Origin of the sequence: Aeromonas simiae, assembly GCF_000820125.1 — a bacterium.
GTDB classification, from domain to species: domain Bacteria; phylum Pseudomonadota; class Gammaproteobacteria; order Enterobacterales; family Aeromonadaceae; genus Aeromonas; species Aeromonas simiae.
Genome location: NZ_CDBY01000083.1, coordinates 5,657 through 62,015, shown reverse-complemented (window position 1 = coordinate 62,015; position 56,359 = coordinate 5,657). Strand labels below are relative to the sequence as shown.

The window sequence follows — 56,359 nt, the reverse complement described above, 5'->3', positions numbered from 1 at the left end:
CCATGGAGATCGTCTATGACGAGCAGGACCTGCGCCGCTACTTCGCCGAGGCGGTGAGTGTCTCCAACGAGTCGCCGGTACTGCTGGATCGCTTCCTCGACGACGCCATCGAGGTGGACGTGGATGCCATCTGCGACGGCGAGACCGTGGTCATTGGCGGCATCATGGAGCACATCGAGCAGGCCGGTATCCATTCCGGTGACTCTGCCTGCTCCCTGCCGCCCTATACCCTCTCCAAGTCCATCCAGAACGAGATGCGCGAGCAGGTGCGTAAACTGGCGCTGGAGCTCGGCGTGGTCGGCCTGATGAACGTGCAGTTCGCGGTGAAAGACGGCGTGGTCTACCTCATTGAGGTGAACCCGCGTGCCGCCCGTACCGTGCCGTTCGTCTCCAAGGCGACCGGGGTACCGCTGGCCAAGATCGCCGCCCGCGTCATGGCCGGTCAGAGCCTGAAGGAGCAGGGCTTCACCCAAGAGGTGATCCCGCCCTACTACTCGGTCAAAGAGGTGGTGCTGCCGTTTGCCAAGTTCCCGGGTGTCGACCCGCTGCTGGGCCCTGAAATGCGCAGTACCGGTGAGGTGATGGGGGTGGGGGCCACCTTCGCTGAGGCCTATGCCAAGGCGGTGCTCGGCGCCGGTCACCAGGTGCCGCGTGAAGGGCGCGCTCTGCTCTCGGTGCGCCACAGCGACAAGGAGCGGGTGGTCAACCTCGCCGCCAAGCTGCAAGAGCTCGGTTACGAGCTCGACGCCACCCACGGCACCGCCGTGACCTTAGGGGAGGCGAGCATCAACCCGCGTCTGGTCAACAAGGTGCACGAAGGGCGCCCGCACATTCTCGATCGCATCAAGAACGGCGAGTACACCTACATCGTCAACACCGCCGAGGGCCGTCAGGCCATCGAGGACTCCAAGCAGCTGCGCCGCGGCGCCTTGCAGCACAAGGTGGCCTACACCACCACGCTCAACGCCGCCTTCGCGGCCTGCATGGCCATCACGGTGGATGCCACCGCGAGCGTTGCCTCGGTGCAGGAGCTGCACGACAAGGTGAAAAACCGCTAAGGCAAACGCCACTTGAAACCGACACCCCGCCCACTGGCGGGGTGTTTTTTTCTGGACGTGCGCTGGGGGGCGTCCATCCACTACAATGGCGCCTCGTTTGTCTTGCCCCTGCCCGGATGTGTGATGACCCGCTTGCCGCTTCTTGCGCCGTTTCTGTTTCTCTCCTTGCTGCTGGCCGGCTGTGCCAGTGAACCTGCCCCGGTCAGCCAGGCGGGGGCCTCCTCCGCCACGGCGACCAAATCGGTGCCTAAGGCCCTCAAAGCGCACCCGCCGGCCGATATGAAAAGTCGCATCGTTCGTTTCTTGCCGCGCGGGGTGGCCGACAAACCGGGCTGGGCCAACGACGTGGTGACATCGCTCACCAGCCAGGGGCTGACGGTGAACGATCACAATGTCTGCTCTGTGCTGGCGGTGGCCGAGCAGGAGGCGACCTACCAGGCCGATCCTGTGGTGCCCAATTTGGGCAAGATCGCCTGGAAGGAGATCAACGCCCGCGCCGATAAGCTGCTGATCCCCGAGTTCATGGTGCGCACGGCGCTCTCCATCAAGTCTCCGACCGGCAAGAGCTATGCCGAGCGCATCGACCGGCTGCGCACCGAGCGGGAGATGAGCGAGATCTTCGAGGACATGATCGGCGAGGTGCCGATGGGCAAGCGGCTCTTTGGCAACATGAACCCGGTGCGCACCGGGGGGCCGATGCAGGTGAGCGTGGCGTTTGCCGAGGCCAATGCCCGTGGCTACCCCTATCCGATCAAGGAGTCCATTCGTCACGAGGTGTTCACCCGTCGCGGCGGGGTCTGGTTTGGCACCCGGCACATCTTCGGTTACGAGGCCGACTATCCCGACACCCTCTATCGCTTCGCCGATTTTAACGCCGGCTGGTATGCCAGCCGCAACGCCGCTTTCCAGGCCGCCGTGAGCCGCCTGAGTGGCAAGAGGTTGGCGCTGGATGGGGATCTCATCCGCTACGACTCGGATAACCCCGGTCAGACCGAGTTGGCGGTCCATACCCTGGCCGACCGGCTCAAGATGAGCAAGCAGGCGATCCATCAGAGCCTGAAGCTGGGAGACAGCCGCGACTTTGCCCACAGCGCCCTCTATCACCGGGTCTTCACCCTTGCCGATCAACAGGCGGGTCAGCGCCTGCCGAGGGCCATCCTGCCCGGTATTGAGCTAAAGAGCCCCAAGATCACCCGTAACCTCACCACCGCCTGGTTCGCCAAGCGGGTGGATGAGCGCGAGCAGCGCTGCGTGCGGCAGATGGCGAGTATTCGCTAACGAGCAAGCAGAGCAGGGCGGCCAGGTGGCCGCCCTGCTGTTATGGCGCCTTGACCACCCGGCTGGTCAGGGTTGGCAGGTGCCATGGGCCGCCCGGGGTGATCAGCCGGCAGCTGCCGCTGCTGCTCTCCTCGGCCTGGATGAAGGCGTGGCCGTTCCAGATCCAGAGGGCGGAAACCCAACAATCCCCCAGACCGCGCCCCTTCATGGCAGAAGAGATCTGCCCCTGCTCATAGTGGTTGGCCTCGGTGGTGACGAGGCGGGCACGATTGAGCGCCAGATCATGGCCGAGCACGATATAGGCGCTGCTCGCGTTGTAGGCCCCTCGCCAGCAGGGCAACTCGGCCAGCACCCGTTCAGGGCTGAGGCGATAGAGGGTGCCGGAGGGCTCATCCTCACTCCTGTCACAGAGCGCCTCCTGAGCCTGCGTGGCCAGCCATGCGGCCATGGCGCCGGCCTCGGCGCGGCTCAGTGGCCGCAGTGGGCCCGAAGGCACGGGAGCTGCACGAATGAGCGGCGCCGCTTGGGCTGGTGGCACGCGGGAGGCGGGCTGATCTCCGACTTGGGTCAACGCTGTCACGGTGCCAAGACGCCCTTGGAACTCATCCATCTTGAGCAGGACGGCGTAGGCGCCGGCCCCTGAGAGTGCCACCTCGTGTCCCTGCCATTGGAACGTCACCTTGCCCTTCCCCTTGATGGCGCGCAGCAGGGCCTCGGTCTGAGGTGGGCTGAACGGGGTGCGTTCCTGCACTGTGCCACGGGCCTGTCCGTTGATGTGCAGGGTTATCTTGCTGCCGCGTGGTGTGGCCGGGGTCTGCTCATCGTAGTCAGCGATCACCATCTCTACGCTCGGCGCCCCCTGCGGCCCGCCGGGGCGGGTCAGCAGCACCGAGAGCCCGCCCTGTTCGCCGCTGTAACCGGCGGCGCGGCAGGTGAGGGTGTTATCGCAGGCCAGCTCCCAATCCTTGTACTGAAACGAGATGCCGGCAGGCGAGCCATGGGCGAGGGGGATGGCGAGCAGCCATGGCGCTGCCAAGAGGAGTAGGGGTGATAACATGTTCGATCCATCGAGTGGGAAAGGGGGCCGGATGCGAGCGTATCGTCTCCCGCTGCGCCGGGTCGCTCGTTGGAGGAGTGACGGGCAGGGGAACTCTTGCAGTATCATGGCATCATGCAGGGTGAACAAGGGTCAAGCATGACATTGCCGCGTATTTTCAGATTGCATTTGAGCCACCTGACACTGGCGTTGACCGTGTTTACCTTGCTGGCCGTGCTCGGTAACAGTTTTTACGCCACCTATCGGGTGCAGCGGGAGCTGCTTATCGCCAGTACGCAGGAGTCCAATCGTGCCTACGCCGCCAAGTTGGCCGAGACGGTCGGGCTCATGCTCGATACGGCGCAGCGGCAACTGGCCTTCAGCGCCGACTTGCTGGGGCATGAGGGGCACCATCCGGCGCTGGCGACCCGCGAGGTGGAGCGGTTGTATCGCCAGACCCCTATGTTCAATACGGTTGCCGTCGTGAGTCGAGACGCTGTGGTGCAGGCTCTCTACCCCGATAAGGCGCGCCGGGTCGGCATGCGGGCCACATCAGCGGGGGCCCAGCAGATCCTGGCGTCCCGCGAGCCTATGATCACCGATCCGTTTGTCTCTACCTCCGGACGCTACATCGTCAGTGTCACCTATCCCATCTTTTCACCAACGCGTGACTATCTCGGCTTCATCGCAGGCAACATCTATCTGGAGTCGAATAACATCCTGTCGGAGCTGCTGGCCCGCCACTACTACACCGACGGCACCTATATCTATGTGGTCGATCGCAGCAAGACGGTGATCTACCACCATAACCGCGACCGGATCGGCCGGCTGGTCGAGGGGAACCCGGCGGTGGAGGCGGTGGTGCGCGGGAAAAGCGGCGCCGCTGCGCTGGTTAACTCCAGCGGCATCGAGATGCTGACGGGGTATGCCGCCGTGGAGGGGAGCCGCTGGGGGATAGTGGTGCAGCGACCGCTTGAGGCGACGCTGACCAACCTGAACCAGCAGATGAAAGACATACTGCTGGCCAGCATACCGGTGAACCTGCTGATCATAGTTGGGGTCTGGCTCGCCTCGTTGTTCATTGCCCGCCCACTGTGGCAACTGGCCCGCAACACCGCCAGCATGAGCAACCGTGATGCGCAGCTTCGCATCGCCAGGGTTCGCGCCTGGTATTACGAGGCCGCCCAACTCAAGCAAGCCATCTTGCACAGCATCGGTCACATCAACACCCGCTTCGATGAACTGCATGCAGAAACCCGCAGCGATCCGCTCACCGGTTTGCTCAACAAACGCGGGATCCAGATGCTGCTGCACTGTTATGAGGAGCAGCAGATCCCCTTCTCGGTACTGGCGCTTGATGTGGATCACTTCAAGCGCATCAATGACACCCATGGCCATGATGTGGGGGATCAGGTGCTGGTGGCCCTGGCCGGACTGATGCAGCAGAACTCTCGCAAGGATGATGAGTTTTGCCGCAGTGGGGGGGAGGAGTTTCTCATTTTCCTGCCCCATACCTCGAAGGCGAGCGCCAGTGAGATTGCCGAACGGTTGCGCCAGCTGGTGGCGGCGGCCCCGATGGCGCCGGTGGGCGCGGTCACGCTGTCGATTGGCGTGTCGGAGTGGAGCCCTGAGCGCTCCTATCATGCCGCCCACGCCATCAAGCGGGCCGATCGCGCCCTTTACCGCGCCAAGGCCGCTGGCCGTAATCGCACCGAGCTCGATGAGGAGCCCGCGGGCTAGTGCTTGAGTGAGCGGGTGTGGCGGCAGAGCGGGTAGCCACTGCATCCCCAGAACTGCGCGCCTTGCCCGGCGCCTCGGTGTGCTGTACGTAGCACCATGGGACGGCCGCAGCGAGGACAGGCTGCACTGGCCTCGACGGGCAAGCTATGGCGCGCCTTGAGTGCGGCCACATGGGCCCTGTGGGTTGCTCTGGTCGGGGACAACCGGCACTTCTCTAGCGTGGCGAGGATATCGTTCACCGCCTGCTCCTCAAGCAGCACGGTTTGCTTGGCCCGGATCCAGCGGATAAGCCCACTTTGCATCACGTTATCGGGCATGGGGGTTTTGAAGGTGCAGTTGCCGATGAAGTAGATCACCGAATGGAGCTGATGATCCGTCAACCCCAGCAGGGATCTGAGCGCCATCATGTGTAGATGATTCTGGTGCAAGGGGTTTTGAAAGTGGTGCTTGCGGCGATAGATCTGCTGGGTCCAGCTCTTATGGGCAGGATTGCCGAAGATCCACCCATTCATGTTTTTGGTCTCTATTACGAATATTCCGAAGCGGGAGATGATCACATGATCGATCTGGGTCGTCCCCTGTGTGATGGGCAGGGTAACGTTCTTGAGCAGGTGATATCCCCGCTTATCGAGGAAAAGGCGGATGCTGAGATTGATAAACCACTCTCCGATCATCCCCTTGAACCAAGGCGTTTTGATCATCGTGATCATCAGCAGCAGTGGAAGTAGAAACCAAAGCTGAGCCAGCATCGGGTATATAACCGCAGTGATATCCATGTCGCTTCGCCTTTACAGACCTTAGTCAGGAATGTGCCTCTATGGGGATGATGCTGCGGCACTTGGGATAGCTTGGGCACCCCCAGAAGCGATTGCCCTTGGTGTCCCCCCGCGTGCTGATGCGCAATACCATAGGGGTACCACATTTGGGGCAGGTCGGTGCAGGGCCTGTATGTGTGGTCGCTAAGTCATGTTCGTTACTGTCGCTTGCGACACGCTCCAACGTGATGCGTACCTCCTCGCTAACCCGGATTATTCGCTGGGCTTCTTCGTAGGCATCGCGGTACAGGTCGTTGTCTTCTGAACGTTGAATCAATACCCCCATCTCGTTGTTATTCACCTGACTGAACTCGTAGAGGTTCAGGCTGGTGATGATGCACATCTCTTCATTGAGGTAACACTTGGCATGGAGGTTCTTGCAGAAGCTGGTGCGGATATAGGTGAGTTCCTTGAGCCAGCTGATCTCTTCCGGCTGAAGCTCACTTTTGCCATACACGATCCGCACATCGATCTTGAGGCGATTCTTGTCGGTCAGCAACTCCTTGATCCTGTCATTGAGCTTGAGGAAGGGACTGATCAGGATCAGTCGCTCCTTGGCATCCTTGATCAGTTCTTCAAGAAAGTAATTGGTTGCACTGGTATTGAGGAACTTGGCCATCGTGATTTCCTTTTCGGTCTCTTCCGTTTCGGTGCCCCTAGTCTCCATGGCTGTAACAGTAGGTGAGGGCGTTCTCTTTTTATACAGGGCCATTTGGAGATGTTAAATCGCTCAACGATGAAAAAGTGTGCGCGGGATCAAGCGGTTGGCCCGTGATGAGGGGTTGGCGGCATTGCCGCTGGCAAGGAATTGCCGCCGGTTTAGTGGGTCGTGGTAACGCGTTAGTCAGAGATGCTGGTATTTGGCGCAATGAAGAGGAACATTCGGTAAGAATGCGCTTGTCCGGAGTGAAAAGCCGAGTGTAAAGATTGTGTTGGCTGGCAGAGCCCTTGCCTTTTTAGCGAGCCGCCCACAGAGGTGGCCGCTGGCAGACCCAGCGTCCATGACGTTCAGGAGATCATGATGACAAGCAGCATTACCTCGGCAGGGAGCTCCGGCTCCCTGGCCCAGCTCTGGCAAACCAATGTGAGCCAGACCCAGAATCAGCAGACGCCGCCCCCACCCCCGCCCGGTGGCGACAGCAAGATGCAGGAGGACGTAATGTCGGCCCTGTCGGATGCCGGCATTGATACCAGCCATCTGACCGAAGAGCAGTCTGACTCCTTGACCGCCTTCATGCAGACCCTGATGGAGACCTTGCATCAGCAGGGGGCGGCTCAAGGGCAGGAGAGCGCGGCGCAGGAGAGTCCGATGCAGCGGGATTTGCAGAGCCTGCTCGGTCAACTCACCGGCAGCAGCGAGAGCAGCAGTAGCAGCACCGACGAGTTGCAGGGGCAGTTCTCCTCCCTGCTCGATAGCCTGGGAGCCAGCGAGAGTGGCGTCACTTTGCAACAATTTCTCAGCGCCTTCTCGGGCAAGATGGAAAATGGCCGCAGCGAACCGGGTTATTTCGTCAACACCAGCGCTTGAGTCCGTCTCTTCCATGCCAGCCTTCGGGCTGGCTTTTTCGTATTGATCGCCTCAATGCGTCTCAGATGAGGCGTGCTTTGCTATGGTTCATGAGGTTATATTGAGACCTTTATCGGTGACAGCCTGTCGTGGTGTTACCTGATCACTCTGCCGGGCATGGCAAGGATATCCATGCGGTGGCAGGTGCCAAGCATCCAGAACAGGGAGATCAAGGATGAAGAAGCTGGGATTGGCGGGCAAGATGGTGCTGATAGTCTGTCTGCCGCTGCTGGCGCTGCTGTTCTTCTCGGGGCGCTATGTCTACGAGCACTATGTCGGCAGTCGTGAGATGGGGCTGGCATTGACGCAGTTGGAACAGGTGCAGGTGGCGGCCGCGTTGGCGCATGAGCTGCAAAAAGAGCGCGGCATGTCGGCCGGTTACATCGGCTCGCAGGGCAAGAAATTTGCGACCGCATTGCCCGCGCAGCGTAAGTTGGTGGATGGGCAGGTTGCAACCTTGCAGGCATTGCCGCTGACAGGGGAGCTCAGTGAGGTGATCCGCCAGTTGGAGGGGCTGGCGCAGATGCGCCGTCAGGTGGATAAGCTGGCCGTCCCGGTCGCCGATCAGGTGGGCTTTTACAGCCGCTTGGTGGAACGGCTGCTGGCGCTGGTCGATGAGATTGGTCTGCACAGCCGTGATGCGAGTGTGGCCATGCAGACGTCGGCCTACGGCGCATTTTTGCAAAGTAAGGAGCGCGCCGGGCTGGAGCGGGCAATCTTGAGTACCGTGTTTGCCCGTGACAGTTTTACCCCCAAGTTGTTGCAGCAGTTTATTGCCCTGCTATCGGCGCAGCAGACCTACCTGGAACGCTTCAATGCCATGGCGAGTGCGGAGCAGCGCACCCTGCTTGAGCAGCGCCTGCAAGGGAGCGTGGTGGAGAAGGTGAGCGCGCTGGAGCAGTTGGCGCTCAACCAGGCCGCCGAAGGGCGCTTTGGGGTGGATCCCGAGCGGTGGTTTGCGGCCAGCAGCGCCAAGATTGAGCTGCTGCGCCAGACCGAGGTGCAGTTGTTTGAGGCGCTGCGCTCTCGCGTGCAGGAGCGCCACGAGGTGGCACTGCGTCAGTTTAACTGGGCCTCTGTGCTGGTTGCCTTGTGCGTGCTGATCACCGGTCTGGTGTGCTGGCGGGTGGTGCGCGATCTGCACCGGGGGTTTGTGGCGCTGCATCGCACCTTCTCTCGGCTGGTGCAGGACAACGATCTGACGGTGCGGGTGGACTGGCACTCTCATGACGAGCTGGGGGCGCTGGCCCGGGATCTGAACCGCTTTTTGGATCATCTCGAGGGGCTGTTGGGTGAGGTGCGCCGCTCCTGCGACGTGCTGACCCGCAGTGCGGCCGAGTCGGCGCAGGTCATTGCCGAGGTCAATGCCGGGGTGGTGAAGGGGTTTGGTCAGGTGGATCTGGTGGCCACGGCCGCGACCGAGATGGCCTCAACGGTGAGTGAGATTGCCCGCAATGCCACCGAGACCTCTCAAGTGACCCAGCAGGCCATCGGCCGGGCCAAACAAGGGGACAGGGAAGTGGATCAGATCATCACGGCGATCCAGAAGGTGGCCAGCAGCCTGGCCGACACCCGCCTGCTTATCGACAGCTTGCATCAGGAGACCGGCGCCGTTGCCGAAGCGCTCGGGCTCATCAAACAGATCTCCGATCGCACCAATCTGCTGGCGCTCAATGCGGCCATTGAGGCGGCCCGCGCCGGCGAGTCGGGACGGGGGTTTGCGGTGGTGGCCGAAGAGGTGCGCGCCCTGGCGGCCCGAACCCAGCAGGCGGCCGATGATATCGAGCAGATGTTGGCCCGGCTGCGTGACGGGGCCGATCAGGCGGTGAATGCCATGCACTCGGGCAGCCAGCAGGCGGAGATCAGCGTGGTCGAGGCCAAACGGGCGGGGGATGAGATCTCGGTGATTGTCAGCGAGGTGCGACGGGTCAGTGACATGACGGCCCAGGTGGCCACCGCCACCGAGGAGCAGCGCTATGTCACCGACGACATTCAGAACAACGTGCTCACCATCCGCGAGGTGTATGAATCCCACCGCCAGCACTCCGAAACCTTGCAGCAGAGCAGCACCGAGCTCGATGCGCTGGCCCGTGAGCTGGCCCGCCGTGTCGCCTGTTTCCGTCTGCGTGAGCAGGAGCGGCCCCACTGAGGTGAATCCGGTTGATGGAAAGCGGCCCCGTAAAGGGGCCGCACTCATTTTTGCATACTGCCGAGCAGGGGGCGACGACGGGTGAGCGGGCGCCCAAGTTTGCACAGGGTGACCCAGAAGGGGCGCAGTACCAGGTTGTGCAGCTGCATGTAGCGCTCGTTGTCGCGAGGCCCGACGCCAAACTCCAGCGGCTCCGGTTCGGGGGTGGTGACGTAGAGGGTGCCGAACCACCAGTCCCACACTGACAGATTGGTGCCGAAGTTATGGTTGAAGTGCTTCGGATCCCGGCTGTGATGGATCTGGTGCTGGGCAGGGCTGTTGATGATGTGTTCGATGCGCGGCCCAAACGAGAGCCAGACATGACTGTGGCGCAGGTTGGCGGCGAGAGAGTTGAAGAGCAATACCAGATAGCCGACCCCAAACAGGGTATAAGGGCTGACGGTGCCACCGCAGAGCCAGTAAAACGCGCCACTGTAGAGGGCGAGCAGGGTTCCCTTGACCAGTTGCTCGCACAGTTTTTCAACCACATGAATGCGGCTGGCCGTCGCTGGCACCATGACGGTGGCGCTGTGGTGCACCTTGTGGAACTCCCAGAGCCAGCGGCTGTGAAAGGCCCGGTGCAGCCAGTAGTGAGCCACATCGCTGATCAGAAATACCCCGAGCCCGTAGAGCGCCATCACTCCCGCATTTTTTCCCAGCTGTGGGCGCTCTCCCCAGATGCGCTCCAGCAAGTGCTGCACATTGCTCGGCTCCAGTCGCAGGGGGTCGAGCAGCGCCAACATGGGGGTGATGAAGGCAACATGCAGCAGGGCGCGTATGAAATAGTACTGATAATCCACCCGTGCCGAGCGGTGCAGCCACACGGCTCGACCGCCGAGGAAAGTACCGAAACCGTGGCTGAAACCGCGCCGGCGCTGCCTGCAATAGAGGCAATAGGCCACCATGCCCGAGATCGCGAGAAAGCCGATGCCGAGGCGGCCATTGAGATCGAACAGGCCAGAGAACTGATGCCAGAGCGGAGCCAGCAGCAGGCGGGTAACTAGGTCGGGGAGGGCGGCGAACAACTCCATGGTTGCATCTCAGTGCCGGAGGGTGCGCGGATTGTAAATGATAGTCGCTCGCAACTCTAGCCGGTGACCTGCCTATACTCCTACTCGCCTTGTCACTTTTGGTCTGAGGAGGAGACACCATGAGCCACTGGATCCTGGCGGTGGAGCGAGTGATGGCGGCGCCGCCTGAGGCGCTCTATCGGGCATGGAGTGAGCCTGCATGGCTACAGCGCTGGTTTGCCCCAGCCCCTTGGCGTGTGATCAGTGCCGAGCTTGATGTGCGTCCGGGTGGAGCGAGCTTGGTGGTGATGGGGGGGCCAAATGGTGAGGAGAGCCTATGTCATGGGGTCTATCTCGAGGTGGTTCCGGGCCGGCGCCTGGTGATGACAGATGCCTACCTGCGGGCCTGGGAGCCCTCGCCGCGCCCCTTCATGACGCTGGTAGTGACCTTTACGCCTTGTCCTAGCGGCACCCACTACCTGGCGCAGGCGCATCACTGGAGCGCCGCTGACATGCGAGAGCATGAGGCGATGGGGTTTCATCCTGGCTGGGACATCTGCACCGATCAGTTGGAGGCGCTGGTGAGCCGCGAGGCCTGAGCCTGATGACAGCAAGAACAAAGCCGGCACTGGGCCGGCGTTGTTTTTTATTCACTCTGCTGCTTACTGGGCCGTGGGCTCTGGGGCCTTGGCCACCGGCACCAGATGCAGTTCAACCTGGTCGCCACCACCCTGAGTCAGGGCCGGAGTGAAGGTGTCGGTGGTAAAGAGCAGCTCATCACCCACCCGGATAGTGGCGCGGACGCTGTAGCGGTGGCTCTGATCGACCTTGCTCGGGTCATAGTCGAGGGTGAAGGCAAACGGCGGGGCAGCCAGCTCATCGAGCGTGGTGCGGCCGAGCACCCGGGCCGGCGCATCGGCCAGCGAGACATCTTCCAGGGTGATCTCGAGACGGGCTCCTGGTGGCAGTGCCATGCGCGCGCGATAAAGGGCGGTGCCACTGATGCTGGCGTGTTGCTGGCTGGCTTCGCTCTTGGCGGGCTCGTCGGTGGGAGCGGGGGCCGGTGCCTTGGCGTCATTGCAAGCGGACAGCAGCAGGGCCGAGCCGAGCAGAGCAAGGGGGAACAGAGGACGCATGGTGATCTCCTAACTGGATACAAACGGCGCAGGTATAGCATCTTCGCCGCTATCGCGATAGCGAAACGGGTTCAGCACGCCCCAAAACGAGGTGCTCTGGGTCGACTCCTGTCGCCACGCCCCATCCGCTGAACCGCCTCGGAACAGAGTGGCCGCATGGTTGGAGTTTTCTTTCGCTGAGCGGTATGGTCTTGATATGTATTCGGAACTTTCGCAAGGGGAATGTCATGCGAACATCATTTGGCGTCATGCTTGCGCTGCGGCTTTTGGGGGTGATCCTGCTCGGCTGGAGTAGCCTTGGCGTGGCGCAGTCTCTCTCCTGGCAGGAAGCATGCCGCCGTGATCTGGCGGTGCTTCCCGACTTTCTCTCTCAAAATGATGCCGGCGGTCGCTGGGCCGAGCGGCAGCAAGGGGAGGCACGCCTGGCGCAGGCGCTGGATGAGGCGAGGCAGAAGGTGGCGACCGTCGACAATGAGGCGCAATGCGTGCGCCTGCTCAACGGCTATCTGCATCACTGGCGACCGGGTCATCTGGCGGTGCTACCTGTCCAGATGGAGCCAGGTGAGCAGGCGACGCCTGCGGCCCCGACGCTGGAGATGCTCTCGGATCGCACCTTGCTGCTCACCCTGCCCAACTTCGCGCCGGCGCAGGCCGATGCGCTGGCCAACCTGCTCGATGCCCATTTTTCCCAGCTGGCCGAGACGCCCAACTGGATCATCGATGTGCGTGGTAACGGGGGCGGGCTGCCCCAGATCTACCAACCCCTGCTGGGCTGGTTGTTGCCGACGGCCCGCATCGACTATCCGGGGGCTTTCCTGGTCACCCGTGCCAACGTCGCGGCTTGGGCGCGGATCTGTCATCAGCAGATGGCGGATGCGCCTTGTGATAAGGCTGCCCAGCACCTGTTGCGCCGTCTTGGCAAGGCAGATCGCCTATGGTTGCCGCTGGGGGGGATGGGCCCTTTCAGTGAGCGGGCCATGCCATTGCAACCGAACCGGCCGAAGCAGGTGGCGGTGTTGATGGATGCAGGCTGTGCCAGCGCCTGTGAACAGTTCCTGCTAACCGTGCGCCAAGGGATGGGGATCAAGCTGGTGGGCCGGCCCAGCTATGGCGCCATCGACTATGGGGAGCTGCTGGCCCACCCCCTGCCTTCCACTCGTCTGCAACTGTTCTATGCCAGCGCCCGCACTACCCGCTCGCCAGACATGGCGCTCGATGGGGTCGGGGTGCAGCCTGATGTCCTGCTGCCCGAGCCGGCCAGCCGCCGTGCCGAGACAGTGCAAGTGCAGCTATGGCTGGAAAATGGCGAGTGGCGCAGCTGGTCGCAGTGAGTGCCCATTAAGGCGATGTTCATGGCGCGGCGGCTATAAACCGGCCTCACTATTTGTCGCCCTTGGAGATCCCTATGCAAGAGATGCTGCTCGCCATCTGGCAACAGGATTACGCCTTGCTGAGCCAAACGGGCGCCATCGGACTGCTGGTCGCCTGTCTGGTGGTGATCCTGTTTCTGGAATCGAGCTTCGTGTTTCTGCCGCTGCCTGGCGACAGTCTGGTGCTATTGGCCGGTGGCCTGGTCGGACTGGGGGTGCTCGGGCCCGAGGTGACGCTGCTTTACCTGCCGTTGGCGGCGGGGTTGGGCTCTCTGGTGGCCTACTGGCAGGGGAGGGCGCTGGCGGAGACCCGCTTCATGCATCACATCGAGAAACTGCTCCCCGAGGGGCAGCTGGCCAGGGCTGGCAACCTGCTGGCGCGCCACGGTTTTCTCGCCATGTTTTCGTCGCGCTTCGTCCCCTTCGTGCGAGTGCTTACTCCCATGTTGATGGGGATCTCCCGCCTGCATCTGCTGCGCGTCGTGGTGGCGGGCTTTGCCAGCGCCTTTCTCTGGACCTTCGCGCTCAGCATGGTGAGCAAGGGGATGATGCAGGTGCCGTGGCTCGCGACCTATCAGCATCTGCTGGCTAAGGGGCTGCTGCTCACCTCCCTGCTGTTGTTCGTGCTGGCGGTGTTTGCCATCGGCGCGCGTCTCTATCGACACCGTCGGCGATCCGTGTGTGATGAGTGAAGGTGGTGGCGACAGGCGAGATAGGGCTGGCCTTGCGGCGTTGAGAGGGGTACGCTTTTACCCCTGATATAGAGAGGAGTGGCCGTTGCGCCCTCTTCGTCCGGGCTCAACGCGAGCCACGGCAGAGTGAGAGTATGCCGGCCAGGGGGGCCGGGCTGGCGACAGGAGATCGCCGATGACGCCGAGGAGCGTGACAGCCGTATGCACGACATGCTGGTGGCCATCTGGCACCAAGACTACCAACATCTGGCCCACATGCAGGCCATGGGGCCGCTGATCGCCTGTCTGATGGTGATCCTGTTTCTAGAGTCGAGTTTTGTTTTTTTGCCGCTACCGGGGGATAGCCTGGTGCTGTTGGCCGGTGGCCTGGCGGGTCTCGGGGTATTTGGCCCTGAGGTGGCGCTCGTCTATATGCCGATTGCGGCGGGCCTTGGCAGCCTTATCGCTTACTGGCAGGGCCATGCGCTGCACGGTACCCCCTTCATGACCTTCATCGAGCGAACCATCCCGGAAGGCAGCCTGCCCAGGGCGTCACGCCTGCTTAACCGCTATGGCTTCCTAGCCATGTTTTCGTCACGCTTTATCCCCTTTGTGCGGGTATTGACCCCGATGCTGATGGGGATCTCTCGTCTGCGGCTCACTGGCGTCATGATATCGAGCTTTGCCAGCGCCTTCCTCTGGACCCTGTTGCTTGCCCTGTGTGGCCATACCGTGATGGCGCTCCCCTTCTTTGCCGAGCATCAGCAACTCTTCACCAAGGGGCTGCTGGTCTGCTCAATGACCCTGTTTGCCATCGCCATTATCGCCATTCTGGTGCGCCTCTACCGCCATCGTAACGCCTGACTCCGGAGTGGGCGCCGCCCCTTCGGTGAGCGGCGCTCCAAAGCCCGGTCAACAGCCCCTGTCTCAACCCGCGTCGCGATCGCTGTGTGCTGAACAGGCCAGCAGCGGTTTTGTGGCTGGCCGGCGCATGGCCTAACCCCCTTGAATGGCCTTATCACTGCAAGCGCACCTGTCGCGGTAAGGCTGCGTGACCGCGTCGAGAGCACGCTGAAAAATTCCCCAGTAAGTTGCACCATTCACGGTGCCGACAAACCCCCATCGCCAAAAATTCATTGAATTTGTCATTTTAAAGAAGTTTCTACTGGTCTTACCTGGCTGAATCTTTTTGCAAGTTCGTTAACAATGATTTTACATTCAGAAGGTCATCAACGGCGGTGACGTTCAACCGGCAAGGAGCCAGTTATGACCCATGTCGAGATCCCTCTCCTGCGTTACCTCGATGAGGAGGGGCGCCCGGTGGCAGACCTGCCCACCTGGCTGGACAAGGCGTTGGCACGCACTTTCTACCGCAACATGGTGGTGGTGCGTAGCTATGACAAGAAGGCGATCGCCCTGCAGCGCACCGGCAAGCTGGGCACCTTTCCCTCTCACCTGGGGGCGGAGGCGGTCGGCATCGGTGTCGGTCTCGCCATGGGGGAGGAGGATGTCTATGTCCCTTACTACCGCGATATGCCCACCCTGTATGTGCGCGGAGTGCCCATGGAGAAGAACTTGCAGTATTGGGGGGGCGACGAGCGGGGGAGTGACTTTACCAAGCGCGATGGCTCCCGCTCAGAGGATCTGCCCATCTGCGTGCCCATCGCGACTCAGATCACCCACGCCTGCGGCATTGCCGCAGCCTTCAAGCTGCGCCATCAGCCGCGGGTGGCGGTGGTTTCAATCGGTGATGGCGGCACTTCCAAGGGGGATTTTCTCGAGGGGCTCAACTGCGCCGGGGTGTGGCACCTGCCCATGGTGATAGTGGTGAACAACAATCAATGGGCCATCTCGGTGCCGCGCACGCTGCAATCTTCGGCGCCCACCCTGGCCCATAAAGGGATAGGAGCCGGTGTGCGTAGCTTGCTGGTGGATGGCAACGATGTATTGGCCGTCTATGACGCGGTCAGGCATGCGCTGGAGCGGGCCCGCCGTGGTAAGGGGCCGACTCTGATCGAGGCGGTGAGTTATCGGCTCGGGGATCATACCACTGCCGATGATGCCACCCGTTACCGGGAGGTGGCTGAGGTGGAGGCGGCTTGGCGCAAGGAGCCGGTCAAACGACTGCGCCAGTTCATGGTTGATCAGATGTGGTGGGACGACGCCGCCGAGCAGGCCCTGCTGGCCGAAGCCAGTGCCGAGGTCGAGCAGGCGGTGGCTCGCTACGAAGCGCAGCAGGCCCAGCCTCCCGAGGCCATGATCGACTATCACTATGCCGAGCTGCCGGCCGATCTGCGGCCCCAGCGTGAGCGCATCATTGCCAAGGCGATGCGCCGGGAGGCAGATCATGAGTGAGGTGAGCCTGCTCGAGGCCATCAACATGGCCCTGCACTATGAGATGGCGCATGACCCGGACGTGGTGGTGCTCGGTGAAGATGTGGGGGTGAACGGCGGTGTGTTTCGTGCCACGGTCGGCCTTCGCGACCGGTTTGGCTTTAAGCGGGTGATCGATACGCCACTGGCCGAGGGGTTGATCGCCGGCGTTGCGGTCGGCATGGCCACTCAGGGGTTGAAACCGGTGGCCGAATTTCAGTTTCAGGGTTTCATCTTTCCGGGGATGGAGCAGATCGTCTGCCAGGCGGCGCGTATGCGCAATCGCACCCGGGGGCGGCTCAGTTGCCCGCTGGTCTACCGCTCCCCCTACGGGGCCGGCATTCACTCGCCGGAGCATCACAGCGAGAGTGTCGAGGCTCTGTTTGCTCACATACCGGGGCTAAGGGTGGTGATCCCATCGAGCCCAAGGCGGGCCTATGGGTTGCTGCTCTCGGCCATCCGCTGCCCGGATCCTGTGCTCTTTTTCGAGCCCGATCGCATCTATCGTTCGCTCAAGTCCCGGCTCGACGATGACGGCGTCGGTCTGCCGCTCGATGTCTGCTATACCTTGCGCCCCGGCCGGGACATCACAGTGGTGGGGTGGGGGGCCTGCCTGCAGGAGATCCTGCGCGCCGCCGAGGTGCTGGCGGATCAGGACATTCAGTGTGAGGTGATCGATCTGGCGACCATCAAGCCGCTCGACATGGCCACCATCCTCGCCTCGGTATGTAAGACGGGGCGCTTGCTGGTGGTACACGAAGCGTGTGGCAGCTTCGGTGTGGGGGCTGAAATTGTCGCTCGGGTGTGCGAGGGGGCGGCCACCGCCCTCAAGGCGCCGCCGCGTCGCCTGACTGGAGTCGATGTGGCTGTTCCTTATTATCGCAACGAAGCCTATTACCTCATCGATGAGCAAGAGATCGTCGATGCCGCGTGCACCTTGATGGAGAGCTGGAGATGAAATTTTTCAAGTTACCGGATCTGGGTGAAGGGCTGGCCGAGGCCGAGATCGTCGAATGGAAGGTGAAGGCCGGAGAGCGGGTCGAGGTGGATCAGGTGTTGCTCTCGGTCGAAACGGCCAAGGCATTGGTGGATGTTCCCTCACCGGTGGCAGGGGTGATCGCCCGCCTCTGTGCTGCCGAAGGGGATATTCTGCACATCGGTGCCCCTCTGGTGGAGTTTGAAGGGGGCGAGGATGACGGCACAGTGGTTGGCAAGGTGCTCGGTAGCAGCCAGGTGTTCGAGGATCACTTTGTGGTTGGCGCCGTCGCAGCAGGCTCTGGACTCACCCAGGCGATGCCAGCCGTGCGCCGCCTGGCGTTACAACTCGGGGTCGACATCAATGGGCTCAAGGGGAGTGGCGCCGGGGGATTGGTGAGCGAGATGGACGTGCAGCAGGCGTTCGAGGCTCAGGGGGAGAGTCACAACGAGGTTCTCAAGGGGGCTCGCCGCGCCATGGCCAAGGCGATGACCTTGTCGCACCAGAGCGTGGTGCCGGTCAGTATCACCGACGAGGTGGACTTGCGAGCCTGGCGTGCTGACGAGGATGTGACGGTGCGCCTGATCCAGGCTATCGGTGTGGCCTGCCGTGGCGAGCCGTCGATGAATGCATGGTTTGATGGTGACACCTTGACCCGCCGTCTGTTTGACGAGGTGAATGTGGCTATCGCCGTTGATTCCAAGCACGGGCTCTACGTGCCCGTGATGGAAAATGTGGCGCAGCGGACGGCGTCCGATCTGCGCGCCGGCCTCGATCGCATGATTGCGGATGTGAAGGCTCGCGCCGTACCGCGCGAGATGTTGCAAGGGGCGACCATCACCCTCACCAATTTCGGTGCCATTGCCGGTCGCTACGCCAGCCCGGTCGTTTCGCCGCCCCAGGTGACGATTGTCGGCGCCGGCAAGCTGTTTGAGAAGGTGGTGTTTGTTCATGGGGAAGCCCGTCCGGTGCGGGCCCTGCCGCTTTCGGTCACCTTCGATCACCGGGCCTGTACCGGGGGTGAGGCGGCGCGTTTTCTGCGTTTGCTGGTCGATGCGCTGGAGGCGCCTGAAAAATAAATGCTGTTGCGCGTTAATACAGGGCAGAATTCGTTTGCTTATCAGGTAAGTCCACGTATAATCAACCGAGCTTGAAAAAGGCGTCATTTATGTCAATGAGTATGATGTTCTGCATCTTTATCCTGTTGTTCATAAGTCACCCTTCGTTTCGAAGCTTTGTCCGCCGAAAGGCACGAGTAATTTTTGAATACAGGTTTATAAAGATATGTCTAACATGATCACCGGTACCGTTAAGTTCTTCAACGAAACCAAGGGCTTCGGCTTCATCCAGCAAGAAAACGGCCCGGACGTGTTCGTACACTTCAGCGCCATCCAAGGCAACGGTTTCCGTACCCTGGCTGAAGGCCAGCGTGTACAGTTCTCCGTGACCCAAGGCCAGAAGGGCCCGCAGGCTGAGAACGTCACTGCTCTGTAATTGCACAGAATTTAAAAAAGCCGCTGCAAGCAGCGGCTTTTTGTTGCCTGGAATAATCCGGCTATCTGAAAAAGGCCACCTCAGGGTGGCCTTTTTGTATTGGTTACATTACTCAGAGCGCAGCGCGGTGAGCAGATGTTGCAGGTGCTCGACCTGGGTGCGACCGAAGGCAGTCAGATAACCGCCGTCGCTGGCCTCAAGCAGACCACGTTGGTGCAGGCGGCGGGCGGCGTCATGGATCTCCTCCGGGCTCTCCTTGTGCAGCTTGATCCCTTGAGCCAAGTTGGCCGGGTCATAGCAGGCGAGTACCTTGAGTTCACTGACGAATTCGGGGGTGATCTGATGGATGCTGGACATGGCACTCTCCTTGGACTGAAACGAGTTCTTGAAAGAACCATAGCATTCTCCATGAGCCCTTAATGAGGGCTGTCTCAAACTCTTGCCGCCCCTTTTTCCAAGTGAGCGTTTGTTGAACACCCCTGAGACATCAACGGGATAGTGATGATTTCATGCTATGATGCCGGCTCATTCATTCAAGGAGTCGTCATGGCGCGTATCGTGCTGGTATCTCTGTTGCAGGGCCTCGCATCCCGTTTTCCCGTCTACTCCCAGACCTGCCTGAACACAGCGCTGGCCAATTATGGGGGACGGGTCTGGTTGCCGCCGCATCAGAGTCGTGACGTGGATGAACTGCGCCGTGGTGTGGGCAACCGGCCGCTTGGCATGCTGGCCGATCTCAAGGCGGGCTGGAGCCCGATTGATCCAACCGCCGGGGGCGATGATGCCGGTCGGTTGGCGCTGGCCCAATACGACGATGAGCTGCTTGGCAACCTCGATATGTACTGGCGAATCCCGGCCAAGATCAACAGTCCAATCACCGATAACCTGTTCGAGCTGCGCCGCGAAGTGGTGGATGAGGCGCTCGGCGCCAAGGTGACCCAGGCCTGGCAACAAGGGCTTGAGACACGCTTGAAAGCGCTGCTCGTGGCGGCAGCGAGTGGTGAGGATCAGCTGGTATTTGCCGAAGTGGAGTGCGCCTACTGGTTACGCTGCCGCCTCAGTGATGAGGCCGGCATCGAGCTGGTGTGGCCAGAGATGGCCGGCTGAGCTGGACAAGGGAACGGGGGCATGTGACCATAACGCCCCGATTTTACCCCTCATACGGAAGGCACCCATGAGCTACACCCTGACCGACACCGAGCGCAATGCGGCGCTCAGTCTTAATGCAGACTACCGCTACGATCACTTCATCAGCAAGCTGGTGGAGCATGGTGAGCTCTATGTGCTGACCGATGAGCACGGCGTGATGATGTTGACCACTGAGGATGAAGATTGCATCCCGGTGTGGCCGCACCCTGAGTACGCCGAGGCGTGGGCCAATGGCGAGTGGGCCGAATGCAAGCCCCAGGCTATTACCCTCAAGGTATGGATGGAGCGCTGGATTGATGGCATGGAAGAGGATCAGCTCTGCGTTGCAGTTTTCCCGACCGTCGATCAGGAAGGGATCGTGGTTGAGCCGGGTGAAGTGGCTGATGCCATCGAAAAAAAGCTCGGCAAGCAGGGCAAGTAACAGTCCCCGCGCGCTGATGCCGCGTATGGCCCTGATGTAATACGCGGCTTGTAGCGAGATAGCATTCACCTGACGGTTGCCCACGAAATGGTGTGGTCATGCCGCTTCAAATCGGATAGTACGCTCCCTCTACCGTGTTATCCGAGGCAGCGGTATGGTCAGTGATGGGCACATCGCACCTTAAACCTAGCCGGCTGGCGTTCGCGAAAAGGCCAGCTGTGCCCGCAAGGTCAGCAAGCTGAGCGGTGATCACCATCAGCAAGCATGATGACATTCTCCAACCTTCTCTGATCTCTGAGGCCGCGAGTGTGCTCGGCAAGCCTTCTGGCGGCAAAGTCCCACCGCTATCGATCCGCTCCCTAATGTTGGGCAGGTCACCTTCGATACCCCCTTACCATGCCTCTGCATGGCCCACTGCGGTTCAGCTGCAAGGGGCCTTCGCAACCAATGGCAAGATGTGCTGGCTGAGCGATGATGGGTTATTCCCATCAGCTCCTCGGGAGCAGACAGGTGAACTTTGCGATGCGCCGATTTGCCGGCTTGTCAGCACTGGGTTTCGAGAGTACCAGTGGGGGAGTCACTTCATTGGGAAACTGGTGAAGAGATCGATACGAAAAAGCCCAGCCAAAAGGCTGGGCTTTAGAATGTGGCTCCCTCGACAGGACTTGAACCTGTGACATACGGATTAACAGTCCGCCGTTCTACCGACTGAACTACGAGGGAATTGGCTCCTCCAACTGGACTCGAACCAGTGACATACGGATTAACAGTCCGCCGTTCTACCGACTGAACTATGGAGGAATCACGTCTCTCACAAGACGGACGGCATAATAATGAGGGGGACGCTGGCTGTCAAGGCGCTGGGGAAATGGCGCTATTATGTGAGCATTTTCAATACAATCAGAGGCTTAAATAAGCAAACCCCCTAAAGCGCCAAGCTGGAGAGGAATAAAACGAGAGAAATGCGTATTTCGCCATGAAAAGGGGGAGAAGAGGCGGGAAAGAGCGGTAACTTGATCCCGATCCTCGCCAATGAAGGGGAATCGGCGTATGGTGCAACCATTCCATCGTCGCGCCGACCCTGCTGCCGACGCCCTGATGATTCGGGTACCGGTACTGACCGGTGTATTGTTCTCTTCTGGTATTTCACGTCGATGCACAATCAAGCACAGCTACAGAGTGTGAGGCTAGGTGTTGCCCTGCGCCAAGCCTGTTTTAATGAACCTTATAGTTTGACCCGCCTGGGGCGTGATGTGGTGGCGGGTATTACCGTCGGCATCATCGCCATTCCGCTGGCCATGGCACTGGCTATTGCCAGTGGCGTTCCACCTCAACATGGTCTTTACACCGCGATCGTCGCAGGGGTGGTGATCGCGTTGACCGGTGGTTCGCGTTTCTCCATCTCGGGACCGACCGCCGCCTTCGTGGTGATCCTCTACCCGGTAGCCCAGCAGTTTGGCCTCTCCGGCCTGCTCATGGCCACGCTTATCTCCGGCATCTTCCTGGTGCTGATGGGGGTGGCGCGTCTTGGTCGTCTCATCGAATACATTCCCAACTCGGTGACCTTAGGGTTTACCGGCGGGATTGCGATTGTCATCGCCACGTTGCAGATCAAGGATTTCTTTGGCCTGAGTGTGGCCGATATGCCCGAAACCTACCTGGGTAAGGTGGAGGCGCTGGCCCATGCCTTACCCACTTGGCAGTGGGGAGACACCCTGGTCGGCGTGGTCACGCTCCTGGTGCTGCTGCTGTGGCCGCGCCTCAAACTGCCGGTGCCGGGCCATCTGCCTGCCGTGCTGGTGGGGGTGGGGCTTGGCTATGGCCTGCATCTGGCCGGGGTTGATGTCGCGACCATTGGCTCCAAGTTTCACTACACCCTGGCCAATGGCGCCCAGGGCAGCGGGATTCCGCCGATCGCGCCCGAGCTGATCCTGCCTTGGTCACTGCCGGGGCCAGATGGTCAGCCTGTGGTGTGGAATCTTGCCACGCTGGAGCGCTTGCTGCCGGCCGCCTTCTCCATGGCCATGCTGGGGGCCATCGAGTCGCTGCTGTGCGCCGTGGTGCTCGATGGCATGACCGGTCGTAAACACAGCTCCAATGCCGAGCTGGTGGGGCAGGGGATAGGCAATATCATGGCGCCCTTCTTTGGGGGGATCACCGCCACCGCGGCGATTGCGCGCTCAGCCGCCAACGTGCGTGCCGGTGCCACCTCGCCCATCTCAGGTGTTATCCATGCCCTGGTGGTGCTGGCGGCCATCTTGGTGCTGGCACCCTGGCTCTCCTGGTTGCCGCTTTCGGCCATGGCGGCGCTGCTGCTGCTGGTGGCATGGAACATGAGCGAGGCACATAAGGCATTTGATCTCATCCGCCGCGCCCCGCGCTCCGATGTGCTGGTGCTGCTGGTATGCCTGTCGCTGACCGTTATCTTCGACATGGTCATTGCCATCACCTTCGGCGTGATCCTGGCTTCGCTGCTGTTTATGCGTGAAGTGGCCAAGATGACCCGCTTGCACAACCTGACCGATGATCGTCGCCACGCCCATGCCGTGCCGGAAGGGGCCTTGCTGTATAAGATCAACGGGCCGCTCTTCTTTGCCGCCGCCGAGCGGGTGTTCGGTGAGCTGATGAGCCTGATTGAGGGGCATCAGGTGCTGGTGTTGCAGATGGAGGCGGTCACTGTGCTCGATGCCGGTGGGTTGTCTGCCTTCCTGCAGTTTGAAAAGCAGCTGGCCAAGCAAGGGGTTGAGCTGCGGGTGGCCGAGTTGCAGTTCCAGCCGCTCAAGACCATGGCGCGGGCCAAGGTGCACCCGGTACCGGGCAAGCTCTCTTTTTACCCGACGCTGGAAGAGGCGCTGCTGGGCGGAGAGTAATCAAGGATGTGGGGTTTTTGCCCAGATGGCATGGTTTTTGAGCGAACGGGCCATTAAGGGCAAAATTGTGTTGACCCCACCTCTCTCATCCCCTACATTACGCCCCGTTCCGACGCACAGCGCGGTGCCGTGGAGATTGACCACGATAACAACAACCGACAATTTGGTGAGGTGTCCGAGTGGCTGAAGGAGCACGCCTGGAAAGTGTGTATACGGCAACGTATCGAGGGTTCGAATCCCTCCCTCACCGCCAAACAGTAAACCCCGACCTTGATGGTTGGGGTTTTTCTTTTGCGTCAGTAACTTGCTGGTTTTAGTGGTGTTTCGTTCACACTTTGCCCCCTGTCACTTTGTCAGGAGGGCCAGAAAGGTGGTACAAAATGGCCATTATGCCGAACCCCAAAAAAGACCCGAAGACGGGGGTCTACAAGATCCGTCAAGTCATCCCGCCAGCACTTCGCCCCTTCGTTGAAGGCAATAAGGGCGAGCTTAAGCGTTCCCTAGACACCAAAGACCCGCAGGAAGCCAAGTCCAGGGCATTTCTGGTTCAGAAAGAGTTTCACGCTATCTTGGCAAATGCACGGAGCCTCAAGGCACAGCAGGAGAGCAAGGTAGCTCTCACCTTCTCCCAAATCCGCAGCTTCGCCGAAGCTTGGCGTGAACGAGAAGAATTACGCTTGGGAGACCCCGACATCCTTGCTCGCTATGTACTTTGTGAGTATGAGGATGACTCGGCCGCCCGGCACTTCAGCTCACACGGGGAGTTTTATGGGGATGCGTTAAGCTCGATTAACCCCAAGCGTCTATGTGTGGCTATGCGTGAGTTTGCACAGGAATGCTTAGCTCTGGCTCAGGTTGAGCTGGCTTCTGATGACCCCCTTTATACCAAGCTGTGCATGCTACTAGCCGATCATTGTGTATCGATCTGCAAGTCCTCCTTCAAGAACATCCAGCATCAGATAGACGAAAGGCCCAAGAGCTTACCCATCGCCCCTCTTTTCCCCTCAGCGACAGGTACGACAGCCCCCTCTGAACCAGATGCCCTCCGCCTCAGTGCATTTTTCAAGACGCTGGCCGATGAGCAGGGCAAGGTTAACCCCAAGGGGGCTAAGACGTGGCGACGTGAGCGGGAGTCAGTTGTCCGCCGGTTTATCGAGGCGTTCGGCGATCTACCGCTCAACCGTATCACCAAGCCGCTGTGTATCGAGTTCCGTAACTTGCTCATGTTGACCCCTTATCGGCCCAATCAAGAGATTGAGCAACTGCCTTTCAGAGAACAGGTTGCCAAGGCTCAGCAGAAGGGCTTGCCGACCATCTCCTTGGCACGGGTGAAGGGGATCATCCGTCTGCTTTCCGGCATACTGGAGCGGGCACATGGGGATGCCCTGATCCCCGACAATCCCTGCCATGGGGTCAAGATCGAAGTGCCTAAAGCGACCCGTGACCGGGCTCCCGAGTTTAGCGATGCCGAGATGAATACCCTGTTTGGTAGCGGCCTGTTTACCGGCAACATCCGCCCGCAACGAGCCCAATTTGGCGAGGCGATCTACTGGGTACCCGTGCTGCTGGCCTATACCGGGGCTCGTTCGGAGGAGGTCTGCCAACTGTTCCGGCGTGATGTCGAGCAGAAAAACGGTCAATGGGTCATCCATATCCGAGACTGGGACGAATCACAGTCGGTCAAGACTGGAAAAGAGAGGGAGGTGCCGCTCCATCCACATCTGTTGGAGCTTGGCTTTGAACGTTTCTTGGCGAGCCGAAGCGCAGCAGGCCCGTTGTTCCCCGAGTTGGTCCCAAGCCAGTCTGGTGGGCGCTACAGCGTCGATTTGGGCAAGTGGCTCAGGAAGCAGATCAGTCAGATCTTGGAACTCAAGGCGGGCTCCATCTCCCCGATACACGCCTTCCGGCATACCTTCATTACCCACATGCGGGAGTTGGGTATCCGGGAAGATTTGCAAAACGCCATCACCGGCCACTCGCAAGGCTCCAACGTGGGCAGACGTTACGGCTCGTTCAGACAGTTACATGAGGCCATCTGCCAGATGCCCCGATGGCCGGTGCCTGTATGGCAGCCCCTTGGTGTCATTGAAGGCTCCGTAGCAGCAGCGGAGGTGCAATCATGAAGCTGACACTAGACAACCTACTGCAAGAGCCGGGACGGAATGACTTGTTGTGTCCTTACCGTGTGCTGGACCTCGTCCCCGGATTTGATGGCGAGCATGAGCAATACGTACAGCAAGCGTTCCTTAGCCTCATTGATATTCCTGAACTTGATTGGTTAGAGATCCCCAAACCCGATGATGGACTTGGTTCATGGACACCTCAGCAGGCCCTCGCGATCCTGACCTATGGCCCTCGTTCCTATCTCAACGTCGAGCTGATCGTGGAGATTGAACGCGTCACAGGTGAATCTCTTCCTCGCATGGAGGGAATGAGCCGGTTCGAGGCGGCCTTCTACCTCGTCTATTTGCTGCCGCTGCTTAACGAGTTCAGGCAGCGTGATGTCTGGACGACAGTTCAGCCCCAATACGTTTGTGCTCCCTATCGAGTCGATTTCTCGGTTGGCCTGAGTATCTTCGGGCCAGACTCTTCGAGTTGCAGAGCCATGGGGGGTTGGGAGCAGTACCTGATTGAGTTTGATGAAGCCTATCACCAAGAGCCCGCCAACCGCTTGCGTGATCAGCAACGTGATATACATATCGAGCAGGCTACCGGCCTGAAGCCAATCAGGGTGCGTCACGAGGAGCAGGAAGTCTGGGCCGCAATCTGCCGGATTGAACAGGAGATCATCAGTGTCGAAGAGTACCTGCAACGGCTTCTGAAGCTGATGGTTTGGCGACGGGGGGAAAAGTACATCGACATCACGCGAAAGTCTGCCCAGCTTGGTTATACCTGTGACGCAGCCGGATATCTGCTCTATCCGGTGCAGCCACTACGCGACCTGAAGCGGATTGCCAAACGGCTTGGGTTGCGGGTTAAGTCAAAGCACACCGGCAAACAGGCATTCTATCGCTTCTATCTCTGATAGTTAGTGCCGCTTGGTGTGTCAGTGGCACACACATTGTTCAACATGTGTGTGGCTCCATTCGGGGTCGCACACATGAAGGAATGTAGAGAGCAAGAGGGATTCGTCATCTGTGTGTCTACTGTGTCGGTGTTCCAGGCCGTAGTTCACACCTCTTTCTTTTACTAGTACGACCCGAGACGGGAGCTTACCAGCCACCCGAAGGAGAGATTCCGAGAAGATAGCAACGATCCCGCCTCGTTGGGGGCCCTGAAAAAACAATCCCAAACCCCACCAGCACAAGGAAAACGAGCAGGCAACATTCAGACCCAACGCCGGTATAAGCCAGATAGAGATCAGCACCATAGGAGAACCCCATGGAATACATCACATCTGGCCCCTTGTCGGGAGCCATCCAGCAAGGAGAAGGCGTATGAATGAGCAGCAAGGAAACCCGTTACTGAAAGCGTTGGAGGCGGCACTGCTGGCAGCCTTGGGCGTCCTCATCAAGGAGGCCGTCAACTCGATGCAGACACCACAGCCCCCGCCGAAGGAGCCGGACACTCAATAGACCATGCCCGTGTGACAGACCGGAAGCCCCCCGGCAACCCCTGTCACACGGGTTGGTTTTCGAGTTTTGACACGTTTTTCTTGCAAGGTCTTGAGCCTATTGGGAGGCCATCATGGCAATCATCGGGTATGCCCGTGTCTCGACCACGGGGCAATCGCTGGAGCAGCAACTGACAGCTCTGGCGGAGTGTGAAAAAGTTTTTCAGGAGAAGGTCAGCGGTAGCAAGACGGATAGGCCGCAACTACAGGCAATGCTCGAATTTGCCCGCTCTGGAGACGTGCTAAAAGTGACCAAGCTGGATCGTCTGGCCCGGAACACCCGTCACTTGCTGGAGATCACAGACCAACTACACGCCAAAGGGGTAACATTACAGATCCAGAATCTGGGCATCGACACGGCCACTCCGACAGGCAAGCTGATGCTGACGATGATCGGAGCCATCGCCACGTTCGAGCGGGAAATCATGCTGGAGCGTCAGGCGGAAGGGATCGCCTTGGCGAAGGCCAAAGGGGTCTACAAGGGCCGGAAGCCAACGGCGATGATGAAAGCAAAAGAGATACAAACACTGGCCAGTTGTGGTATTTCTAAGGCTGAAATTGCTCGTCGGGCTGGTGTTAGCTTGTCTAGTGTTCATCGGATATTGGCGAAGACGTTAGAAGCGTAGGTGGGGGGATATGGGATTCTTTACTCGAACAAAGTCTGTCTTTAAGAAATCTGAAGCAAGTGAGGCTTTATTTCAATTAATGAATAGGTGTAATAAATTTAGGCTTATTCCAGAAAAAAATGTTGAACCTCTATCTCGTGCTTTGATTGAACGAGTATGGGAGTCAGCTCCTGATATTTATGATGGAAAGTTTGGTCAAAGGCCTCATAAATATGCTGTTGTTGCCAGCGCTTTGTACTCTGTTATCGAGACAGGGCAAGAGGACGGAACCAATCAGCAACTAATTGAATTACTTTGTCTTTGTCTCAGCTCTTTACTTGATGAGCTGACTGAGAATGGGATCTTGTATCCATTCACCGACTTGGATAAAGCATTTATCACCAAGATAAAACACTCATTTGAACAATATATTGCCACGATGGATTCTGCTATTTCCAAGGAATATAACTCTTGGGGGGAATGGTATGTTGCATTTGTAGATAAATGTTGTGAGTTAAACCCTCAAATATCGACAGATGAGAACGGAAAAAGTATCATAGATTTTATTGATCATAAACCTCTCAGAAGAGCCTTTAATGATGGTGTTTCTCCTGAGTCAGTTGCGTGTGCATTTGCCCCAGAGTTTGACATTCGCACATTTGGCAGATAAATTTCTAGTAGTTCACTGTCGTCGGTACAAAACTTTGGTACAACAGCGAAGAACTCAAGGTGCATCACTGTAATGAAATCAGTGAGTTACTGAAGGTTGGTGAGAATCGAGGGTTCGAATCCCTCCCTCACCGCCAAATATAACCCGTTGAATTTCAACGGGTTTTTTCATTTCTAGACCTGCGTGATTATTTTCCTGGATCAACTGGGTGAAACAATCATGTCTCTGAGTAAAAACGCCTCCGGCACCGGCTACACTCGCCTCCCGCAGCCTAAGCCATTACGTGATCTTGGCTATCCGTGCTTCCCTGTGTACCAACATCGTCTGCTCGCCGTAGAGCGAAACGTGGCTGTGGCAGCTCGAACTCGCGCTCTGTCGCGGCGCCCCTGCTGATGTGGCCCCCGACGTTTCTATCGCGGGATCTGCGCCTATCTAGACTTTCAAAGCCGCGGGGATCATTTCTCCCCAAACTCAATGGCTATTAGTGATCTAGGCACTCCCTGCGGTTCCCGACCAAGAGAGGGCAATGGTCGCACCGCTCGCCGGGGGCATGGTGCGGCCCACTCCTCCTTTTCAATTGCCACCCCAGGGCTGCGCCGCATTTTCGTGCTCTAGGCGGTGAGATCTGGTGACGCTGGCACCATCCGCCTTACAGGGGTCTGCGTGGCAGCATCTTTTGTAGCACACCGTCTTTGAGATAGACGTGGTGAAAGATCGCAGCCAGCGCATGCAGTCCCACCAGGGTGATGAAGGCATTGCCGATGAGTTCATGGGCGTTGCCAAGGGCGGCCAGCAGGCTGGTCGGGCTCGGCAGCAGGGGGAGGTGCCACCCCAGGGCACTGAACTCGGTCGTCTTGGCCGAAAGCTTGCACCAGCCGGCGAGCGGGGTGAGGAACAGCAAGAGGTAGAGCAGCAGGTGGGCCGCGCTGGCGCTCTTGTTTAGCAGCGGGTGGCTGGGGGTCTGCGGCGGCATCGGCAGGCTCAGGCGCAGCAGCACTCTGACGCAGACCAGGGCAAACACCAGCATGCCGGTGGCCACATGCAGCTGGCCGATAAGGGCATCAAGGCTGGAGTGGGCTCGGGTCGGATCACCGCTGGTCAGATAGGCGAGGATGACGCTGACTGCGGTCAGCCAGTGCAAGGTGATGAAGGGAAACGGGTACTTGGTCATAGCGCTCTCCTGCGCATCATGATGGTGAGCCGAGTGTGCGTCCCTCCCATTAAGAGTTGCTTAAGAGCCAGGTGGCTCGGCAAATAAAAAGCGGGGCCAAGGCCCCGCTTTTTATGTCTGTGCTCTTACCAAAGGCCGAACAGGTTGCGGCCGGCCAGTGCACACCAGACGACGCCGTTGAGTGCCAGGGTAAGGAAGACCGCGGCCGAGCCGAGATCCTTGGCGCGGCCAGAGAGCTCGTGGCGCTCATGACCGATGCGATCCACCACGGCTTCGATGGCGGAATTGATGATCTCGACGATGACCACCAGCCAAGCCAGAGCGATCAGCAGCAGGCTTTGTAGCAGGTCGTGGCCGACCACGAAGGCGAGCGGGGTCAACAGCACGATGAGGATCAGCTCCTGGCGAAAGGCGGCCTCGTGCCGCCAGGCTGACCCCAATCCTTGCATGCTGTAGCCGGTCGCGTGAATCACCCGGGTCAACCCCGTGGCGCCTGGCTTTGCCATCGTTCTCTCCTTTGCATTTTCGATGTGGACGGCCGCCACCTTGGCATGGCCGGCTTAAGACTCTATTAAGCAGAGACGACACAGGGGAGCCGAGGCTCCCCTGTGTATGGATGCAGCGCTTAGCGCAGGATCATCTCGTCACGGCCAGGGCCAACAGAGACCATCGGCACCGGTACACCGAGCAGCTCCTCGATGCGCAGCACGTACTGCTGGGCAGCCAGCGGCAGCTCTTCGAAGCTGCGGCAGCCGGTGATGTCTTCGCTCCAGCTCTCCATCTGCTCGTAGACGGGCTTGAGGCCGGCGGTCTGCGGCCAGATCGGGTTTTCGGTGTGGGCCCCTTCGTAGGCCACGCAGATCTTCAGATCCGGCAGGCCGGTCAGGCAGTCCAGCTTGGTCAGGGCCACTTCGGTGGCGGCTTGCAGCTCGACGCCGTTCTTGGTGGCGACGGCATCGAAGTAGCCGACATCACGGGGGCGACCAGTGGTGGCGCCGAATTCGTTGGCGATCTTACGGAACTCGTCCTGGTTCTCCATGGCGGTCAGCAGGGTGCCGGTACCGACGGAGGTGCTGAACGCCTTGGCAACCGCGATGACGCGCTCCGGGCGCAGACCCGGCAGGCCGCCACCGATGCCGGCATAGGCGCCGGAGACGTGGGAGGAGGTGACCCAGGGGTATTCGCCGTAGATAAGGTCACGGCCCGCACCGAGCTGGGCTTCGAACAGCAGGGTCTTGCCTTCGGCTTGCAGCGCCTTGAGCGGCATGCTGACGTTGCAGACTGAATCAATCCAGGGGGCAGAGACTTCCAGCAGCCAGTCGGCCATCTCTTGGGCGCTCTGGGTGAACTCGAAGCTCGGGTAGAGGGCCTTGAGTTGCGGCAGTTTCCAGTCGAGGAAGAACTGGATCCGCTCGACCAGCACGTCCGGCTGTTTCAGCCAGCCAACCAGGATCGCCTTTTTCATGACCCGATCACCGTAGGCCGGGGCGATGCCCTGACGGGTGGAGCCATAGGCGCCATCACCCAGACGCTGCTCTTCCAGGGTATCTTCCATGGCGTGCAGCGGCAGGCACAGGGTGGCACGATCGGAGATGGCGAGCTTAGGCGTCACGCCGGAGGCCTTCACTTCGTCGAGTTCGACGGTGAGTTTCTCAGGGCTGATCACCATGCCGGGGCCGAGTACGACCAGGCAGTCCGGATTGAAGACACCACTCGGAACCTGGTGCAGCTTGAAGGTGCCCAGCTCGTTGACGACGGTATGCCCGGCGTTGTTACCGCCCTGGAAACGGATGCTGGCACCGGCTTGGCCGGCCAGATAATCCACGATGCGGCCTTTGCCTTCATCACCCCAGTTGGCTCCAACCACCACGATAGACGACATGCTGCTTTCTCCTAGAACGTGACACATCAAAACACGAAGACTTCATCCTAGGTGCCCGGCAGGAATATGAAAAGTTAATTATCTTTATTCCTCCGATAAGCAACTCATATAATGAGACCTGGCGCACGACCCGGTGGCTCTTCATGCTCGACATCAATTGGCTCAATACCTTCGTTACGCTGGCGCGGCTCGGTCACTTCGGCCAGACCGCCGCCGAGCTGCACATGACCCAACCCAACGTGAGCTTGCACCTCAAACGTCTGGAAGAGGCCACTAAGGTGCGGCTCATCGAGCGCAGCCCGTTTCGTCTGACCCAGGCGGGTGAGCGCTTGCTGGTGAGTGCCCAGCGCACCCTCAGCGAGTTGCAACTGTGCCAGTCCGATCTCAATGCGCTGGGGGATCTGGCGCAAGGCACCATCACCCTAGCGGCGAGCGACATCATCTCGCGGCTGCTGCTGATCCGCCCGTTCCAGCGCTTCAAGCAGGCCTATCCCGGCATCGATCTGGCGCTGTTTAATACCACCTCGGATCGCTCCGCCGAGCTGGTGCGCAGTGGCCGCGCCGATCTCGGTTTCGTGCTGGAGCAGCGGCAAAACGACTCGCTGCACTTTACCGCCCTGCGCGAGGTGGGGTGGTGCGCGCTGGGCGAGGGGCTCGACGAGCAGGAGCCCACCCTGATCCTGCTCGGTCACGATACCCGCACCCGGGCCTTGCTCGACCCGGCGCTGCCGCAGCTTGGGCGCTACCGGGTGATGGAGGTGGGCAGTGTCGATGCCCAGCTCGACTGGGCCGAGGCGGGATTCGGGGTGGCGGTGGTGCCCGATTTTGCCTTGCTGCGCCGGCGTGATGACGCGGTGCCGGTGCGCCGGCTGGTCGAGTTTCCAACCGCCAGCCTGGGCTACATAGTGCGGCAGAACCAGATCCTCTCGCGCGCCATCAAGGCGCTGCTCGGTTGGGTCGAGGAAGAGATAGCGAGCCGCATGCCGGCCCCGTGATAAAAAAACCGGCCCATGGCCGGTTTTTTTATCTTATCTGGGAACTCGCTGCACTGGATGCGCCCCGGGAGGGAGCGGCGGCCGAGCTTGCCGGCGCCGCGCTGACCGCTGGAGGCGTGGCCATGGGGGGCGTGCCGGCCAGGAAGGCGGCGCTGCCCGGGTGGAAGGGGAGGAAGGCATTGGCCAGCATCTGTTCGCGCCGCAGGTGGGCAAACGCCGGGTGCAGCCGCTTGAACGCCTCGAACTGATTGAACACCTCCTGATCGATCCGATAGACCAGGGTAGCCGGCAACTGCTGACGGGCCACCAGCAGCGCTGTGGTGCCAAAACTGGTCAGCGCCTGATCCTGCATGCGATAGAGGCCACCTGGGATCTGCACCTTGCTGTAGTAGGGGAAATTGGCGAGCAGGGTGTTGATGGCATCGCCCTCCAGCGGCACCAGTCTGGCGTTGCACTCGGTCACGGCCTCGGTCACGGTCTGGTTGGGGTGGGCGGCGACCATGAAGAAGGCATCCGTCTTGCCACGACACAGCGCCTCGACCCGCTCGGCCGCCTTGCTTTCATCGACGGCGGCAAAGGCGTGGGCATCCCAGCCGAGCGCGGCCAGCAGGGCGTCGACCGTGGCCCTGTCCCCCGAGCCGGGGTTGCCGATGCCGACCCGCTTACCCTTGAGATCCTCCACTTGCTGGATATCGCTGTCACCGCGCACCACCAGATTGAGAGGCTCGACATAGAGCGAGAAGAGGGTGGTCATGTCGCGCAGCGGCTTGCCAGCGTACGCCCCCTGGCCGCGCACCGCCTCCCACAACAGATCCGACTGTACAAACGCCAGTTCGATCTCCCCCTTGGCCAGCAGTGACAAGTTGTCGCGCGAGCCCCCCGTGCTCTCCACGGCGCAGCGGGTGGTGGCACTTTCATCGCGGTTAAGCAGGCGGCAGATGGCGCCGCCGGCCGGGTAGTAGACGCCGGTGACGCTACCGGTGCCAATGGTGATGACGCCGGGCAGCTCGTCGGCCTGAACGGGCAGGAGCATGCTGAGCATCAGCGGCAGGAGAAAGGGTCGTAATTTCACTGTGGTGTGGCCTCGCAGGCAAAACCCGGTTTCAAACTTTAGCCAAGGCCGGATAGTGAAGCAATCCGGCCTTGGCATCATCCCAGATGGGCCAATATCGCCTGCTCCATGCGAGCCAGCGCCTGTTGCAGGCGGGCGCGGGGGCAGCCGAAGTTGAGGCGTACACACTGGCCATCGCCAAACTGGGCGCCCGGCGAGAGGCCGACCCCGGCCTGCTCGAAGAAGGCGATGGGATCGCCCAGGCCAAGCGCCGTGACATCCAGCCACGCCAGGTAGGTGGCCTGATGGCGCGCCAGCTTGACGCCCGGCCAGCGGGCCACCGCCTGCTCGATCAGAGCCAGGTTGCCGCGCAGGTAGTCAAGCTGGGCATCCAGCCACGCCTCGCCGCTCTCATAGGCGGCCTCGGCGGCCACAAACCCCAGCAGGTTGACGTCGGCACTGATGCCGCGCATCGCCTGTTGCAGTTTGAGGCGCAGCCGCTCGTTGGGGATCACCGCAAACGAGCAGCACAGGCCAGCGATGTTGAAGGTCTTGCTCGGCGCCATCATCACCGCGCAGCGCTGGGCGGCCTCCTCGCTCAGGGCGCCGTAGGGAATGTGGCGGGCATCCGGGTCGAGGATGAGGTCGCAGTGGATTTCGTCGGAGCAGACCACCAGGTTGTGGCGCGCGGCGATGGCATCGATGGCGGCCAGCTCGTCGCGGGTGAAGACGGTGCCCCCCGGGTTGTGCGGGTGGCACAGTAGCAGCAGATCGGCGCCCGACGCCTGCAACTCGAGCTCGTCGAGATCGAGCACCCAGCGACCAGCTACCTCCTGCATCGGCACCGTGAGCAGCGGGCGCTCGTTAAACCCCGGCGCCAGCAAGAAGGGGTAGTAGACCGGCTTGGGCGTGATGACGCCGCGGCCAGGGGCGGTCCAGGCGCGGCAGGCCAGGTTCAGCCCCGGCACGACCCCCGGCAGAAACACCAGCCACTCCGGCTCGATGTGCCAGCCATAGCGATCGGCCAGCCGGTTGATGATGAGTTCGATGAGGCGGGGGGAGGGGCGTGAGTAGCCAAAAATGCCGTGAGCAACGCGCTGGGTGAGGGCCTCGATGACGCCGGGGGGGGAGAGAAAGTCGGTATCGGCCACCCACATGGGCAACACGTCACGACCCTTGTACTTGTCCCACTTCAGGCTCATGGTGTTGCTGCGATCAATTTCCTTATCAAAATCAAACATATCTTCATTCCGCGCTCGGTGTTTGTCCGCTCCACTCTACGGGGCAGGAGGGGGGAGGGCAAGGGGCGCGGCACAATTGACAGCGGGGGGAAATGCCCTCATAAAGCGAACTCCACGCCATTCATCCTCATGCCAGATGTGCCCATGAAACTTGTCTCAGCCCTGCGTCGCGGCAGCGATCCCATCTCCCTCTCCTTCTTGGGGGTCACCTTTACCACCGGCATGGCGGTGGCGTTGCAGGTGCCGACCCTCTCCCTGTTTCTGGCCCAGGAGGTCGGGGTGCGCCCCTTTCTCATCGGCCTTTTCTACACCATCAACGCCGTGGTGGGGATCTTGGTCAGCCAATGGCTGGGGCAACGCTCCGATCTTCGTGGCGATCGCAAGCAGCTGATCCTGATCTGCTGCGGTGCCGGTGTGCTGGCCTCGCTGCTGTTTGCCTTCAACCGGCATTACTGGCTGCTCGCTTCGCTCGGGGTCCTGCTTGGCAGCATCGCCGGTACTGCCAGCCCCCAGCTGTTTGCCTTGGCCCGTGAGCACGTGGATCGGGAAGGGCGCCGCGCTGACATGTTCAGTTCGGTGATGCGGGCCCAGTTCTCGCTGGCCTGGGTCATCGGCCCGCCGCTCGCCTTTGCCATCGCCATCGGTTACGGCTTCTCCTTCATGTATCTGGCCTCGGCGCTGGCTTTTCTGGTGTGCTGCGCCATCGTCTGGCGCTGGCTCCCCTCACTGCCGCTGCCGGCCCCGCTCGGCGATCGACCCAAGGTGAGCAGCTGGCGCGATCGGGACGTGCGGGCGCTGTTTATCGCCTGCACCCTGATGTGGACCTGCAACAGCATGTACCTCATCAACATGCCGCTCTACATCACCCGCGAGCTGGGGCTGGAGGAGCGTCTGGCGGGCCTGCTGATGGGCACGGCGGCGGCGCTGGAGATCCCCTTCATGCTGCTGGCCGGCCACTACACGGCGCGCTTTGGCAAGCGTCCCATGTTGCTGCTGGCGGTACTGGCGGGGGTTATCTTCTATGGCGGCCTGCTGTCGCTGACCGGGGAGCGCACCCTGCTGATGCTGCAACTGTTCAACGCCATCTTCATCGGCATCGTGGCCGGGATCGGCATGTCCTACTTTCAGGATCTGATGCCGGGCAGGGCGGGGGTGGCCACCACCCTCTTTACCAACAGCATCCGCACCGGCTCCATCCTGGCCGGCGCCATCGCCGGTTTGGTGGCCGAGTGGTGGAGTTTCCACGGGGTGTTTGTGGTGGCAGCCGGCCTGGCGGTGCTGGCCCTGCTCGGCTGCCTGCGGGTGCGTAACGTCTAGTGCTGGTATTCGCTGCGCAGCAGGCGCAGCAGCAGCTCGGCTGCCGGGCCCAGCTTGCTGGGATCGGGGGTCAGCAGGTAGGTATAGAGGCGTCGCTCGCTCCCTTCCACCGGGTGCAGTTGGTGTAGTGAGCCCAGCTCCAGCTCAGGTTGGATCAGATGGCGTGGCAGCCAGCCATAGCCGAGCCCCTGGCCGATCAGGGTCAGCGCCTCGGTGTAGTGGGTGACGGTCCAGGCGGTGTCGCTGTGGCCCCAGTCGACGGCGCGGTGGATGGGGGGATGCAGCGCCAGCTCGGTGTGGTTGGCCAGATCGTTCACGCTCAGGTTGTCAGCCCGCTCGGCCAGCGGATGGGTTGGGGCGCAGACCGGGATCAGCAGCACCTCGTCAAGAGGCAGGCCGCTCTGATCGCCCGGCAGGTGTTCGGTCATCATCAGATCGCCCGGTTGCATGGCGTTGAAGTGGCAGTGGATGCGCTCAAACAGGTTGATGCGGCACCCGCGCGAGCGCGGGGCGAAGCGCGTCATGGCGCGGTAGAGCCGCTCGCGGGGTTGCAGTGCCGAGAGGTAGAGATTGATCTGCGGCTCCCACTGGCGCTCCAGATTCTGCGCCAGCCCCTCCAGCTCCTCCATCTGGGTGAGCAGCTGGCGCGAGCGCTGCAAGAAGAGCTGGCCGGCCGGGGTCAGTACCGCCTTGCGCCCGCGCACCTCAAGCAGGGCGACACCGAGGGATTGTTGCAGCTTGGCCACCGCATGGTTGAGGGAGGATTGGCTCTTGCACAGCGCCTCGGCGGCCTGGGTATAGCCGCCGAACTCCACGACGGCCTGGAAGATGCGCCACTGCTCGATGGTACTCTTGGGGCGAAACATAGGGTTACCTGACAAGAACTGTGCCTCAAGCATATCAAATGCCGGGAGGGAGCAAGGGGGCGGGCGACAGGAATGCTCGCGCCGTCACACCCTCGTCATTTCGGCTGGGCCACGAAGGTCTTGCCGCTCTGGCCACGGCTCTCTTTGCCCATCAAATAGAGATAAAGCGGCATCAAGTCGGCCGGAGTTTTGAGGTTCATGGGATCTTCGGCCGGGAAGGCACTGGCCCGCATCTTGGTGCGAGTGCCGCCCGGGTTGATGGTGTTGACGCGCACCCCTGTGTGTTCCAGCTCGTCGGCCAGCACCTCCATCATCCCCTCCACGGCAAACTTAGAGACGGCGTAGCTGCCCCAGTAAGCGCGCCCTTTGCGGCCCACGCTCGATGAGGTGTAAAGCAGCACCGCCTCGCCCTGCGCCTTGGCGGTGCGGCGCAGCAGTGGCAGCAGCGCCTGGGTCATCAGGAACTCGGACTTGACGTTGACCTGCATCACCTCGTCCCATTCGTGCTCCTTGATCTGCTCAAAGGGGCAGAGGGTACCGAGCTGGCCGGCGTTGAACAGCACGCCGTCGAGGCGGCCGAACTGGCGCTCGAAGGTGTCGGCCAGACCGCGGTAGTCGGCGGCCTTGGCGTGCATCAGATCGAGCGGCACGATGGCCGGCAGCGGCCCGCCGGCGGCCTCGATGGCGTCGAAGGTGGCTTCGAGCTTGGCCACGCTGCGCCCGAGCAGGATCAGGGTCGCGCCGTGGGCCGCATAGGTGAGGGCGGCCTCGCGGCCAATGCCGTCACCGGCGCCGGTGACCAGAATCACCTTGCCTGCCAGCAACTGCGGCGCTGCACGATACTCCAGCATGATCTCTTAACTCCTGTTTCGGGCGGGGCGAACCGGGCCAGTGTACTGATCCGCGCGCCGGCTTGACCAGAGTCTGGCATCAAAAAAGTGAAGGGAATTGAGGAGTTGTGTCATCATTCATCCCCATGAGACCCGCATTGAGAGACAGATGAACAGTCCTGGAGGAGAGAGTGGATTTTCTGAGTGAATATGGCCTGTTCCTGGCCAAGACGGTGACCCTGCTGCTGGCCCTTGGCGTGGCCGTGGTGCTGCTGACCCTGGCCGGCCGTGGTAGCAAGGGGGGCAAGGGGCAGCTGGACGTGACCGATCTCAGCGCCGATCTCGACGAGACCCGCACCCGCCTCAAGGCGCTGCTGGTGGGCAAGGAGGAGCGCAAGGCGCTGGAGAAGCAGCGCAAGCTGGAGGAAAAAGCGCGTAAAAACGACGATCCGCGCTCGCGTTTGTTTGTGATCGACTTCAAGGGGAGCATGGATGCCCGCGAGGTGAGCGGCCTGCGTGAAGAGGTGACCGCCATCCTGGCGGTGGCGACCCCGCAGGACGAGGTGCTGGTGCGCCTCGAATCGGGGGGCGGCGTGGTGCATGGCTACGGCCTGTGCGCCTCCCAGCTGCAACGCATCAAGAGCCATGAGATCCCGCTGACCGTGGCGGTCGACAAGGTGGCGGCCAGCGGCGGTTACATGATGGCCTGTGTGGCGGATCGCATCCTGGCGGCACCGTTCGCCATTGTCGGCTCCATCGGCGTGGTGGCGCAGCTGCCCAACTTCAACAAGCTCTTGAAAAAGCACGATATCGAGTTTGAGATGCACACCGCCGGTGAGTACAAGCGCACCCTGACCCTGTTTGGCGAAAATGACGACGAGGGCAGGGAAAAGTTCCGTGAGGAGCTGGCGGCCATCCACGCACGTTTCAAGGCGTTCGTGCAGCAACACAGGCCGGCGCTGGAGATCGACAAGGTCACCACGGGCGAGCACTGGTTGGCCAGTCAGGCCAAGGAGCTGGGGCTGGTGGACGAGCTCAAGACCAGCGATGACTACCTGATGGAGAGCGCCCGCACTCGCCGCGTGCTGGCGTTGCACTATCGCACCCGCAAGGGGCTGCTGGCGCGCCTTGGCAAGCAGGGGGCGGAAGGGGCGATCGAGGGGGCCAGCCGGCTGCTCGCTCGCCACTCGCCGTGGCAGTGAGCCGCACAGATGCCTAGAAAGAACCCGCCATCGGCGGGTTCTTTTTCATGGGCTCAGCGCTGGAAGGGGTAGATGGCACCGAGCTTCAGGATCTGGGTCAGCTCGTCGAGGGCGGCGCGCGATTCGCCAACCAGGGCCGGGTCGCGCAGATCGTCGAACGAGAGGCGATCGCGGTAGTGCTGGTCGGCCCACTGGTTGAGGCGCACAAACAGCGCTTCGTTGAGCAGGCAGGCCGGATTGACCGCAGCCAGCTCCTGTTCGCTCAGGGCCACGCGCAGGCGCAGGCAGGCCGGGCCGCCGCCGTTGCGCATGCTCTGCTTCACGTCCATGAAGTGCACCTGGCGGATCGGGGTGCCCTGTTGCACCAGCTGGCCCAGATAGGCGGCCACCGCCGGCGTGTCGCGGCACTCGGTGGGGGCGATGATGGCCATCTCGCCCGAAGGGAGGGTGAGGATCTGGGTGTTGAACAGGTAGGAGCGCACCGCGTCTTGCAGCCCCACCTCGGCGCTTGGCACCTCAATCAGGTGCAGCTCCCCCTCACCAAACTTGCGGCGCACCTCGTCCAGGGCCCCTTGCGTATCGAGAAACGCCTGCTGGTGGTAGAACAGCACATTCTGGTTGCCCACCGCGATCACGTCGTTGTGAAACACCCCCTGATCGATCACCGCCGGGTTCTGCTGGATGAAGACGCAGCGCTCCTCATCGAGTCCGTGCAGGCGGGCGACGGCCTGGCTTGCCTCCAGGGTTTGCCGCGCCGGGTAGCGGGTCGGGGCCGGGCGGGAGAGATCGAAGGCGCTGCGGCCATAGACGAACAGCTCCACCCCGGCCTGGCCGTAATCGCGGCACAGGCGGGTGTGGTTGGCCGCCCCCTCGTCCCCGAAGTGATCGTTCTCCGGCAGGTGCGGGTGGTGGCAAAAATGCGTCTCGCCGGGGAAGACGGCGCGCAGGATGCGACCGGTCACCTCGGGCTCGAGGGAGCGGTGGAACTTGTTGGTGAGGTTGGCCGGGGTGAAGTGGACGCGGCCGTCCTGAGTGTCGGCGCTCGGCGATACGGTGGCGGCGTTGGCGGTCCACATGCTCGACGCCGAGTAGCAGGCGGTCAGCACGGCAGGGGCCTGGGCGGCCGCCTGCGCCAGCACGCTGGCATCGCTGCCACTGAAGCCGAGGCGCCGCAGGGTGGCGAGATCCGGGCGCTCCTGGGGGGCCAATACCCCCTGAATCATGCCGAGCTCGGTCAGCGCCTTCATCTTGGCCAACCCCTGCTTGACCGCTTCGCGGGGGTTGGAGGCTTCGTTCGCATTGTTTTGCGAGGCGACGTTGCCGTAGGAGAGACCGGCATAGTTGTGGGTGGGGCCGACCAGGCCGTCAAAGTTGACCTCGAAGTGCTTCATGCCATACATCCTTTTATGTGTGCACCATGGGGGCGAACGTAGTCCATTTCCCCATGAATGGGGGAATCGGCCTCATCATATCCTGTTTTTTTATGATTGTAACAAGTTGATAACTGATATAACGCTCTATTGGCACTTCGGTATAAAAAGTCGGCGTTACTGACGAAACGGGAAAAAAGAGGTTGCCACCGGGGGCTTGGCTTCGCATTAATAAATATAAGTAAGGCGCTGAAGGCGAACCTTAGGGTTTGCTTTTTGCCCTTAAATCTCTTATACAGCCCCACAAAACTGCAGGCCCCCCCGACGGGGCGATAGGAAACGAGTCACAGCATGGGCAAATCACTGGTCATCGTGGAGTCTCCGGCCAAGGCCAAGACTATCAACAAATATCTGGGTAAGGACTACGTGGTGAAATCCAGCGTGGGCCATATCCGGGATCTGCCGACTGCCGGCAGCGGCTCTAGCGAGCCGAAGAAACCGGCCGTGCGCGGCGTCAAGCTGAGCGAGGCCGAGAAGGTGGCCAAGGAACGCCGTGCCCTGTTCAACCGCATGGGGATCAACCCCGAGCACGGCTGGGATGCTCACTATCAGATCCTGCCCGGCAAGGAGAAAGTGGTCTCCGAGCTGCAAACCCTGGCGGCCAAGGCCGACACCATCTATCTCGCAACCGACTTGGATAGAGAGGGGGAAGCGATCGCCTGGCACTTGCGCGAGGTGATTGGCGGTGATGACAGCCGCTACAAGCGGGTGGTGTTTAACGAGATCACCCAGAGCGCCATCAAGGAGGCCTTCTCGCAGCCCTCCGAGCTCAACATCGACCGGGTCAATGCCCAGCAGGCGCGCCGTTTCCTCGATCGCGTCGTGGGTTACATGGTCTCGCCGCTGCTGTGGAAGAAGCTGGCCCGCGGTCTCTCCGCCGGCCGCGTCCAGTCGGTGGCGGTGCGCCTCATCGTCGACAAGGAGCGCGAGATCAAGGCGTTCGTGCCGGTCGAGTTCTGGGATCTGCACGCCGATCTGCTGACCGGTGATAAATCGGCCCTGCGCATGGAGGTGCTCAGCCACCTCGGCAAGGAGTTCAAGCCGGTCACCGAGGCCGAGACGCAAGCCGCCGTCGCCGCCATCCAGGGGGCCCCCTTCGTGGTGCAGAGCCGCGAAGACAAGCCGACCGGCTCCAAGCCTTCGGCGCCCTTCATCACCTCGACCCTGCAACAGGCGGCCTCGACCCGTCTCAGCTTTGGGGTGAAGAAGACCATGATGCTGGCCCAGCGCCTCTATGAGGCCGGCTACATCACCTACATGCGTACCGACTCGACCAACCTGAGCCAGGAAGCGGTGAGCGCGGTGCGCGACTTCATCGTCACCCAGTACGGCCAGCCCTACCTGCCGGCCGAGCCGAACCTGTACGGCTCCAAGGCCGGTGCCCAGGAGGCGCACGAGGCGATCCGTCCTTCCGACGTGAACGTCAGCGCCAGCGATCTGGAGGGGATGGAGGCCGATGCCCACAAGCTCTACGACCTCATCTGGCGTCAGTTTGTGGCCTGCCAGATGACCCCGGCCCAGTACGACGCCTCCACCCTGACGGTGCGGGCCGGTGACTACGAGCTTAAGGCCCGTGGCCGGATCCTGCGCTTTGCCGGTTGGACTAAGGCGCTGCCCCCCATGGGGCGCAAGGGCGAAGACATTCAACTGCCGGCGGTGGAGCCGGGCGAGGTGCTCGAGCTGGTTAAGCTCGATCCGCGCCAGCACTTCACCAAGCCGCCCGCCCGCTTCACCGAAGCGGCCCTGGTGCGCGAGCTGGAAAAACGCGGCATCGGCCGTCCTTCCACCTATGCCTCGATCATCTCCACCATCCAAAACCGAGGCTATGTGCGGGTCGAGAACCGCCGCTTCTTCGCCGAGAAGATGGGGGAGATCGTCACCGATCGCCTGGTCGAGAACTTCGTCGAGCTGATGAACTACGAGTTCACCGCCCGCATGGAGGGCAAGCTCGATGAGATTGCCGAGGGGCAGAGCGAGTGGAAGGCGGTGCTCGATGCGTTCTATAGCGAGTTTACCGAGGAGCTGGAGCAGGCCGGCAAGCCCGACGAGGATGGCGGCATGCGCGCCAACCAGATGGTGCTGACCGACATCGCCTGCCCGGATTGCGGCCGCCCCATGGGCATTCGCACCGCCACCACCGGCGTGTTCCTCGGCTGCTCCGGTTATGCCCTGCCGCCCAAGGAGCGTTGCAAGAAGACCATCAACCTGGTCAGCGCCGACGAGTTCGTCTCGGCCGGCGAGGAGGAAGAGGCCGAAACCAACGCCCTGCGCGCCATGCATCGCTGCAAGATTTGCGGCACTGCGATGGACTCCTACATCATCGACGAGACCCGCAAGCTGCACGTCTGTGGCCGCAACCCGGATTGCGAGGGCTACGAGGTGGAGCAGGGGCAGTTCAAGCTCAAGGGCTACGAAGGCCCCTCTATTGAGTGCGATCGCTGCGGCGCTGAGATGCAGCTCAAGAACGGTCGCTTCGGCAAGTACATGGGATGCACCAACCCGGAGTGCAAGAACACTCGCAAGATCCTGAAAAACGGTGAGATTGCACCGCCGAAGGAAGATCCGGTACCGCTGCCCGAGCTCAAGTGCAGCCAGTCCGACGCCTACTTCGTGCTGCGTGACGGCGCCGCCGGTCTGTTCCTGGCTGCCAGCAGCTTCCCCAAATCGCGCGAGACCCGCGCCCCGCTGGTGGAAGAGCTCAAGCGCTTCCGTGACCGCATCTCGCCCAAGCATTACTACCTGGCCGATGCGCCGGCCTATGACGGCGAAGGGAACCCGGCCATCGTGCGTTTTAGCCGCAAGACCAAGGAGCAGTACGTGATGACCGAGGTGAACGGCAAGGCGACTGGCTGGACCGCTCACTTTGAGGGTGGTCGCTGGGTTGAGAGCCGTAAGGGGAAATAACCCGCTACGCGACGGTGAACTGTGTGGAGGCTCCCAAAAGGAGCCTCTTTTTTTTCCTATACTAGCCCCGGGCCAGGAGGGCCTGCTGTCGAGGAAAGATGATATGGATATTCACGAGATCCGCCCTGGCATGTACTGCCAGACCCGTGAAGGGGCGGCCTGGGTGCTGGAGGTGGATCGTCAGAACCACCTGGTGCTGTTGCAGCGCGAGGATGAGACGATTCCGGTACAGGTTCGCAGCGAAGAGATCCTGGTGACCGATTTGCGCTGAGCTGCGCGACCTAAAAAAAGAAGCCGCCCATGGGCGGCTTCACTGTTTGCGGGAAAGGGATCAGGCGGCGCTGCGCTCTGGCTCGAATCCCTCTTCTTGCAGGGAGCCTTCGCTCTTGGAGACCACGCTGGCGGCGATGGCATTGCCCAGCACGTTGGTGGCGGAGCGGCCCATGTCGAGGAAGTGGTCGATACCGAGCAGCAGCAGGATGCCGGCCTCCGGGATATGGAACTGGTTCAGGGTCGCGGCAATCACCACCAGCGAGGCGCGCGGTACCCCGGCCATCCCCTTGGAGGTGACCATCAGCAGCAGCAGCATGGTGATCTGCTGGCCGATGGAGAGCTCGATGCCATAGGCCTGGGCGATGAACATGACGGCGAAGGTGCAGTACATCATGGAGCCGTCGAGGTTGAACGAGTAGCCCATGGGCAGCACAAAGCTGGCGATGCGCTTGGAGCACCCGAACTCCTCCAGACGTTGCAGGGTCTTGGGGTAGGCGGATTCAGAGCTGGCGGTGGAGAAGGCCAGCAGGATCGGCTCACGGATGAGGCCGAGCAGCACCAGGATACGGCGGCCGATGAACAGGCTGCCGAGCAGGATCAGCACCAGCCACAGGGTGCCGAGGGCCAGATAGAACTGGCTCATGAAGGTGCCGTAGGTGGCCAGGATACCGAGCCCCTCCTTGGCGACCATGGCGCCGATGGCAGCAAACACCGCCAGTGGGGCGAAGTTCATCACATAACCGGTGACTTTCAGCATGATCTCGGCGGCGCTGGCCATGACGGAGACCACCGGCTTGGCCGGATCGCCGATGGCGGCGGCAGCCAGCCCGAAGAACAGGGAGAACACCACGATCTGCAAGATCTCGTTGGTGGCCATCGCCTCCACCACGCTCTTGGGAATGGCGTGGGAGACAAAGTCTTTCAGACTGATGGCGCCGGCGCTGATACCGCTGGTGCTGGTGCCGTCAGGCAGACTCAAGTTAAGACCCACGCCCGGCGAGAGCAGGTGCACCATGATGAGGCCCAGGGTCAGCGAGAGCAGGGAGGCCATCATGAACCAACCCAGTGTCTTGATCCCAATGCGACCCACGGTGCGGGTGTCGCCCATCTTGGCGATGCCGACCACCAGGGTGGTGAACACCAGGGGGGCGATGATCATCTTGATGAGACGCAGGAAGATATCGGTCAGTAGCGTGATGTTGTCGGCGAAGCTGGTCGCCAGTTCGGGGGTTAGCCAGCGCAATCCTTGGCCGGTAACGATCCCCAGCACCATGGCGATGAGGATGGCGATCGTCAGCTTATTCATTTTCATGTGAGGCTCCATTTACAACAGGCCGTTCAGGGTCTTCTTTTGTGCCCGGCTTCGGCAGTCCATCCAGCTGGCTACGCCGCCGGAAAGCAGCAGAATGCACAATATACAGCGCTAAATCCAGCGGGTTTTAAGGGAAAAATTTAAGCGTGATCTGCTTGGAAAAGGGCTGTTCTCAGGATGAAAACGGAGTGTTCCCAGGCTGTGTTGCAACTGAAACAGAAGGTCGTGCTGGCAGCACGACCATGCGGCGAGCCTGCCGTATTCTTGTACGGCGATGTTAATGACTGGGGTTCAAGTGAACACTTTTGTTAATTAATCAAGGGCGGGAAGCGGCAAATATGGCGCCTCACAGGGAGAGGAAAAAAAGAACCAGAATGGGGCCGAGCAGGCTCAGAATGAAGCCGGAAACGACCGCCACAGGGACGACGGCGATCCCGCCCGAACGCTGGATCACCGGCAGGGTGAAATCGAGCGAGGTAGCACCGCCATAGCCGATGGCGGCCGAGGGGTGACGGCGCATCAGCACCGGAATGAGCATGATGGCGAGCAATTCGCGGCCGAGATCCCCGAGAAAGGCCGCCGAGCCCATGACAGGGCCGAGGGCGTCGCTCACGAGAATACCCGAGAGCGAATACCAGCCAAAGCTTGAGGCCAGCGCCAGCGCATCGAAGGGGGGGAGATCGAGCAACAGGGCGGCCAGCAGGGCGCCGGCCCAGCTGCTCACCATGACGCACAGCGCAATGCTCATGCCCCAGCGGTTGAGCAGGATCTGGCGCAGGTGCATGCCGGAGTTGCGCATCTGGATGCCGATGAGCAGCAGTAGCAGCATCAGTGCCCATTCGCTCCACTGCTCGATGGGCAGCGCACTCAGATCCAGCAGCAGCCCCACGAGAAAGCCCCCCAACACCACCAACGCCAGTTGTAGCGACTCGGCCATCATCTTGAGCTTGCCCGGTTGCGGGCCAGTGGCTTGCTGCTGCGCGCCGCCACGGCGGCGATCCAGCCACCACAGCGCCGCCAGGTTGGCCAGCGTGATGCACCCGAGCATCACCGCAGAGACGTTCAGGATCACCGCCATGTTGCTGCCCAGATTGTCCACGCCGGCCAGGCTCATCCCCATCAGGGCCAGGATCAGGTAGACCATCTTGCTGAGCGTGCCCTGGATGAGTCGCAGCGCGGTGTGGTGGCGAACGGGGATGAGGTAACCGATGAAGAGGGGAAGCAGGATCAGCAGGGCATTGAGCAACATGGAAGAAACCATCTACGAAGCGGAAAAACCTGTTCTATGCTGCCTGCCATCGATGTTAAGCGCAAATTAAATCCCTATCTGCCCCGGACAGGGATGAATTTAAGGGGTAAAGAGAGTCATACGGAGTTGAATTGACCTGAGAGAAAAGGATCTTTCAATGAGAAAAGATGCATTTCGTGTTTTTGCCGGTTTTTTCACTGCATACTCTTTTATTCCACATAAAATATGGCATCCTTCGCTCTTGTTGGTAGAGGGTATGCTCTACCGCTGAAAGATTGTTATGCATTTAAATCGAATTTAATTCTAAGTTGTTTCTCTTTTTTAGTCTGTTTTAGTGGCCAAACCGCTTGGATATTGTGTTTTAAGCGTGCCGATGTTAATTTCGCAGTAGATGCCTTCTGTTGCGTTTTTGTTAATGGTGGGCGCTGGCCAAGATGGCCTGCTAGGGACAGCTAATAGGGTTCTAATGGATGAGCGACGTTGCCGCACTAGAAGTTCGTGATCTTCACAAGTATTTCGGGTCTCACGAGGTGCTCAAGGGCATCAGCCTGACGGCCAACAAGGGGGATGTCATCTCCCTGGTCGGCTCCTCCGGTTCGGGTAAATCCACCTTTTTGCGTTGCATCAATCTGCTGGAGACCCCCTCATCGGGCTCGGTGGCGCTGCATGGCGAGCTGATCCGCATGAAGAGTCTGCGCAGTGGCGAGCGGGTGGCGGAAGACATGCGCCAAGTCGAGCGTATTCGCAGCCGCCTTGCCATGGTGTTCCAGAGTTTCAACCTCTGGTCACACATGACCATCATGCAAAACATCATCGAAGTGCCGATCCAGGTGCTCAAGGTGCCGCGTGCTGAGGCCATTGCCAAGGCCGAGCATCTGCTCAACCGGGTCGGCCTGTGGGAGCGGCGCGATTACTATCCCGGCCACCTTTCCGGTGGTCAGCAGCAGCGCGCAGCGATTGCCCGCGCGTTGGCGGTCGACCCTGAGGTGATGCTGTTTGATGAACCCACTTCCGCCCTCGATCCCGAGCTGGTGGGCGAGGTGCTCGGGGTGATGCGCGAGCTGGCCGAAGAGGGGCGCACCATGCTGGTGGTGACCCATGAGATGGCGTTTGCCCGCGACGTCTCTAACCAGGTGTTGTTTTTGCATCAGGGCAAAGTAGAAGAAGAGGGCAATCCCAAGGAGATTTTTGCCCACCCCAAATCGGAACGCTTCAAGCAGTTCATATCCTCCATCTACTGATATCCCGGTTTTGCAGATCAAGGAGAGTGCAAGATGATGAAGAAAATGGTTCTGGCTGCCGCCGTGCTGGCGGTCATGGGCTCCTCCAGTGTCATGGCCAAGGAGTGGAAGCAAGTGCGTATCGGGGTTGAGGGGGCCTATCCTCCCTTCTCCTGGACTGAACCCAATGGTGAAGTGAAAGGTTTTGACATCGACATCGCCAACGCCCTGTGCGAAGAGATGAAGGTCAAGTGCACCCTCATCAAGCAGGATTGGGACGGCATCATCCCGGCGCTGCTGTCGCGCAAGTTTGACGCCATCATCGCCACCATGGACATCACCGAAGAGCGGCTGAAGAAGGTCGATTTCACTCAGAAGTACCAGCATATCCCGGCCCGTTTTGCCGCCAAGAAGGGGAGTGAGCTGAAGCTCGACAAGGCCTTCATGAGCAGCAAGACGGTGGCGGTGCAGCGCGCCACCTCGATGGACACCTACATCACCGACAACTTCCCCGAGGCGACCATCAAGCGCTACGGCACCGCTGATGAGGCCTACCTAGATCTGAAGTCGGGCCGTGTCGACTACGTGCTGGCCGACTCTGCGGCCATCACCGACGGCCTGCTCAAGAAGGAAGGGGGCGACGCCTTTGAATTCATCGGGCCCAAGCTGACCGATCCCAAGTGGTTTGGTCAGGGCGCCGGTATTGCGGTGCGCAAGGCCGATAAGGATCTCAAAGAGAAGTTCAACCAGGCGATTCTGGCCCTGCGTGCGAACGGCAAGTACAAGGAGATCAACGACAAGTACTTCGACTTCGACGTCTACGGCGAATAAGCCGGATTCATCCGCTGTGTTCGGGCCCGCTGAGCGGGCCCGAAATCGATGGAGCGACTCATGCTGGATTTGAAAGGATACGAAGGCTCCCTGCTGGAAGGCGCGGGGGTCACGTTGCAGGTGGCGCTGGCCTCACTGCTGCTGGCCATGCTGCTCGGCATGCTGGGGGCACTGGCCAAGCTCTCGCCCTATCGCTGGGCACGCGCCATTGCCGATCTCTACACCACCATCATCCGCGGCATCCCCGATCTGGTGCTGATGATGCTGCTTTTTTTCGGCGGTCAGGTCTTCATCAACTTCGTGCTGACTTGGATCAACGAGAGCTATAACGCCTGGCTGCTCAAGAGCAACCCGAACCAGGAGTGGATCTCCCTGGTGCCCGATTATATCGACATCAGTCCGTTTGCCGCCGGGGTGGCCACCATCGGCTTCATCTTCGGCGCCTACATGGCCGAAACCTTCCGCGGCGCCATTTTGGCGGTCGACAAGGGCGAGCTGGAGGCGGCCCGCGCCTTTGGCATGCGCGCCCATCAGGTGTTCGTGCGCATTCTGTTCCCCCAGATGATGCGCCACGCGTTGCCTGGGTTTGGCAACAACTGGCTGGTACTGCTCAAGACCACGGCGCTGGTTTCGATCATCGGTCTTGACGACATGGTGAGAAAGGCGTCATTGGCCGCCGGCTCGACCCAGCTCCCCTTTACCTTCTACATGGCGGTGGCCCTCATCTTTTTGGTGTTCACCGCCGTTTCCACGTCGCTGCTCAAGTGGGCCGAGCGCCACTACGCCATCAAGACGAGGTAAGCCATGGATTTTTCGATCATTCTCGATGAGTGGCCCACCTACTGGCAGGGGCTCTATACCACGGTGGGGCTGGTGCTCGCCTCGCTGATCCTGGGGCTGGCGCTGGCGGTGCCGCTCGGGGTGCTGCGCACCAGCCGTAACTGGTTCATCCGTTTCCCGGTGTGGGCTTACATCTACTTCTTTCGCGGCACCCCACTGCTGGTGCAGCTTTTTATCATCTACTACGGCGCCGCCCAGTGGGAGTGGCTGAAAAACAGCGCCGCCTGGGAGCTCTTCTCTCAGGCCTGGTTCTGCGCCCTGCTGGCGTTCACCCTCAACACCGGCGCCTATACCGCCGAGATAGTGCGCGGGGCGGTGAGCAACATGCCCAAGGGGCAGATCGAGGCGGCGCTGGCCTTTGGCATGAACCGCTGGCAGACCCTGACCCGGGTGATCCTGCCCAACTCGTTCCGGCGTGCCCTGCCGGCCTACAGCAATGAGGTGATCTTCATGCTGCAAGGCTCGGCGGTGGCGGGCATCATCACCATCGTCGACCTGACCGGTGCCGCCCGTATCGTCAACTCCCGCTACTACAGCCCGTTTGAGGCCTTCATTACGGCTGGCCTGCTCTACATGGCGTTGACCTTCGTCATCGTCTGGCTGTTCAAACGGCTCGAAACCCGCTGGCACGCCCATCTCAAGCCACGCAGCCTCTGACGCAAGCATCACCTCAAGAGCGCCCATCAGGGCGCTCTTTTTTATGGCCGAGGGGGGCCGAGATAGACGTGGTCATGAAAGCTGTAGACCCAGTGGGGGCGGTAGACGGCGAGCAGGGTCATGGTCATGCCGTTGAGCAGCGCCTCGGGAAAGAGCAGCAACGGCCAGATGGCGAGGTAGTCGTCAGCGATGATCTGCCAGGGATAAGCCCCGCTCATCCCCATCCAGAGCGCGGTGGCCAGCAGCTTGACCGAGATGGCGGCGGCGCCACCGAGAAAGGCAACCACAAACAGGTAGACAAACAGGTGGCGCGCTAGCCAGGCCCAGCTGGCCAGAAACAGCAGCTCGGTGGTCAGCACCGGTAGCAGCACCCCGAGCAGGGCGTGGCTGCCGAGCAGGGGCCAGGGCTCGCTGCCACAGGCGGTGAGGGTGAGCAGGGCCAGGCTGCCTGCCACCAGCGCCAGGCGCCAGCCGAGCAGCAGGGTGAGGGCGGTCAGGCCGAGAAAATGCACCTCGAGCCCGGCATGCAGGCCGGCGCGCAGCCACCACAGCGGCAGCAGCGCCAGGGCGGCGCCGAGCAGCAGATGCTGATAGAGGGGGGTGGCGAGCAGTTGTCGCCAGCGGGAACCATGCTGGCTGGCCAGCAGTACGGCTAACCACAGCAGCAGGGCGGTGAGTTCTGCATCGCTCATGAGCAGGCCCTTGCCATCTAAAAAAACAGGGCGCCATGAGGCGCCCTGTTGTTATCAATATTTCACGTTGGGGTGGTACTTGCTGAGGATCCCCTGGATGCGATCCATGGTCTCCTTCTTGGGCGGCTTGATCCCGTTGAGATCATAGGTGTCGCCCAACACCTCCCACTTGTGCTTGCCCAGCTCGTGATAGGGCAGCAGCTCGATCTTCTCGACGCACTCGCCGAGCGAGGCGATGAACTGCCCCAGCCCCTCGGCACTCTCGTCATCGTCGCTCCAGGTCGGCACCACCACGTAACGGATCCACATCTTCTTGCCCTTTTTGGCCAGATAGCGGGCAAATTCCAGGGTGTAGCGGTTGCTGACGTGGGTCAGCGGGATGTGTTTCTCGTCGTTGATCTGCTTGATGTCGAGCAGCACCAGATCGGTGACGTCGAGGACGGCGTCGAGCTGGGCGTCGTAGTTGCGCACGAAGCCGTTGGTGTCGAGGCAGGTGTGGATGCCTTCTGCCTGGCAGGCGGCAAACAGCTCGGCGACGAAGGCCTGTTGTAGCATGGCCTCACCACCCGAGGCGGTAACCCCACCGCCCGAGGCATTAATGAAGTGGCGATAGCTGGTGATGTCCTTCATCAGCTCGGGGACGGTGACCTCGCGGCCCCCTTCCGTGTCCCAGGTGTCGCGGTTGTGGCAGTACTTGCAGCGCATCAGACAGCCCTGCATGAAGACGATAAAACGGATGCCGGGACCGTCCACAGTACCGCAGGTCTCCACCGAGTGGATACGACCAATCACAGACATATTGCGCTCCTGATAGTGTTGCTGGCGGCCATTTTATGCCAAAAGGCGGCGCCGATCACCCTGCCGTGGGGCAATCGGCGAGGAAGGACTCCAGCGCCCGCACCGGCAGCGGCCGGCAGCGCAGATAACCCTGGAAGTGCTGGCAGCCGATGTCGGCGAGGATGGCGAGCTGCTCCTGCTCTTCGACCCCCTCGGCGATCACGGTGAAGCGGAACACCTTGGCCAGCTCCACGACGGCGCGCACCAGGGCCCTATCCTGCTCGCTGTGCACCAGGGTCAGGATGAAGGAGCGATCGAGTTTCACCTCGTTGGCCGGCAGATCGCGCAGGTAGGCAAGCGACGAGTAGCCGGTGCCGAAGTCATCGATAGAGATGAGCACCCCGAGTGAACGCAGGCGGCGCATCCGCTCTATGCTCTCCTCACGGTGCTCGAGCACCACCGACTCGGTGATCTCCAGCATCAGGCGCGAGGGGGGCAGGCCGGTGTCGCGCAGCACGTATTCCACCTGTTGCAAGAAGGCGGGGTTGTGGAACTGACGGGCGCTGACGTTGACCGACAGCTGCGGGATGGCCACCCCCCGGCTCAACCAATGGCTGAACTGGGCGCAGGCGCTCTTGAGCACCCAGTAGCCGATATCCTCGATAAGCCCGCTCTCCTCGGCAACCGGAATGAACTCTCCCGGCGCCACCATGACCCCGTCGGCGCGTTGCCAGCGGATCAACGCCTCGATGCCGGTCAGCACGCCGCTGTCGACCCGGAACTGGGGCTGGTAGTGGAGCTGAAACTCGCCGCGGCGCAGGGCATCGCGCAGCTGGTTGCTGATGGCCAGCCGGCTCTTCTCCTGCTCGGCCATGTGGTGATTGAAGAAGGCGTATTGACCGTGGCCGTTGCGCTTGGCTATGTGGGCGGCGGTATCGGCCTGCTGCATGATCACCAGGTGATCGTGCTGCTCGGGGGAGAACAGGGCCACCCCGAGGGAGGCGCTGCAATGCAGCTTGTCGTGGCCGACACTGAACGGCTGGCGAAACAGCCTGATCACCTCGCGGGCAAAGTGTTCGGCCAGGATCTTGGCGGCAACCTGCCCCTGGCCGAGATCGGTGAACAGCAGCTGGAACTCATCCCCCGAGCTGCGCGCCAGCAGCAGGTTCTCCTGGGGCAGCTCGCGCAGCCGCTCGACCACCGCCAGCAGCAGCTCATCGCCGCGTTGGTGGCCGAGGGAGTCGTTGACCGACTTGAAGTTGTCGAGATCGATGTAGAGCAAGGCTCCCCACTGGCGATGTGGCTCTTGCAGGCGCTGTTGCAGCCGGGTGAGCATGCTGCGGCGATTGAGCAGGCCGGTCAGATCGTCATAGTAGGCGAGGCGCTCGATGTGTTGCTGCGCCTCCCGCTCCTCGGTGAGATCGTGGAAGCTGCTGACGTAGTGAGTCAGGCGGCCGGCGCCGTCGAACACGCCGCTCACTTGCAGCCGCACCGGGAAGAAACGCCCCTCGTGGTTGAGGCACTGCTCCTCGCCTTCCCAGAAGCGCTGCTGCTCGATGGTTCTGGTGATGCGGCTGGCCAGATCGTCGCCATAGTAGGGGGGGCGCAGCAGGCGGATATGCTGACCCACCACCTGCTCGGGGGCATAGCCCGTGGTGCGGGTGAAGGCCCGATTGGCCTTGAGGATCTGGCCGTTGGCATCGCACACCACCATGGCGTCGTGGGTATCGAAGGCCACTTCGGCCAGGCGCAGCGCCTCCTCAAGCGACAGGCGCTGCATCTCGATGGCGAGGCGCGGTGCCAGCTCGCTCAGGCGATCGAGCAGGGGCAGGGGGTCATCGAGGGTGTCGAGCGGCAGCAAGGTGAGCTGGCCGATCGGCGTGCCATCTGGCAGCAGCAACGGCACGCCGATGTAGGCGGGGGTGCCAAAGGCGAGCAGCTGGTGCGCCTTGGGATAACGGGTGGCGAGGTTATCCAGATAGAGGGCCTGGCCGCTCTGGTGGATGTCGTGGGCCGGGCCCGGCTCGAGGCGCTGTGGCAGCGAGCTGTGGGGCTGCCCTTCCAGCTCGACATAGCGCGGGATCAGCCACAGCTCCTCGCCGCGGCGCTGATACTCGCCAACCCAGCCGGCGCGCAGTGGCAACTGCTGGCGGCACCACTGCAACAGGGCGCGGCAATACTCCAGGCCCACGTGCAGCGCCAGGGGATGGGTATCGTGACTCGCCTCCTCGGGGTCGTTCTGCGCGGCGGGCTCGTTGGTGGGCGGTTGCCACTGGCCAAGCTGCTGGCTGCAAAACCGGGCCAGTTGCAGCAACTCCTCCCCAAGCGGCACCGGGTCGAGGTACTCGAGGCTCAGCATGCCGAGCAGACGATCCCCTTCACGCAGCGCCGCATCGAGACGGGCGGCCACCCCGTGGCTGGCCAGATAGCGATGCTGGGCCAGCATGGGTTGGTGGGCGCACTCGGAGAAGCTCAGCGAGCCACGGCTGCGCAGGGTACGCAGATAGCGGCCGTCGGCCTTGATGGGGAAGAGGGTGCCCTTGACCCCGAGCTGGTAGATGGGGGTGAGCAGATCATGGCTGTCAAAGTGCCACAGGATCAGGCGATCGGCCTGGCTGCCTTCCCACAAGGCTTGCAGCATGGGGGCATATTCGGCCCGGCTGGCCAGTTGGCCGAGGCGCGGCAGCAGTAAGGAGAGATTGGGCGGCGTATGGGCGCGCCCTATTTGCAGACAGATAAGCCAGAAGTGGCCCTGCTCGGGCGAGAGAGAGACCCGCCACTCCTGGCCCAGGGCGCGGATGGTCAGCTGCCCCCCTTGACCACTGGCAAGCTGGGCTTCGATGGGCTCTCTTAATGGCGGCGGCAGTTGGGTCGGCCAGGGGGAGCGCGGCTCATCGAGCCAGTAGAGCGGTGTTTGCATCACGTCCGTCAGGGCGACCAGCCGCTGTGAGCGCACATCGAGGCGAAAAAACAGTGGCATGGGGCGCACGGGTAACGGCAGAGTGAGGACGGTAGACGACATGACCCGGTTAACATCCTGTTGGCAGAGAGGGCGCGCGCCAAAGAATACTCCAAATGCCCTTGAAACAAAAATTCATTGAAATCTAAATTAGAAAAAGCTAATTTTCACTGCATCATACTGGAAAAGGAGCCTTCACCATGACCCGCATCCTGATCGTCGGCGGCGTAGCCGGCGGTGCTTCGGCTGCCGCCCGTGCCCGCCGCATGGACGAACATGCCGAGATTATTCTGTTCGAACGCGGCGAGTTCATCAGCTTTGCCAACTGCGGTCTGCCCTATCACATCGGCGGCGATATCCCCTCCCGCGATGCCCTGCTGTTGCAAACGCCATTGAGCTTCAAGCGCCGCTTCAACGTCGAGGTGCGGGTCTTCAACGAGGTGGTGGCTATCGACCGCGCCGCCCGCACGGTGCGGGTGCGCGATCTGGCACGCGGTGAGGAGTACGAGGAGCGCTACGACAAGCTGCTGCTAAGCCCCGGCGCCGCGCCGATCCGCCCGCCGCTGCCTGGCATCGACACCGCGGGCGTCTACACCCTGCGCAACATCCCCGACATGGATCGCATCCTCGCCGCGCTGACCCAGGCGCCGCCGCGCCACGTGACCGTGGTCGGAGGGGGCTTCATCGGGCTTGAGATGATGGAGGCGCTGCACCAGCGCGGCCTGTCGGTGACTCAGCTCGAGCTCTCGGATCAGGTGATGGCGCCGGTCGACCGGGAGATGGCCGCCATGCTGCACGAGCGCATTCGCGAGGCCGGTATCGATCTGCGGCTGCGCACCGGGCTCAATGCCATCGAGGCACAGCCCGAGGGGGCGGCGCACCGCTTGCTGCTGCAACTGGGGGAGGGGGCCACGCTGGAAACGGATCTGCTGATCCTCGCCATCGGGGTCAAACCCGAGACCCTGCTCGCCGCCCAGGCCGGGCTGGAGCTGGGGCCGCGCGGTGGCATCAAGGTGGATGCCGCCATGCGCACCTCGGACCCCGATATCTTCGCGGTGGGGGATGCGGTGGAAGAGGTCGACTTTGTCACCGGTGACGCCGCCCTGATCCCGCTCGCCGGCCCTGCCAACCGTCAGGGGCGTATCGCCGCCGACAACATGTTGGGACGCGCCGAGAGTTACAAGAAGACCCAGGGCACGGCGATCTGCAAGGTGTTTGATCTGGCGGTGGCCAGCACCGGGCTCAATGAGAAGCGCCTCAAGCAGCTCGGCATGGCCTATGAGAAGGTGTATGTGCACCCGGGCAGCCACGCCGGTTACTACCCCGGTGCCCATCCGGTCAGCCTCAAGCTGCTGTTTGCCCCCGATGGTCGCATCCTCGGCGCCCAGGCGGTGGGCAAGGATGGCATCGACAAGCGCATTGACGTGCTAGCGGTGGCCCAGCGGGCCGGCATGACGGTGTTCGATCTGCAAGATCTCGAGCTGACCTATGCACCGCCGTTCGGCTCGGCCAAGGATGTCATCAACATGGCGGGCTTTGTGGCGAGCAATCACCTCAAGGGGGATTCGCCCATCTGCCACGTCAGCGACGTGCTGGCGCTGCGCCCCGATCAGCAGGTACTGGATGTGCGCAATCCCGCTGAGCTGGAGCGCCTCGGCGCCATCCCCGGCGCCATTAACATCCCCCTCGACGAGCTGCGCGGCCGTCTGGACGAACTGCCCAAAGACAAGGAGTTCATCGTCAGCTGCCAGGTGGGGCTGCGTGGCCACGTGGCGAGCCGCATGCTCCAGCAGCACGGTTTTCGGGTGAAGAACCTCTCCGGTGGCTTCAAGACCTGGCTGATGGCGACCGCCGAGTAAGCGTGCTTCGTGATTGGCAAAGCAGAGGGAGGGCATGGGCCCTCCCTCTTTTTTTTATCAAGGATGCGGACTGAGCTCCCGGCGCCGCAGTGCCAGCAGGGTGAGCAGCATGGCCAGCGTGGCCAGCGCCGCCATGCCGAGATAGGTGGTGGCAAAGCCGAGCGAGAGCTCCTCCCTGGCATAACCTGCGAGCGAGCCGGGGGGCAGGGGCAGGTGAAACAGGATGGCGCACAGGGCCACCCCGAGCGCCCCACCCAGCTCGCGGCCGAAGTTGAACAGGGACATGCCGATGCCGCGATCCTGAGGCAGTAGGGCATTTTGCACCACCACAGAGAGCGCCGGCAGGGTGAGCCCGAGCCCGAGGCCGGCCAGCACCAGTGCCAGGGCGGCCGCCTCGCCGAGGTGGATCAGCCACAGGGCCAGCGCCGCCAGGGCAAACCCCGTCAGCACAAACCCCTTGTAGCGCCCCCGGCGGGCGATCAGCTTGCCGGCGCTGAAGGCGCCCGCTGTGATGCTGGCCATGAAGATCACCATGGTGCGGCCGCTCTCGGCCGGGCCCATGCCCTCCTGCCATTGCATTTGCAGCGGCAGGTAGACCAGCAGGGCAAACATCAGCATCTGGGCGATGAGGATCAGCAGCACGCTCACCAGATAGCCGCTCTGGCGGGCGAGCTGGGGTGGCAATATGGGGTCGCGGGCCTGCCGCTCTCTGAGCAGCAGCAGCGTCAGGGTCGCGGCCAGCGCGCCGGCGAGCCAGTGCC

51 protein-coding genes and 3 tRNA genes (1 of these 54 only partly in view) are annotated in these 56,359 nt (G+C 61.4%); 32 read left to right on the top strand and 22 right to left on the bottom strand.

The genetic code is table 11. From position 1 onward, the window contains the following. Positions 1-1,058 carry the 3' end of a carbamoyl-phosphate synthase large subunit gene (gene carB, locus BN1134_RS16985; protein WP_042048658.1) on the top strand. Its footprint begins 2,167 nt before the window's first position, so only the last 1,058 of its 3,225 coding nucleotides appear in the window; its start codon lies beyond the left edge, outside the window; the stop codon is at positions 1,056-1,058. A 123-nt stretch (positions 1,059-1,181) separates the two neighbouring features. Beyond that, entirely contained in the window at positions 1,182-2,336 is a 1,155-nt protein-coding gene (locus tag BN1134_RS16980; protein ID WP_042048657.1) for a DUF1615 domain-containing protein, read from the top strand. 40 nt (positions 2,337-2,376) lie between these two features. Here the strand turns inward: BN1134_RS16980 and BN1134_RS16975 are convergent, their stop codons facing one another. Continuing rightward, a complete protein-coding gene (locus BN1134_RS16975; RefSeq protein ID WP_042048656.1) occupies positions 2,377-3,393 on the bottom strand; it encodes a DUF1176 domain-containing protein in 1,017 nt (338 codons plus the stop codon). A 168-nt stretch (positions 3,394-3,561) separates the two neighbouring features. Between BN1134_RS16975 and BN1134_RS16970 the strand changes: the two genes are divergently transcribed. Further along, a complete protein-coding gene (locus BN1134_RS16970) occupies positions 3,562-5,112 on the top strand; it encodes a sensor domain-containing diguanylate cyclase (protein ID WP_232300672.1) in 1,551 nt (516 codons plus the stop codon). Here the strand turns inward: BN1134_RS16970 and BN1134_RS16965 are convergent. Both BN1134_RS16965 and BN1134_RS16960 read right to left on the bottom strand, forming a co-directional pair. Next, on the bottom strand, positions 5,109-5,888 hold the full coding sequence (locus BN1134_RS16965) for a nuclease-related domain-containing protein (RefSeq protein ID WP_042048654.1): 780 nt from the start codon (positions 5,886-5,888) through the stop codon (positions 5,109-5,111). The genes BN1134_RS16970 and BN1134_RS16965 overlap by 4 nt on opposite strands. 25 nt (positions 5,889-5,913) lie before the next feature. Continuing rightward, positions 5,914-6,546 (bottom strand): topoisomerase DNA-binding C4 zinc finger domain-containing protein, encoded by a 633-nt coding sequence (locus tag BN1134_RS16960; protein WP_042048653.1) that lies wholly within the window; start codon positions 6,544-6,546, stop codon positions 5,914-5,916. Between the two features lie 402 nt (positions 6,547-6,948). On the opposite strand from BN1134_RS16960, the gene BN1134_RS16955 reads away from it, so the two are divergent. Beyond that, positions 6,949-7,455 carry a hypothetical protein gene (locus BN1134_RS16955; protein WP_052449526.1) on the top strand — a complete coding sequence of 169 codons (507 nt, stop codon included), beginning with the start codon at positions 6,949-6,951 and terminating at the stop codon, positions 7,453-7,455. A gap of 214 nt (positions 7,456-7,669) precedes the next feature. After that, a complete protein-coding gene (locus tag BN1134_RS16950; RefSeq protein WP_042048652.1) occupies positions 7,670-9,643 on the top strand; it encodes a methyl-accepting chemotaxis protein in 1,974 nt (657 codons plus the stop codon). Positions 9,644-9,687: 44 nt separating this feature from the next. Here BN1134_RS16950 and BN1134_RS16945 read toward each other — a convergent pair whose 3' ends face one another. Beyond that, entirely contained in the window at positions 9,688-10,713 is a 1,026-nt protein-coding gene (locus tag BN1134_RS16945; RefSeq protein ID WP_042048650.1) for a sterol desaturase family protein, read from the bottom strand. Between the two features lie 119 nt (positions 10,714-10,832). On the opposite strand from BN1134_RS16945, the gene BN1134_RS16940 reads away from it, so the two are divergent. Next, positions 10,833-11,291 carry an SRPBCC family protein gene (locus tag BN1134_RS16940; protein WP_042048649.1) on the top strand — a complete coding sequence of 153 codons (459 nt, stop codon included), beginning with the start codon at positions 10,833-10,835 and terminating at the stop codon, positions 11,289-11,291. A gap of 63 nt (positions 11,292-11,354) precedes the next feature. Here the strand turns inward: BN1134_RS16940 and BN1134_RS16935 are convergent, their stop codons facing one another. Next, the gene (locus tag BN1134_RS16935; RefSeq protein WP_052449525.1) at positions 11,355-11,828 is read right to left on the bottom strand and encodes a YbaY family lipoprotein; all 474 of its coding nucleotides are present in this window, start codon (positions 11,826-11,828) and stop codon (positions 11,355-11,357) included. 227 nt (positions 11,829-12,055) lie between these two features. On the opposite strand from BN1134_RS16935, the gene BN1134_RS16930 reads away from it, so the two are divergent. From BN1134_RS16930 to BN1134_RS16900, 7 genes are all read left to right on the top strand, one after another. Next, positions 12,056-13,159 (top strand): S41 family peptidase, encoded by a 1,104-nt coding sequence (locus tag BN1134_RS16930; RefSeq protein WP_198133206.1) that lies wholly within the window; start codon positions 12,056-12,058, stop codon positions 13,157-13,159. 74 nt (positions 13,160-13,233) lie between these two features. Continuing rightward, positions 13,234-13,890 carry a DedA family protein gene (locus BN1134_RS16925; RefSeq protein ID WP_042048647.1) on the top strand — a complete coding sequence of 219 codons (657 nt, stop codon included), beginning with the start codon at positions 13,234-13,236 and terminating at the stop codon, positions 13,888-13,890. A gap of 201 nt (positions 13,891-14,091) precedes the next feature. Continuing rightward, the gene (locus tag BN1134_RS16920; RefSeq protein WP_042048646.1) at positions 14,092-14,733 is read left to right on the top strand and encodes a DedA family protein; all 642 of its coding nucleotides are present in this window, start codon (positions 14,092-14,094) and stop codon (positions 14,731-14,733) included. Positions 14,734-15,135: 402 nt separating this feature from the next. After that, on the top strand, positions 15,136-16,224 hold the full coding sequence (pdhA, locus tag BN1134_RS16915) for a pyruvate dehydrogenase (acetyl-transferring) E1 component subunit alpha (protein WP_042048645.1): 1,089 nt from the start codon (positions 15,136-15,138) through the stop codon (positions 16,222-16,224). Next, on the top strand, positions 16,217-17,200 hold the full coding sequence (locus BN1134_RS16910; protein WP_042048643.1) for an alpha-ketoacid dehydrogenase subunit beta: 984 nt from the start codon (positions 16,217-16,219) through the stop codon (positions 17,198-17,200). Before pdhA ends, BN1134_RS16910 begins: the two co-directional genes overlap by 8 nt. Then, positions 17,197-18,297: a dihydrolipoamide acetyltransferase family protein gene (locus BN1134_RS16905; protein WP_042048642.1), complete on the top strand. Its 1,101-nt coding sequence runs from the start codon at positions 17,197-17,199 to the stop codon at positions 18,295-18,297. Before BN1134_RS16910 ends, BN1134_RS16905 begins: the two co-directional genes overlap by 4 nt. A 205-nt stretch (positions 18,298-18,502) precedes the next feature. Then, a complete protein-coding gene (locus tag BN1134_RS16900) occupies positions 18,503-18,712 on the top strand; it encodes a cold-shock protein (protein WP_005302803.1) in 210 nt (69 codons plus the stop codon). Positions 18,713-18,820: 108 nt separating this feature from the next. On the opposite strand, the gene BN1134_RS16895 is transcribed toward BN1134_RS16900, so the two are convergent. Beyond that, complete coding sequence (locus tag BN1134_RS16895) at positions 18,821-19,069, bottom strand: TIGR02647 family protein (RefSeq protein WP_042048641.1); 249 nt, start codon at positions 19,067-19,069, stop codon at positions 18,821-18,823. A gap of 189 nt (positions 19,070-19,258) precedes the next feature. Here BN1134_RS16895 and BN1134_RS16890 point away from each other — a divergent pair, with 189 nt between their 5' ends. Together BN1134_RS16890 and BN1134_RS16885 are read left to right on the top strand one after the other, a co-directional pair. After that, positions 19,259-19,819: a hypothetical protein gene (locus BN1134_RS16890; protein WP_042048640.1), complete on the top strand. Its 561-nt coding sequence runs from the start codon at positions 19,259-19,261 to the stop codon at positions 19,817-19,819. A 67-nt stretch (positions 19,820-19,886) separates the two neighbouring features. After that, positions 19,887-20,282, top strand: coding sequence for a DUF2750 domain-containing protein (locus BN1134_RS16885; protein WP_042048639.1), 396 nt, complete (start codon positions 19,887-19,889; stop codon positions 20,280-20,282). 647 nt (positions 20,283-20,929) lie between these two features. Here the strand turns inward: BN1134_RS16885 and BN1134_RS16880 are convergent. Both BN1134_RS16880 and BN1134_RS16875 read right to left on the bottom strand, forming a co-directional pair. Further along, a tRNA-Asn gene (locus tag BN1134_RS16880) sits at positions 20,930-21,005 on the bottom strand. Between the two features lie 2 nt (positions 21,006-21,007). Continuing rightward, positions 21,008-21,083, bottom strand: a tRNA-Asn gene (locus BN1134_RS16875). Between the two features lie 353 nt (positions 21,084-21,436). Here BN1134_RS16875 and dauA point away from each other — a divergent pair. The 7 genes from dauA to BN1134_RS19805 all read left to right on the top strand — a co-directional run bounded on the left by dauA (position 21,437) and on the right by BN1134_RS19805 (position 28,040). Beyond that, positions 21,437-23,152, top strand: coding sequence for a C4-dicarboxylic acid transporter DauA (dauA, locus tag BN1134_RS16870; protein WP_042048637.1), 1,716 nt, complete (start codon positions 21,437-21,439; stop codon positions 23,150-23,152). A 165-nt stretch (positions 23,153-23,317) separates the two neighbouring features. Continuing rightward, positions 23,318-23,405 (top strand) — tRNA-Ser (locus tag BN1134_RS16865). A gap of 127 nt (positions 23,406-23,532) precedes the next feature. Then, the gene (locus tag BN1134_RS18970; protein WP_052449524.1) at positions 23,533-25,275 is read left to right on the top strand and encodes a site-specific integrase; all 1,743 of its coding nucleotides are present in this window, start codon (positions 23,533-23,535) and stop codon (positions 25,273-25,275) included. Then, the gene (locus BN1134_RS16855) at positions 25,272-26,177 is read left to right on the top strand and encodes a hypothetical protein (protein ID WP_042048636.1); all 906 of its coding nucleotides are present in this window, start codon (positions 25,272-25,274) and stop codon (positions 26,175-26,177) included. Before BN1134_RS18970 ends, BN1134_RS16855 begins: the two co-directional genes overlap by 4 nt. A gap of 412 nt (positions 26,178-26,589) precedes the next feature. Then, positions 26,590-26,727 (top strand): hypothetical protein, encoded by a 138-nt coding sequence (locus BN1134_RS19810; RefSeq protein WP_156991846.1) that lies wholly within the window; start codon positions 26,590-26,592, stop codon positions 26,725-26,727. A gap of 112 nt (positions 26,728-26,839) precedes the next feature. Beyond that, on the top strand, positions 26,840-27,391 hold the full coding sequence (locus BN1134_RS16850; RefSeq protein ID WP_042048635.1) for a recombinase family protein: 552 nt from the start codon (positions 26,840-26,842) through the stop codon (positions 27,389-27,391). 10 nt (positions 27,392-27,401) lie between these two features. After that, positions 27,402-28,040 carry a hypothetical protein gene (locus tag BN1134_RS19805; RefSeq protein WP_128313992.1) on the top strand — a complete coding sequence of 213 codons (639 nt, stop codon included), beginning with the start codon at positions 27,402-27,404 and terminating at the stop codon, positions 28,038-28,040. Positions 28,041-28,689: 649 nt separating this feature from the next. Here the strand turns inward: BN1134_RS19805 and BN1134_RS16845 are convergent. The 3 genes from BN1134_RS16845 to BN1134_RS16835 form a co-directional block, all read right to left on the bottom strand. Next, entirely contained in the window at positions 28,690-29,211 is a 522-nt protein-coding gene (locus tag BN1134_RS16845) for a cytochrome b (protein ID WP_042048634.1), read from the bottom strand. Between the two features lie 125 nt (positions 29,212-29,336). Further along, a complete protein-coding gene (locus tag BN1134_RS16840) occupies positions 29,337-29,717 on the bottom strand; it encodes a diacylglycerol kinase (RefSeq protein ID WP_042048633.1) in 381 nt (126 codons plus the stop codon). A gap of 119 nt (positions 29,718-29,836) precedes the next feature. Further along, on the bottom strand, positions 29,837-31,093 hold the full coding sequence (locus BN1134_RS16835; RefSeq protein WP_042048632.1) for an adenylosuccinate synthetase: 1,257 nt from the start codon (positions 31,091-31,093) through the stop codon (positions 29,837-29,839). 143 nt (positions 31,094-31,236) lie between these two features. Between BN1134_RS16835 and BN1134_RS16830 the strand changes: the two genes are divergently transcribed. Then, entirely contained in the window at positions 31,237-32,088 is an 852-nt protein-coding gene (locus tag BN1134_RS16830; protein WP_042048631.1) for a LysR family transcriptional regulator, read from the top strand. 28 nt (positions 32,089-32,116) lie between these two features. On the opposite strand, the gene BN1134_RS16825 is transcribed toward BN1134_RS16830, so the two are convergent. Next, on the bottom strand, positions 32,117-33,121 hold the full coding sequence (locus tag BN1134_RS16825) for a TAXI family TRAP transporter solute-binding subunit (RefSeq protein ID WP_198133205.1): 1,005 nt from the start codon (positions 33,119-33,121) through the stop codon (positions 32,117-32,119). Positions 33,122-33,237: 116 nt separating this feature from the next. Further along, positions 33,238-34,380, bottom strand: coding sequence for a MalY/PatB family protein (locus BN1134_RS16820; protein ID WP_042048630.1), 1,143 nt, complete (start codon positions 34,378-34,380; stop codon positions 33,238-33,240). Positions 34,381-34,524: 144 nt separating this feature from the next. Between BN1134_RS16820 and BN1134_RS16815 the strand changes: the two genes are divergently transcribed. After that, on the top strand, positions 34,525-35,697 hold the full coding sequence (locus BN1134_RS16815; protein WP_042048629.1) for an MFS transporter: 1,173 nt from the start codon (positions 34,525-34,527) through the stop codon (positions 35,695-35,697). On the opposite strand, the gene BN1134_RS16810 is transcribed toward BN1134_RS16815, so the two are convergent. Together BN1134_RS16810 and BN1134_RS16805 are read right to left on the bottom strand one after the other, a co-directional pair. Continuing rightward, positions 35,694-36,563 carry a LysR family transcriptional regulator gene (locus BN1134_RS16810; RefSeq protein WP_042048628.1) on the bottom strand — a complete coding sequence of 290 codons (870 nt, stop codon included), beginning with the start codon at positions 36,561-36,563 and terminating at the stop codon, positions 35,694-35,696. The genes BN1134_RS16815 and BN1134_RS16810 overlap by 4 nt on opposite strands. Positions 36,564-36,658: 95 nt before the next feature. Next, positions 36,659-37,414, bottom strand: coding sequence for a YciK family oxidoreductase (locus BN1134_RS16805; protein ID WP_042048627.1), 756 nt, complete (start codon positions 37,412-37,414; stop codon positions 36,659-36,661). A 170-nt stretch (positions 37,415-37,584) separates the two neighbouring features. Here BN1134_RS16805 and sohB point away from each other — a divergent pair, with 170 nt between their 5' ends. Further along, complete coding sequence (sohB, locus tag BN1134_RS16800; protein WP_042048626.1) at positions 37,585-38,595, top strand: protease SohB; 1,011 nt, start codon at positions 37,585-37,587, stop codon at positions 38,593-38,595. A 53-nt stretch (positions 38,596-38,648) separates the two neighbouring features. On the opposite strand, the gene astB is transcribed toward sohB, so the two are convergent. Further along, positions 38,649-39,986, bottom strand: a complete 1,338-nt coding sequence (gene astB, locus BN1134_RS16795; RefSeq protein ID WP_042048625.1) for an N-succinylarginine dihydrolase — start codon at positions 39,984-39,986, stop codon at positions 38,649-38,651. A gap of 330 nt (positions 39,987-40,316) precedes the next feature. Here astB and topA point away from each other — a divergent pair, with 330 nt between their 5' ends. Both topA and BN1134_RS20090 read left to right on the top strand, forming a co-directional pair. After that, positions 40,317-42,929, top strand: coding sequence for a type I DNA topoisomerase (topA, locus tag BN1134_RS16790; RefSeq protein WP_042048623.1), 2,613 nt, complete (start codon positions 40,317-40,319; stop codon positions 42,927-42,929). Between the two features lie 103 nt (positions 42,930-43,032). Then, on the top strand, positions 43,033-43,200 hold the full coding sequence (locus BN1134_RS20090) for a hypothetical protein (RefSeq protein ID WP_198133204.1): 168 nt from the start codon (positions 43,033-43,035) through the stop codon (positions 43,198-43,200). 60 nt (positions 43,201-43,260) lie between these two features. Here BN1134_RS20090 and BN1134_RS16785 read toward each other — a convergent pair whose 3' ends face one another. Both BN1134_RS16785 and BN1134_RS16780 read right to left on the bottom strand, forming a co-directional pair. Then, a complete protein-coding gene (locus BN1134_RS16785; protein ID WP_042048622.1) occupies positions 43,261-44,514 on the bottom strand; it encodes a dicarboxylate/amino acid:cation symporter in 1,254 nt (417 codons plus the stop codon). A gap of 346 nt (positions 44,515-44,860) precedes the next feature. Beyond that, positions 44,861-45,763, bottom strand: coding sequence for a LysO family transporter (locus BN1134_RS16780; RefSeq protein ID WP_042048621.1), 903 nt, complete (start codon positions 45,761-45,763; stop codon positions 44,861-44,863). Between the two features lie 470 nt (positions 45,764-46,233). On the opposite strand from BN1134_RS16780, the gene BN1134_RS16775 reads away from it, so the two are divergent. From BN1134_RS16775 to BN1134_RS16760, 4 genes are read left to right on the top strand one after another with little or no spacing between them, the layout of a single operon-like run. Then, a complete protein-coding gene (locus tag BN1134_RS16775) occupies positions 46,234-47,004 on the top strand; it encodes an ABC transporter ATP-binding protein (RefSeq protein ID WP_042048620.1) in 771 nt (256 codons plus the stop codon). A 36-nt stretch (positions 47,005-47,040) separates the two neighbouring features. Continuing rightward, positions 47,041-47,814: an ABC transporter substrate-binding protein gene (locus tag BN1134_RS16770; RefSeq protein WP_042048678.1), complete on the top strand. Its 774-nt coding sequence runs from the start codon at positions 47,041-47,043 to the stop codon at positions 47,812-47,814. Positions 47,815-47,874: 60 nt separating this feature from the next. Beyond that, positions 47,875-48,615 (top strand): ABC transporter permease, encoded by a 741-nt coding sequence (locus BN1134_RS16765; protein WP_042048619.1) that lies wholly within the window; start codon positions 47,875-47,877, stop codon positions 48,613-48,615. A 3-nt stretch (positions 48,616-48,618) separates the two neighbouring features. Beyond that, positions 48,619-49,311: an ABC transporter permease gene (locus BN1134_RS16760; protein ID WP_042048618.1), complete on the top strand. Its 693-nt coding sequence runs from the start codon at positions 48,619-48,621 to the stop codon at positions 49,309-49,311. A gap of 41 nt (positions 49,312-49,352) precedes the next feature. On the opposite strand, the gene BN1134_RS16755 is transcribed toward BN1134_RS16760, so the two are convergent. Genes BN1134_RS16755 through BN1134_RS16745 form a run of 3 tightly spaced genes read right to left on the bottom strand, consistent with a single transcriptional unit; the run spans position 49,353 to position 53,802 of the window. Continuing rightward, positions 49,353-50,003, bottom strand: coding sequence for an energy-coupling factor ABC transporter permease (locus BN1134_RS16755; RefSeq protein ID WP_042048617.1), 651 nt, complete (start codon positions 50,001-50,003; stop codon positions 49,353-49,355). Between the two features lie 54 nt (positions 50,004-50,057). Beyond that, a complete protein-coding gene (pflA, locus tag BN1134_RS16750; protein ID WP_042048616.1) occupies positions 50,058-50,801 on the bottom strand; it encodes a pyruvate formate lyase 1-activating protein in 744 nt (247 codons plus the stop codon). Between the two features lie 55 nt (positions 50,802-50,856). Beyond that, a complete protein-coding gene (locus BN1134_RS16745) occupies positions 50,857-53,802 on the bottom strand; it encodes a sensor domain-containing phosphodiesterase (protein ID WP_042048615.1) in 2,946 nt (981 codons plus the stop codon). Between the two features lie 137 nt (positions 53,803-53,939). Here BN1134_RS16745 and BN1134_RS16740 point away from each other — a divergent pair, with 137 nt between their 5' ends. Further along, the gene (locus BN1134_RS16740; protein ID WP_042048614.1) at positions 53,940-55,598 is read left to right on the top strand and encodes an FAD-dependent oxidoreductase; all 1,659 of its coding nucleotides are present in this window, start codon (positions 53,940-53,942) and stop codon (positions 55,596-55,598) included. Positions 55,599-55,655: 57 nt separating this feature from the next. Here the strand turns inward: BN1134_RS16740 and BN1134_RS16735 are convergent. After that, positions 55,656-56,359 (bottom strand): MFS transporter (locus tag BN1134_RS16735; protein ID WP_156991849.1); only part of this gene is annotated, 704 nt, incomplete at its 5' end.

Coding starts and splice junctions, on each gene's coding strand:
- BN1134_RS16980 (WP_042048657.1), top strand. CDS start 1,182: ATGACCCGCTTGCCGCTTCTTGCGCCGTTTCTGTTTCTCTCCTTGCTG.
- BN1134_RS16975 (WP_042048656.1), bottom strand. CDS start 3,393: ATGTTATCACCCCTACTCCTCTTGGCAGCGCCATGGCTGCTCGCCATC.
- BN1134_RS16965 (WP_042048654.1), bottom strand. CDS start 5,888: ATGGATATCACTGCGGTTATATACCCGATGCTGGCTCAGCTTTGGTTT.
- BN1134_RS16960 (WP_042048653.1), bottom strand. CDS start 6,546: ATGGCCAAGTTCCTCAATACCAGTGCAACCAATTACTTTCTTGAAGAA.
- BN1134_RS16955 (WP_052449526.1), top strand. CDS start 6,949: ATGACAAGCAGCATTACCTCGGCAGGGAGCTCCGGCTCCCTGGCCCAG.
- BN1134_RS16950 (WP_042048652.1), top strand. CDS start 7,670: ATGAAGAAGCTGGGATTGGCGGGCAAGATGGTGCTGATAGTCTGTCTG.
- BN1134_RS16945 (WP_042048650.1), bottom strand. CDS start 10,713: ATGGAGTTGTTCGCCGCCCTCCCCGACCTAGTTACCCGCCTGCTGCTG.
- BN1134_RS16940 (WP_042048649.1), top strand. CDS start 10,833: ATGAGCCACTGGATCCTGGCGGTGGAGCGAGTGATGGCGGCGCCGCCT.
- BN1134_RS16935 (WP_052449525.1), bottom strand. CDS start 11,828: ATGCGTCCTCTGTTCCCCCTTGCTCTGCTCGGCTCGGCCCTGCTGCTG.
- BN1134_RS16930 (WP_198133206.1), top strand. CDS start 12,056: ATGCGAACATCATTTGGCGTCATGCTTGCGCTGCGGCTTTTGGGGGTG.
- BN1134_RS16925 (WP_042048647.1), top strand. CDS start 13,234: ATGCAAGAGATGCTGCTCGCCATCTGGCAACAGGATTACGCCTTGCTG.
- BN1134_RS16920 (WP_042048646.1), top strand. CDS start 14,092: ATGCACGACATGCTGGTGGCCATCTGGCACCAAGACTACCAACATCTG.
- pdhA (WP_042048645.1), top strand. CDS start 15,136: ATGACCCATGTCGAGATCCCTCTCCTGCGTTACCTCGATGAGGAGGGG.
- BN1134_RS16910 (WP_042048643.1), top strand. CDS start 16,217: ATGAGTGAGGTGAGCCTGCTCGAGGCCATCAACATGGCCCTGCACTAT.
- BN1134_RS16905 (WP_042048642.1), top strand. CDS start 17,197: ATGAAATTTTTCAAGTTACCGGATCTGGGTGAAGGGCTGGCCGAGGCC.
- BN1134_RS16900 (WP_005302803.1), top strand. CDS start 18,503: ATGTCTAACATGATCACCGGTACCGTTAAGTTCTTCAACGAAACCAAG.
- BN1134_RS16895 (WP_042048641.1), bottom strand. CDS start 19,069: ATGTCCAGCATCCATCAGATCACCCCCGAATTCGTCAGTGAACTCAAG.
- BN1134_RS16890 (WP_042048640.1), top strand. CDS start 19,259: ATGGCGCGTATCGTGCTGGTATCTCTGTTGCAGGGCCTCGCATCCCGT.
- BN1134_RS16885 (WP_042048639.1), top strand. CDS start 19,887: ATGAGCTACACCCTGACCGACACCGAGCGCAATGCGGCGCTCAGTCTT.
- dauA (WP_042048637.1), top strand. CDS start 21,437: ATGCACAATCAAGCACAGCTACAGAGTGTGAGGCTAGGTGTTGCCCTG.
- BN1134_RS18970 (WP_052449524.1), top strand. CDS start 23,533: ATGGCCATTATGCCGAACCCCAAAAAAGACCCGAAGACGGGGGTCTAC.
- BN1134_RS16855 (WP_042048636.1), top strand. CDS start 25,272: ATGAAGCTGACACTAGACAACCTACTGCAAGAGCCGGGACGGAATGAC.
- BN1134_RS19810 (WP_156991846.1), top strand. CDS start 26,590: ATGAATGAGCAGCAAGGAAACCCGTTACTGAAAGCGTTGGAGGCGGCA.
- BN1134_RS16850 (WP_042048635.1), top strand. CDS start 26,840: ATGGCAATCATCGGGTATGCCCGTGTCTCGACCACGGGGCAATCGCTG.
- BN1134_RS19805 (WP_128313992.1), top strand. CDS start 27,402: ATGGGATTCTTTACTCGAACAAAGTCTGTCTTTAAGAAATCTGAAGCA.
- BN1134_RS16845 (WP_042048634.1), bottom strand. CDS start 29,211: ATGACCAAGTACCCGTTTCCCTTCATCACCTTGCACTGGCTGACCGCA.
- BN1134_RS16840 (WP_042048633.1), bottom strand. CDS start 29,717: ATGGCAAAGCCAGGCGCCACGGGGTTGACCCGGGTGATTCACGCGACC.
- BN1134_RS16835 (WP_042048632.1), bottom strand. CDS start 31,093: ATGTCGTCTATCGTGGTGGTTGGAGCCAACTGGGGTGATGAAGGCAAA.
- BN1134_RS16830 (WP_042048631.1), top strand. CDS start 31,237: ATGCTCGACATCAATTGGCTCAATACCTTCGTTACGCTGGCGCGGCTC.
- BN1134_RS16825 (WP_198133205.1), bottom strand. CDS start 33,121: ATGCTCCTGCCCGTTCAGGCCGACGAGCTGCCCGGCGTCATCACCATT.
- BN1134_RS16820 (WP_042048630.1), bottom strand. CDS start 34,380: ATGTTTGATTTTGATAAGGAAATTGATCGCAGCAACACCATGAGCCTG.
- BN1134_RS16815 (WP_042048629.1), top strand. CDS start 34,525: ATGAAACTTGTCTCAGCCCTGCGTCGCGGCAGCGATCCCATCTCCCTC.
- BN1134_RS16810 (WP_042048628.1), bottom strand. CDS start 36,563: ATGTTTCGCCCCAAGAGTACCATCGAGCAGTGGCGCATCTTCCAGGCC.
- BN1134_RS16805 (WP_042048627.1), bottom strand. CDS start 37,414: ATGCTGGAGTATCGTGCAGCGCCGCAGTTGCTGGCAGGCAAGGTGATT.
- astB (WP_042048625.1), bottom strand. CDS start 39,986: ATGAAGCACTTCGAGGTCAACTTTGACGGCCTGGTCGGCCCCACCCAC.
- topA (WP_042048623.1), top strand. CDS start 40,317: ATGGGCAAATCACTGGTCATCGTGGAGTCTCCGGCCAAGGCCAAGACT.
- BN1134_RS20090 (WP_198133204.1), top strand. CDS start 43,033: ATGGATATTCACGAGATCCGCCCTGGCATGTACTGCCAGACCCGTGAA.
- BN1134_RS16785 (WP_042048622.1), bottom strand. CDS start 44,514: ATGAAAATGAATAAGCTGACGATCGCCATCCTCATCGCCATGGTGCTG.
- BN1134_RS16780 (WP_042048621.1), bottom strand. CDS start 45,763: ATGTTGCTCAATGCCCTGCTGATCCTGCTTCCCCTCTTCATCGGTTAC.
- BN1134_RS16775 (WP_042048620.1), top strand. CDS start 46,234: ATGAGCGACGTTGCCGCACTAGAAGTTCGTGATCTTCACAAGTATTTC.
- BN1134_RS16770 (WP_042048678.1), top strand. CDS start 47,041: ATGAAGAAAATGGTTCTGGCTGCCGCCGTGCTGGCGGTCATGGGCTCC.
- BN1134_RS16765 (WP_042048619.1), top strand. CDS start 47,875: ATGCTGGATTTGAAAGGATACGAAGGCTCCCTGCTGGAAGGCGCGGGG.
- BN1134_RS16760 (WP_042048618.1), top strand. CDS start 48,619: ATGGATTTTTCGATCATTCTCGATGAGTGGCCCACCTACTGGCAGGGG.
- BN1134_RS16755 (WP_042048617.1), bottom strand. CDS start 50,003: ATGAGCGATGCAGAACTCACCGCCCTGCTGCTGTGGTTAGCCGTACTG.
- pflA (WP_042048616.1), bottom strand. CDS start 50,801: ATGTCTGTGATTGGTCGTATCCACTCGGTGGAGACCTGCGGTACTGTG.
- BN1134_RS16745 (WP_042048615.1), bottom strand. CDS start 53,802: ATGTCGTCTACCGTCCTCACTCTGCCGTTACCCGTGCGCCCCATGCCA.
- BN1134_RS16740 (WP_042048614.1), top strand. CDS start 53,940: ATGACCCGCATCCTGATCGTCGGCGGCGTAGCCGGCGGTGCTTCGGCT.